Below are 57,026 nucleotides of genomic sequence, written 5' to 3' on the forward strand. Positions count from 1 at the left end.
CCTTACGCCAGACACTCGCCAACCAAGGCTGCTGCTCCCGCGGCAACCCCGCCGGCCGGTAGTAATGCTCAAGCTCCACAAACCCCGCTTCAGTCAGCATTTGCTGCCACACCTGAAGATCGTAATACGCCCCATAACGCGGCCCGTTCCAGCCTTCCTGATTCTCGCCACGAGGATTGGAACTGAACAACACGCCACCCGGTTTCAACGCCCCGCGCAGTTGCTTCAGCACCCGAGGCAACTCCTGACTCGGAATGTGAAACAGCACCGCATTGGCGAATATCCCGTCGAAGCGTTCGGCCGGCAGGTCGAGCTTCAGAAAGTCTTGCTGCCAGACTTCGCAACCACTGTCCTCCCGGGCCATCTGTGCAAGCTTTTCAGAACCATCGAGCCCGATGGCGCTGTGGCCCAGGCGGGTGAAGGTTTTCAGATCACGGCCAGGGCCACAGCCAAAGTCGAGAATGCTGAACGGCGCTTCACCCTGAATATGCCGCAACAGGGCATCGATGTTCTGGCTGACATCGTGATCGCGAGTGCCTTCACGGAAGTCCTCGGCCACCGCGTTGTAATGGCCCAGGGTGGTGGAAGTGATCTGCTCCAGGTCGTCGGGAGTCTGTTTCATGGTTGGCTGCGCAGGTAATTGGGATTAGCCGAATATACGCCATGACGCCGAGGGCTGCTGCGCAGCCATTCGCGAGCAAGCCCGCTCCCACACTGGATCGCGTCGAACACAAATTCCATGTTCACCGAAGATCGAATGTGGGAGCGGGCTTGCTCGCGAAAGCGGTATCACTGGCGACCAATGACTTTAGCCAGACTCAACTCTGTTTCATCCCCAGACATTCAATGGACCGATCAACCATCGCCTTGGCAATCTCCAGCAAATGCCAGACGGAGAACACCAACGCCCGATCGGCGCCCTTGAGTTGATCGCCGCACTGATACGCCGTGACCGAGGCGCAGCGCAGCAGATCAGCCACATAAAGCTGGGCGTCTTCGAAGCTCACGTCTTTGCTGACGTTGTAGAAGCGTAATTCATCGGGCGCCGTCGGCTGCTTGCCGGTGAGGTGGAAATCGATCGCACGGTAAAGCGCGGAACGGTCCTTGAGCAGGTCGTCGGTGAAGGCTTTGTTGGAGGATGTGTCTGGGGGTGGATCTGGAATGGATCTTTCCATGAATGTTGCTCCTATTGCTGCATGGGAGCCGTCACTTTTCGCCTACTAAACGATGGGTGGCGGCTGTACGCAGGTTAGTAGGCCGGTCAATAGGAAAACCGGTGCACCCGAGGGCGCCCCACGCACAGCCACCATATTCAACATCCGGAAAAAGTGCCGGACATGAGTATGAAACGCTATGCGCCTATTGATCCGGGCTACTAAACCCGATCACTGATTTGCAGTGACGAACCGAGACTAGCCACCAGATTCTGTCGGCGCAAGCGAGCGGAATGATCTAGGAAATGTCCTGCAAATGAAAGGGATCGGGCCTGCTGGCACTCTGATTTTTTTGTGCGAAAACTTCCCCTTCAAAGGGTGAATTTGATGCCGCCAAGATCGCAGCCTTCGGCAGCTCCTACAGGTGGCGTGCCCGGCGCGAATTCCGGGTGGACGCCAAACCCTGTAGGAGCTGCCGAAGGCTGCGATCTTTTGATCTTTGCTTAACGCTTGTTCAACCCCCGCGCCAACCGATCCCCACCCAACTGAATCACCGCCACCAACACCACCAGCAACACAATCACCGTCAGCATGATCTGGCTATCGAACCGCTGATACCCATACCGATAAGCGATGTCCCCCAACCCTCCGGCCCCAATCGCCCCGGCCATGGCCGAGGAGTTGATCATGGTCACCAACGTAATGGTGAAACCCCCGACAATCCCCGGCAGCGCCTCGGGCAGCAGCACATGCCAGACGATATGCCAGCGTCGGCAGCCCATCGCTTGCGCCGCTTCAATCAACCCATGATCGACCTCGCGCAAACTGACCTCGGCGATGCGTGCAAAGAACGGCGTGGCCGCAATGGTCAGTGGCACCACGGCTGCCCAAACGCCGTAGGTGGTGCCGACGATCAACCGGGTAAACGGAATCAGCGCCACCATCAGAATCAAAAACGGAATCGAGCGGAACAGGTTCACGAATGCACCCAATGCGCGGTTCAACGCCGGTGCTGCGTAGATCCCGCCCTTGGAACTGGTGACCAGAATCACCGCCAACGGAATGCCCGCCAACAGTGCAATCAACGACGACACACCCACCATCAAAAACGTGTCGATAAAACCCTGAAGCAAGCGATCAAACCACATAACCCAGCACCTCCACCTGTTGTGCCCAGTGGCCGGCGCGCTGACGCAATTCCTCGGCGCTGAGGGACGATCCGGTCACCGCCAGCAGCAATTGCCCGAGCGCATGGCCCTGAATCCGTTCCACGCCCCCTTGCAGCAAGCGCACGCGACCACCGAGGGCGCTGAACAGCGCCGCCAGGTCTGGCTCGTCGCTGGCGCTGCCGGTGAACTGCAAACGCAACACCACAGCGGCATCCGAAGACGGCGGCTGCGCTCGCAAACGGCTTTGCAGTTCTTCCGGCAGAGCGTGTTGCAATGGCGCGAGCAAGGTCTTGCTAACCTCATGTTGCGGGTTGCCAAAGACTTCCCAGACCGGCCCTTGCTCGACGATTTGCCCGTGTTCCAGCACCACGACCCGATCACAGATATCGCGGATCACCGCCATCTCGTGGGTGATCAGCACGATGGTCAGGCCCAGGCGCTGATTGATCTCGCGCAGCAGGCCGAGGATCGATTGCGTGGTCTCCGGATCCAGCGCCGACGTCGCCTCGTCGCACAGCAGAATCTCGGGATCATGGACCAGTGCGCGGGCGATGCCGACGCGCTGTTTCTGCCCGCCGGACAGCTGCGCCGGATAAGACTTGTGCTTGCCTTGCAGGCCGACCAGTTCCAGCAAATCACGGACCTTCTGCTCGCGTTTTTCCTTGGGCACACCAGCAACTTTCAGCGGCAATTCGACGTTCTGCCAAACCGTCTTGGCCGACATCAGATTGAAGTGCTGGAAGATCATGCCGATCCGCCGCCGCAGGGCCACCAGGCGGTCTTCGTCGAACTCGCTGATGTCCACCTGATCGATCAGCACCCGCCCGCTGCTCGGTTGTTCGAGGCGGTTGATGGTGCGGATCAGCGACGACTTGCCGGCGCCGCTGCGACCGATGATGCCGAACACTTCGCCGCGCTGGATCGCCAGGTCGATGCCGTGCAGGGCCGCCACCGGACCTTGCTGACCGTTGTAGGTTTTGCCGAGGCCGATGAAGCGCACATGGGCGCGATTGAGCTCTGGGTGCAGTTCGGTTTGTGTGGCGTTATGTGGCTCCGGAAGTTCCAGTCGCCGTTGGATCGCGGCCGTCATGCTCAGCTTTCCCAGCCGGCTTGATAGAGCTTGCCGTGGGCTTTATCCAGCGCTGCACGCACGGCTGGCGAATGCTGGTAGATGTCGACGAATTTGATCAGCCGCGGGTCGGTTTTGCTTTTCGGCTGGATCACGAACTGGATCACGTATTCCTTGTGATCGAGGCCATCGAATAGCAGGGCGGAGCTGGCATCGAAGGTCTTCGATAGTCGGATGTAGGCCGGGTAGCCCTGGACCAGATCGGCGTCGTCGTAGGCGCGCACCAGTTGCACGGCCTCGACCTGAAGGATTTTGATTTTCTTCGGGTTGGCGATGATGTCCTCTTCGGTGGCCTTGTAGCCGACGCCCGGTTTGAGGGTAATCAACCCGGCCTTGGCCAGCAGTTGCAGGCCGCGACCGCTGTTGATCGGGTCGTTGGCGATGGCCACGCTGGCGCCTTCGGGCAACTCGTCGAAGCTTTTGTATTTCTTCGAATAGAGGCCGACGTTGTTGATGATGCCCGGGGCGAACGGCACCAGGTCAAAACCGGCGGCGGCCTTGGCGTTTTCCAGGAACGGGATGTGCTGGAAGTAGTTCACGTCGATGTCGCCCGAGGCGAGGCTGACGTTGGGGGCGATCCAGTCGCTGAACTCCACCAGTTCGACTTTCAGGCCTTGTTTGTTGGCTTCTTCTACTGCAGCTTCCAGGGGAATGGCGAAGGCGGCGGTGGTGCCGACTTTCAGTGGGGCGTCGGCGGCGAAGGTGACGGAACTGAAGAGGCCGAGGGCCAGGGCCAGTGCTTTGACTGGGTGGGTTAAGAGTTTTTTGGTCATGATGGTTTTCCAGTCAGGGCATTGAATGTGTGGTGTTGGGTCGGGCCTCTTCGCGAGCAAGCCCGCTCCCACAGTGGATTGAGTCGGGCACAAATTTTGTGTTCGCCACAGATCTAATGTGGGAGCGGGCTTGCTCGCGAAGCTTTTAGCGCCGGTAACCGGCGCCTGTGTGTTGCTCAGGCAAATGCGCTTGGCCATGAAACAGCTTTTCCCGCAGGCTGCCGTTGTCGTAAGCGGTCTTGTACGACCCTCGGCGCTGCAACTCCGGAATCACCAGTTCAATGAAGTCCACATAGCTTTCCGGGGTGACAATCCGTGTCAGGTTGAAGCCGTCCAGGCCAGTTTCAGCGATCCACGATTCCAGCTCATCCGCCACCTGCTGCGGCGAACCGACCACGGTGATGTAGCGGCCACCGAGGGCGTGTTGTTCCAGCAATTTGCGGCGGGTCCAATCGTTGTTTTGCAGGTTCTTGGTGGCGGACTGGATGGCGTTGCTCTTCACGTACTGGATAGGTTCGTCGAGTTCGTACTCGGAAAAGTCGATCCCGGTGGACGCCGAAAAATGCGCCACACCGGCCTCGGCACTGGCGTAGCTCAGGTACTCGGCATGCTTGGCCCAGGCCAGTTCTTCTGTCTCACCGACAATCACGTTCAAGCCCATGAACACCTTGATGTCCCAGGGATTGCGCCCGGCCTCGACGGCGCTGGCGCGCACCTTGTCCACCTGAACTTTGGTCGACGGTTTGTTCTGACCGCTGATGAACACGCACTCGGCGTGGCGCCCGGCGAACAACAAACCGCGATCGGAACTGCCGGCCTGGAACAGCACCGGCGTGCGTTGCGGCGATGGTTCGCAGAGGTGATAACCCTCGACCTGATAGAACTCGCCCTTGTGCTCGACCTTGTGCACTTTGTCTGGCTGGGCGTAGATCCGTTGCTCGCGGTCGTTGAGCACCGCGCCGTTTTCCCAGCTGCCTTCCCAGAGTTTGTAGAGCACTTGCAGGTACTCGTCGGCCTGGTCGTAGCGGCGGTCGTGTTCCACCTGTTCGCTCAGGCCCATGGCCTTGGCGGCGCTGTCGAGGTAGCCGGTGACGATGTTCCAGCCGACCCGCCCACGGCTCAAATGATCAAGCGTCGACAGGCGTCGGGCGAACAGATACGGCGGTTCGTAGGTCAGGTTGGCGGTCAGGCCGAAGCCGAGGTTTTTGGTGACGGCGGCCATGGCCGAGACCAGCAGCAGCGGGTCGTTGACCGGCAACTGGATCGACTCTTTGAGTGGCACATCCACCGAGTTTTGATAGACGTCGTACACGCCGACGATGTCGGCGATGAACAAACCGTCGAACAGTCCGCGTTCCAGCAACTGAGCCAGTTCGGTCCAGTACTCGATGGTTTTGTATTGGGTGGAATTGTCCCGTGGATGCGTCCACAGGCCATGGTTGATGTGCCCGATGCAGTTCATGTTGAACGCGTTGAGCAGGATTTTCTTTTTGGCATCAGCCATCAAATGGTCCCTCGCAATGGAGGGTTTTCATCGTTGAGGTAGTAATTGCCGATGGCGTGATATTTCCAGCGCACCGGGTCGTGCAGGGTATGCACCCGGGCATTGCGCCAGTGGCGATCCAGGCCGTGTTCGGCCAGGGTCGCCTGGCTGCCGGCCAGTTCGAACAGTGTGCTGCCGGCGGCGAGGGAGATTTCGGTGCTGATGGCGCGGGCTTCGGCGACGGCAATCGACGCGGCGGCGACGGTCTCGGCATTGGTGTCGGCCTGGGCCTGGTCGAGGAATTCGCCGGAGCGTTCCAGCAGGGCTTCGGTGGCGTGCAGACGAATACTCAAGTGGCCGAAGCTCTTGATGGTCAGCGGGTCTTCAGTGGCTTTTTCATGAGTGGCGTCGATCCACGGCCGGGTCTTGGTGCGCACAAAATGCAGTGCATCTTCATACGCTGCGCGGGCGATGCCAGTGTCGATGGCGGCATGGAGAATCTGCGCCAACGGGCCGACGGTGGTCGGGCGTTCGAAAGCGCTTTGAAACGGGATCACGTCCTCGGCGGCGACGTAGACGTGCTCGAACACCACTGAGCCGCTGCCGGTGGTGCGCTGGCCGAAGCCACTCCAGTCGTCGATCACCGTCAGGCCTTTGCTATTGCGCGGGACGAAGGCCAGTTGCTGCACGCCGTTTTCATCCACCACTGACGTGGGGATGCGCTGGGCGTAAATCGCGCCGGTGGCGTAGAACTTGCGGCCGTTGATGCGGTAGCCGTTGCCATCGCGAGTCAGGCTGGTGACGCGATCATGGGCGGTTTTGGTGCCCAGTTCCGCGAGTGCATTGCCGAAGCGCTGGCCGGCCAACACTTCGGCGTACAGGCGTTTTTTCTGCTCATCGGTGCCGTTCACGCGCAGCACTTCAAGGGCATAGAAATGGTTCTGCGGGATTTGTCCGAGGGAGCCGTCGGCCTGGGCGATCAACGCGATGACCTTGGCCAGGGTGACGTTGGAAACCCCAGCGCCGCCGTATTCTTTTGGCACGCTGATGCCCCAAAGACCCGAACGGGAAAATACTTCCAGTTCCGGGTACGGCAAACGACGCTCGCGGTCGCGCAGGGCGCTGTCGCGTTTGAAATCGTCGGCCAGGTCACTGGCGACGATCAGGGCTTGTTCATCGCTGGTGATGACCGCGACGTGGTGAGAATGAGTCATGTGTTTCTCCAGGGATCTGGTCAAAAAGGTTCTGGTGGTCAGATCCAGGAATGCCGCGCAGGCAAGGTTCCATTGAGGTGGTAAGCGCCAACCGCGTGATACTTCCAGCGCACCGGGTCGTGCAGCGTGTGCACTCGGGCATTGCGCCAGTGGCGGTCGAGGTTGAATTCGGCGAGGGTGGCGCGGCTGCCGGCCAGTTCGAAGAGCTTTTCGCTGGCCAGCAGCGAGATCTCGGTGGTCAGCACTTTGGCTTCAGCCACGGCAATCGAGGCGCGCGCAGCGGACTCGGCGGTGAGCGGCGCGGCGTTGACCTGATCGAGTATTTGCCCGGCCTTGCGCAACAACGCTTCGGCGGCGTGCAGTTCGATTTTGAGCTTGCCGATGTCGGCGATCACATAGAGGTCGTCGCTGGCCCGGTCGACCTTGGCGTCGATCCAGGGGCGTGCGCGTTTTTGCACGAATTCGATGGCGTCATCGATGGCGCCCCGGGCAATGCCGGCGTCGATGGCTGCTTGAATCAACTGCGACACGGCGCCTTGAGTATTCGGGCTGTCGTTGATCTTCCAGTTATCCACCACCAGCTCGGCGTCGACCCGCACGTTGTTGAGCAAAATGGTGCCGCTGGCAGTGGTGCGCTGGCCGAAACCCGACCAGTCATCAACGATGCGCAGGCCTGGGGTGCCGCGACGTACGAAGGCCAGCACTTGCTTGCCGTCGTCGTTCAGCGCCTTGACGGCCACCCAGTGGGCGAACAACGCGCCGGTGGAATAGAACTTCTGCCCGTTGATGACGAAGCCATCGCCATCGGCGGTGATCCGAGCCTTGAGCTCCAGGGTATTTTTGGTCCCGCGCTCCGGTCCCGCGTTACCGATCCGCCAGCCTTCGAGCACACTTTTGAACAGCTGTTTTTTCTGTGATTCGGTGGCACTGCCGAGTATCAGGTTGAGAATCCCTAACTGGTTCTGCGGGATCTGCCCCAACGCCGGATCGGCCGCGGAAATGATCGCGAACACCGAGGCCAGGGTGACGAATGAAACCTGCGGGCCGCCGTATTCTCGCGGGATGGAAATACTGCCCAGACCGCTGCGGGTGAACTGTTCGATTTCCGACCACGGCAACTTGCGTTGCTGGTCACGTTTGGCTGCTTGCAAGCGGGCGACTTGCGCCAGCTCGTGGGCCGCCTTGATGGCTTGTGCGTCGTTGCGCAAGACCTGCGCGGGCAACAACAATGGGGCGATGTCCAGATCACTCTGGACGATTGCGTCTGCCAAACTGGACATCAGTGCCGCTCCTTGGCTGCACGCAATGCCCTGGCGATTTGCACTGGGGTGATTGTGTTCCGGACCATACCTACCTCACATCTCATGAAAGCGCCGCATGGGTGCGGCGAACGAAAAACACGAATGTCCGGTGGTCCGGTGTATATACCCTAAACGTGTATAAATAATTAATGAACTAACTTTTAGGAATATGTATAGAAGGTCATCGTCCTTAAAACCGCCAAGATCGCAGCCTTCGGCAGCTCCTACAGGGTGTACGCCAATCCATGTAGGAGCTGCCGAAGGCTGCGATCTTTAGATGTTGCACAGGGGACTCACCGCTTTTGAGGCTCCGCGGCCATGAGCGCTTCTTTCGGCGGCACTTTCAGGTAGGGATTGGCACAGCCGATCTTCAGTGTGCGTGCCGGTGCCCACCGCGAGTTGTTACCCACGCGGTCGAGGATGCAGTAGGTCACTTCCAGTCGAAGGTCTTCGCCGGCTTCGACAATGATCGCCGGGGGTACCCACACCTGAATCGGCTGACCCACATCGCAAGCCTTGAGCTTGGGCAGGTCCATGCGCACGTCGCCCCAGCGCAGGGTGATCTCGTCCTCGGCGGCCATGTTCAGGTACGGTTCGATGGTTAACGGGACACCGCGTTTGACCTGGTTCGGATTGACCCCCTGACGGCGAATGGTCTCGGGGATAAACACCGGCGCCAGGCTCTGGTTTTCCTCATCGCAAAGGGGCGAGGGCAGGCCGCCCGGGCAATCGAGTTTGATCTGGAAGCGCGCCGCCGGTGATACCGCTGGCCCTTGCCCCACCTGCATGACCTTGTAATGGACGCGGGCAGAACCATTGGCTATGAAGCTTTCCGGCACCCGCAGACTCACGGCTGTGCTGCCATGATCGGCACTCAAGACACAGGAGGCCACGTAGCAGTTGTCCCAAAACAGCTCGATCAGATCGCCTTCATCCATGCCGGGGTAGGGTGGCACGTCGATCATAAGGTGCGCGGCCGAGGTGATGTTGATACCGGCCTTGTGGCTTTGCGCCAGGGTCGGGGCTGCAAGTTCAGGTTTGTTGGAAGTGCTGGTCATGGGTTTCTCTCCTTGAGGCTTTGCCGCGAAGTCCATTTCTGAAAGATCGAAAGGCGTGAATTACCAAGCAACAAAACGATTCGCTATTGGCGCGATTAAATAATAATGAGTGTGATGGCTGTTGCCTGTTGGGAACTAGATAAGAGTGCGCTTGAATAGGTGTCAATAGCGTGGGTTGGTTAAAGGTTAGTTCTTGCGTGATTCAGAAAGCTCCTACGCAGTATGGTTAATAAACCGCATCACTCTGTCGAATAAAGTGTGGTATTTGGTGGGTTTTAGGCCTCTGAGGCAGCAACCCTCTGAGCGTGGGTAGCAGGGTATTTTATAAATTTCAGGCGATATGAATCTGTTGCAGGACATATATATGTACCGCATGGGATGCCGGGAAGTTATTTAGGGTGGGGGCGAATTGTGTGAGTCGTTGGAGGATGCTATTGGCTTTTATAAAGCGGAGTTAATGTCACTTCCATCCATGGAAGTTGACAATTTTTGAGTGGGGCAGCACTAAGCGTTATTAAGAAACTTGCTGAGAAACTGCTTCGTCCGTTCCTCTTTCGGGTTCGCAAACAGTGCCTTGGCTTCGCCTTGTTCGACGATTACACCCTTGTCGAAAAACACTACACGGTTGGCCACGTCCCGGGCAAAGCCCATTTCGTGGGTAACGATCACCATGGTGCGTTTCTCCTCGGCCAGGCCGCGGATGGTCGCCAACACTTCACCCACCAGTTCCGGGTCCAGCGCCGAGGTCGGTTCATCGAACAGGATCACTTCCGGTTCCATCGCCAGCGCCCGGGCAATCGCCACACGCTGTTGCTGACCGCCGGAGAGGCGTCGCGGGTAAGCGTCTTCCTTGCCCGCCAGGCCGACCTTGGCCAACAGCTTTTTACCCAGGGCAACGGCTTCGGCGCGCGGGATTTTTTTCACCACCAACGGGCCTTCGATCACGTTTTCCAGGGCCGTGCGATGGGGGAACAGGTTGAAGTTCTGGAACACAAAGCCCACGTGCTGGCGCAAGCGCCGTACCAGGCTCTGCTGCTGGTTCAGGGGGCGGCTGCCATCGATCTCGATGTCGCCGACCTTGATCCGGCCGCTGCTGGGCTCCTCGAGAAAATTCAGGCAACGCAGGAAGGTCGTCTTGCCCGAGCCGCTGGGGCCGATGATCGCCACCACCTCGCCTTCCTTCACCTGCAGATCGATGCCGTTGAGCACCACCTGACCCTTGAACTGCTTTGTCAGTTTTTCCACGACAATCATTGGGTCAGGACTCCTGGTCGTGCCGATTGACCCGCGCTTCCAACTGGTTCTGCAGGTGCGACAGTACAGTCGCCAGAACCCAGTAGATCAGCGCAGCGGCAAGATACATGGTGAAAATTTCGAAGGTGCGAGCGGTAATCAGCTGTGCCTGACGGAACAGCTCCGGCACCTGAATGGTAGCTGCCAGCGCCGTGTCCTTGACCAGCGAGATAAAGCTGTTGCCCAAAGGTGGCAAGGCCGTGCGCGCCGCTTGCGGCAGAATGGCCCGGCGCAGGGTTTGCGCGCGGGTCATGCCGATACTGGCGGCGGCTTCCCACTGGCCGCGCTCGATGGAGCTGATGGCTGCACGCAGGATTTCGCAGGCGTAGGCAGCCATGTTCAGCGAGAAGCCGATCAGGGCAGCCGGCAGCGGATCAAGTTCGATGCCCAATTGCGGCAAGCCGTAATAGATCACGAACAGTTGCACCAGCAACGGTGTGCCGCGAAAGAACGACACGTAGATGCGGGCGATCCAGCTCACCAGTTTGAAGCGCGACAGCCGCATCAACGCCAGGCCGAAGCCCATCAGCAGGCCGAAGAACATTCCGCCCAGGCTCAGGATGACCGTGTAGTACGCGCCCTTGAGCAGAAAGGGCGCGGAGTCCAGCGCAAGTTGGAAAGCTTCTCCCATTATTGAGTGACGTCAGCGCTGAAGTATTTTTCCGACAGCTTTTTCAGCGTACCGTCGGCACGCAGCTTGTCGATGGCTTTGTTCACCGCGGCCAGCAGCTCAGGCTCGCCTTTGCGCAGGGCAATACCGGCTTCCTGGCGGGAGAACGCTTCGCCGGCGGCGGCAGTGTCCTTGGCCTTCCTGGCATACTCCAGCGCGGCCAGGCGGTCGATCAGAATGGCGTCGATGCGGCCGACGCGCAGATCCTGGAACTTGCTCGGATCATCTTCGTAGGTGCGGACGTCAGCCTTAGGCACATTCTCTTTCACCCACTGCTCGTAGTTGGTGCCCAGGCCTACGCCGACTTTTTTGCCGGCCAGATCGGCGGCGGTCTTGATGGTGTCTTTGTTTTTGGTCAGGGTCAGCGCCTGAATCCCGGAAACGGTGTAAGGCGTGGAGAAGTCGTACTTCTTCTTGCGCTCTTCGGTGATGGTCACCTGGTTGATCACCGCGTCCAGACGCTTGGATTCCAGGGCGGCGAGGATGCCTTCCCATTTGGTCGGCTGCAGTTTGACCTTCACGCCCAGCTCTTTGGCCAAGGCTTCGGAGAACTCGACTTCGAAGCCGCTCAGTTTGCCGGCCTCGTCGACGAAGCTGAACGGTGGATAAGTGCCTTCCAGACCGACGTTGATCACGCCTGCGTCCTTGATTTTTTGCAGTTGCTCACCGGCCACTGCCTGCCCGAGCAGGCCGGCGCTCAGCGCCAGGCCCAGCGAACCCACCAGCAGATTTCGACGTAATGCGGAAAAATTCATGACAAGCCCCTGTGTTTTCTTATGGAAGACGCTTAAGGAAAGTTGGCAAATTCGGGATTTGAACGACTGCGATATCCTGCCCTAAAGCAGCTTATGCGTCTTGCTGCAAATTCGCCTGCGGCGTGACTATATGATGTTGCCTTTAGATAGGAAAATACTAAATATTAAATTTGTTATTCTTTTTGGAGATATAAGATATCTTCGAAAAGATCGCAGCCTGCGGCAGCTCCTACATGGATCATGCACGCCGCAAATTCCGGGTTAACCCCTATCCATGTAGGAGCTGCCGAAGGCTGCGATCTTTTGATCTTCGATCCTTACAAAAAACTTGTATAGGCGAACAACGCCGGCGCCCCGCCGGTGTGCAGGAAGATGATCGGGCCGTCATTGAAGCGCTGGCGCCCAATGCCGTCGAGCAATCCGGCCATGGCCTTGCCGGTGTACACCGGATCCAGCAACAACCCTTCCTGACTCGCCAGCAGCTTCAGCGCCGACAGTGTCCCGGCATTCGGCTCGCCATAACGCGGGCCGAAATATTCGTCCCACAAATCGATTTTGAAATTCGCCGGCAGGCCCACACCCAGCAACTCGGCCGTGCGCTCGGCGAGGCCTTGGACTTTCGGTCGTTGATCTTCATCGCTACGGGAAACGGTCACGCCGATCACTGGCAAATCCGGCAGTGCTTCGCTCAAGGCCAGCGCCAGGCCGCTGTGGGTGCCGGCACTGCCGGACGCCAGCACCACCGCGGCGAATTGCAGCCCGGTGTCCTTGATCTGTTCGGCCAGCTCCAGGCCGGCACGGACATAACCCAAAGCGCCCAATGCATTCGAGCCACCAATCGGCACCAGATACGGCTTCTTGCCGTTACTGCGCAGACGCGCGGCCAGCGCTTCCAATTGCTCGTCGGCGTTGTCGAGGTTTTCCACCAGCTCGACCTTGGCATCGAACAGGTCCAGCAACAGCCGATTGCCGTTGCCGATATAGTTGCTGTCGTCAGTGCCCAGCGGATTTTCCAGCAGGGCCACGCAGCCCAGGCCAAGCTTGGCCGCAATGGCAGCGGTCTGGCGCACGTGGTTGGACTGGATCGCGCCTGCAGTGATCAACGTATCAGCGCCTTGGGCCAGGGCATCGGCGGCCAGGTATTCGAGTTTGCGCAGCTTGTTGCCGCCCAGTGCCAATGGCGTCAGGTCATCGCGTTTGACGTACACATCGCGGCCTAGCCAGGTCGACAGGCGTTCGAGTTTTTCCAGGGGGGTAGGATGACCGAGCAGGTCGAGGCGGTTAAAGCGGGCAAGCTGTTGTTTGATCATGGGTCCGTACTGGCGGAGGAAGATGTCAGGACTATAGGCACGGGTATTTAGTCGGGCAACTGCCAATCGCTTATAGCCAAAAGTGTTGATCTCAGCACTATTGGTTCTTAATTCGGCTGCAAGCCGTTGCCGTAAAGTAATCGCGGTTAACGCGGCCAGACAGTCCGGCCGCCCGTGAGGAGTTTTTACCGTGAGCGAGCGTTCCAGCCATTGGCAATTGCAGACCATCGTCAGCCAACTGCGTACGGCGCGCGAGCAGTGGCGCGCACAAAACGGCCGTGCCAGCGGCGAGCAGGGCGGTCGCGAGTTGCCGTCCCGAGCGGCCATGGCGGATATTCTCGAAGCCTTGTGCGGTGCGCTGTTCCCGATGCGTCTGGGCCCGGTGGATTTGCGCGAGGAGAGTGAAGACTTCTACGTCGGCCACACACTCGACGTGGCGCTGAACGCGTTGCTGGCTCAGGCGCGGCTCGAACTGCGTTACGCCGCGCGCCACAGTGCCCAGGCCGACACTGAAGTCGAGGCCAAAACCATCCAGATCATTCAGGATTTCGCACTGGCTTTGCCGGGGCTGCGCAGTCTGCTGGACACCGACGTACTGGCGGCCTATCACGGCGACCCGGCGGCTCGCAGTGTCGATGAAGTGTTGCTCTGCTATCCGGGAATTCTGGCGGTGATTCACCATCGTCTGGCCCATCATTTGTATCGCGCCGGCTTGCCGCTGCTGGCGCGGATCAGCGCGGAAATCGCCCACTCGGCCACCGGCATCGACATCCATCCGGGGGCGCAGATCGGTCGCAGTTTCTTTATCGATCACGGGACGGGTGTGGTGATCGGCGAGACCGCGATCATTGGCGAGCGCGTGCGGATTTACCAGGCGGTGACCCTGGGCGCCAAGCGCTTCCCGGCGGACGAAGACGGCCAGTTGCAGAAGGGGCATCCGCGGCATCCGATCGTCGAGGACGATGTGGTGATCTATGCCGGGGCGACGATTCTGGGGCGGATCACTATCGGCAAAGGCTCGACCATTGGCGGCAATGTCTGGCTGACCCGCAGTGTGCCGGCGGGGTGCAACCTCAGCCAGGCGAATTTGCAGCATGATGATGGGACGCAGAAGTAAGCCTGTGAAAATGTTCGCTGTCTGATCGGCCGCCTTCGCGAGCAAGCCCGCTCCCACATTAGATCGTGTACCTGTCCCGCGCCTCGGCCTAATGTGGGAGCGGGCTTGCTCGCGAATGGTTTCAAGCCGAACCAGGATAATGGCATTTAGCTAATTTCCCGCTGAACGAATCCCCCCAAACCCGCGTCATACCCATCCTTGAGCTAGCGTACGAAAAGTACCGCCGAGCCCTGCGATTAGTCCTTAGCCCCCTATCCATGTTTAACTTGAACGCTCATTCAAGTTAAACCGCCGGTTTGCTGCCCGCTCACAACAGGAGGCTTGCCTTTGCCGAGTCCGTTATTGATTGCCCTGTTTCACCCCCTTGAGGTGCACCTTTCATGAGTGCACCGTCCACCCCCGCAAGCGGCCAGGTCCGCATGAATCCGCCGGTTTTTTATTTCGCGGCGACCTTCATTCTGTTGTTCGCCGTTGTGGTCATGGCGATACCCGAACAGGCCGGTGCCTGGCTTCTGGAAGCGCAAAACTGGGCGGCCAACACGGTCGGCTGGTACTACATGCTCGCGATGACGCTGTATCTGGTCTTCGTGGTGGTCACCGCCTTGTCTGGCTACGGCAAGATCAAGCTCGGTGCCGACCACGACGAGCCCGAATTCAGCTACCTGTCCTGGGCCGGCATGCTGTTCGCCGCCGGGATCAGCATCACGCTGTTTTTCTTTTGCGTGTCCGAACCGCTGACGCACCTGGCACAACCGCCGCAAGGTGAAGCCGGCACGGCGGACGCGGCGCGTCAGGCAATGCAGATTCTGTTTCTGCACTGGGGCCTGCACGGTTGGGGCGTGTTCGCTTTCGTCGGCATGGCGCTGGCCTATTTCGCCTATCGACATAACCTGCCGCTGGCCCTGCGTTCGGCGCTGTACCCGCTGATCGGCAAGCGCATCAACGGCCCGATCGGCTACGCGGTGGATGGCTTCGGCATCATCGCCACGGTATTCGGCCTCGGCGCGGATATGGGCTTTGGTGTTTTGCACCTCAACTCAGGGCTCGACTACCTGTTCGGCATCGCCCACACCCAGTGGATTCAAGTCGGCCTGATCACGCTGATGATGGGTGCGGCGATCATCGTCGCGGTGTCCGGCGTCGATAAAGGCGTGCGGGTGATGTCCGACATCAACATGCTGCTGGCCTGTGCGCTGCTGCTGTTTGTGTTGTTCGCCGGCCCCACCCAGCATTTGCTCAACACGCTGATCCAGAACCTCGGCGATTATCTCGGCGCCTTGCCGATGAAGAGTTTCGACCTCTACGCCTACGACAAACCCAGTGACTGGCTGGGTGGCTGGACGGTGTTCTACTGGGCCTGGTGGATTGCATGGTCGCCGTTCGTGGGCCTGTTTATCGCACGGATTTCCCGTGGCCGGACCATCCGTGAATTCGTTTTCGGCGTGCTATTGATTCCGCTCGGTTTCACCCTGGCGTGGATGTCGATCTTCGGCAACAGCGCCATCGACCAGGTCCTCAACCACGGCATGAGCGCGCTCGGTATGTCGGCCATCGACAACCCGTCGATGACCCTGTACCTGCTGCTGGAAACCTACCCGTGGAGCAAAACCGTGATTGCGGTCACGGTGTTCATCAGCTTCGTGTTCTTCGTGACCTCCGCCGACTCCGGCACGGTGGTGTTGTCGACGTTGTCCGCCAAGGGTGGTAACCCGGATGAAGACGGGCCGAAATGGCTGCGAGTGTTCTGGGGCGCGATGACGGCGTTGGTGACCAGCGCGCTGTTGTTCTCCGGCAGCATCGATGCACTGAAGTCAGCGGTGGTGCTGACCTCGTTGCCGTTCTCGTTGATTTTGCTGCTGATGATGTGGGGGCTGCACAAGGCGTTTTATCTGGAGTCGCAGAAGCAGATCGCACAACTGCATTCCCTCGCGCCGGTGTCCGGCTCGCGGCGCGGTGGTTGGCGTCAGCGCTTGAGTCAGGCGGTGCATTTCCCGTCGCGCGATGAGGTCTATCGCTTCCTCGATACGACGGTGCGCCCGGCGATTGAAGAAGTGACTTCCGTGTTTGTCGAGAAGGGTTTGCACGTGGTCACTCAGCCTGATCCGGCCAATGACAACGTCAGCCTTGAAATCGGTCATGGCGAACTGCATCCGTTCATCTATCAGGTGCAGATGCGCGGTTACTTCACGCCGTCGTTCGCCCGTGGCGGCATGGGTTCCAAGCAACTCAACAACCGTCGTTACCACCGGGCCGAAGTGCATTTGCGCGAGGGCAGTCAGGATTACGATCTGGTGGGCTACACCAAGGAGCAGGTCATCAACGACATCCTCGACCAGTACGAGCGGCACATGCAGTTCCTGCACCTGGTGCGTTGATTGAGAAGGGTGGCGCTGACGTCTTGTCAGGCGTCAGTGCTCATCGTCATGAACAACACCAGCGCCGCCACCGGTACGCCGAATACCGCGCTACCCACCACCAGTTCCGTGCTCAACGGCTGGCCGGCGTTGACCATGCCGACCGCGCCGTTGATCAAGGTCAACGCCAGCCACAGCACGACAAAGCTGTAGGCCAGGGTCTGACGGGAGAAACCGATTTTCTCGCCGATGAACAGCATCAGCGCCAGCAGGACCAGGCCGAAGGTGATGATGATTGCTGTGTGCATACTGAGTTTCTCCCTTCAGATGTACTGCCCTTGAGGCCGCCTTCGCGGGCAAGCCCGCTCCCACAGTGGTCGCGGGTGTTCACAGGCGTTGTGTTCACTGCCGATCCTGTGGGAGCGGGCTTGCCCGCGAAGGCGGCCTTGCTGATTCACCCCAATACATCGAGCATAGTTAAACCAACCCACCATTCACCCGCAAAATCTGCCCATTGACCCAAGCCGAATCCGGCCCCACCAGAAACGACACAACGCGAGCAATATCCTCCGGCTGACCCAAACGCTCCAGTGGAGGCATCTTGGCGAAAGTCTGGATTTGCTCTTCGCTCTTGCCGTGCAAAAACAGGTCGGTAGCCACCGGGCCAGGCGCCACGGCATTGACGGTGATGTTGCGCCCGCGCATTTCCTTGGCGAACACCTGGGTCAGGGATTCCACAGCCGCTTTGCTGGCGATGTACACCGCGTAGCCCGGCAAGTTAAGGCCAACGGTGCTGCTGGAGAAGTTGATGATCCGGCCACCGCTGTTCAGACGCGTCGCCGCTTCACGCAGTGTGTTGAAGGTGCCGCGAGCGTGGATGTTGAAGTTCTGGTCGAACAGTTCATCGCTGTGTTGCGCCAGTGGCAGAACCTTGAGGATGCCGGCGTTGTTGACCAGCACGTCGACCTTGCCCAGTTGGGTTTCGGTTTCGTCGAACAGTCGACGTACATCATCGGCGTTGGCCACATCAGCCTTGATCGCTATGGCCTGATGCCCGGCCTGACGCAACTCCACAACCATTTTCGAGGCTTCAGTGGCGCTGCTGGCGTAGTTGATGGCGACGGCGAAACCTTCATTGGCCAGTTGCCTGGCGATCACAGCGCCGATGCCGCGGGAGGCGCCGGTCACGATGGCAACTTTCGAAGTTTGAGCAGTCATGGCGTTGATTCCTTGGAGTGGTTTTGAAGTGGAGCCAGACTCACATGTTTACTCAGGCCAATAAATGCATGAGAGTTGTCTTGACTGTTCAATAATCACCAACAATCGAGTACCAGGAGTGACCCGTGGATCAAGTCAAAGCGATGAAGGTGTTCGTGCGGATCTACGAGCGCAGCAGCTTCACCCTGGCGGCCGATGACCTGAATCTGCCGCGGGCGACGCTGACCCACACGCTGAATCAGTTCGAAGCCTGGCTCGGCACCCGTTTATTGGAGCGCAGCACTCGCAAGGTGCGTCCGACCCTGGATGGCGAGGCGTATTACCTGCGTTGCGTGCAGTTGCTGGCGGAACTGGAAGAGGCCGAACTGGCATTTCGCAGCGTAGCGCCGAAAGGGCGGTTGCGAGTGGATCTGCACGGTACCTTGGCCAAGCACTTCGTGATCCCGGCGTTGCCGCAATTCATGGCGCGCTACCCGGATATCGAACTGTCCATCAGCGAAGCCGACCGCTTCGTCGACCTGATCGCCGAAGGCGTTGATTGCGTGTTGCGCGCCGGCACCTTGGGCGACTCGGCACTGATCGGTAAACGTGTCGCCAACTTGCGGCAGATTACCTGCGCCAGCCCCGCCTACCTGCGCAAATATGGCGAACCGAAAAACCTCGAGGACCTGAAAAAACACCGCGCGGTGAACTACGTTTCGCGCACCACCGCCAAGTTGTTTCCGTTTGAATTCATGGTGGATGGCGAGCTGCAAGAAGTGACCATCGATGGCGCATTGTCGGTGTTCGGTGCGGAGATTTATGCCGCCTCGGCGATTGCAGGCCTGGGGTTGATTCAGTGCCCGCACTACCGAATGGAAACGCTGATTTCCCAAGGGCTGGTGCGGGAAATCCTCACCGACACACCACCGCCGCCGATGCCGGTTTCGGTGCTGTATCCCCATAACAAACACATGTCGCCACGGGTTCGGGTGTTTGTGGATTGGTTGGGGGAAGTGTTTGCGGGCGCCCGGTAACCGATGGTCTGCGGGTAATCCGGCCTGCTTGTGTTCGGCTAATATTTATCAGAGTGTGTATGGTGTGTATTGCGGGTGTGATCATCGCGTAATGTGCTCAGCAGATGCTGCCCACAAGGACGAAGGTGATGCGAAGTCGGGAAATGATCAGGATGATCGAGGAGGATGGTTGGTATCTGGTGGCCGTGAAAGGTAGCCATCATCAGTACAAGCATTCGTGCAAGTCAGGCAGGGTGACGATAAAACACCCTGATTCGGATCTTCCAAAAGGAACGATCAACAGCATATTGAAACAGGCGGGTCTGAAATGAGGCCCGACATCGGAAACGAGAGCCTCGAAGGGGCCACATCACAGGAAGGACTCATCGAAATGAAATTCCCGGTCGTTCTGCACAAGGATGCCGACTCAGAATACGGAGTGATTATCCCGGACGTGCCGGGGTGCTTCTCTGCGGGCGCTACTGTGGCACAGGCATTTGAAAACGTGAAAGAAGCGTTGGCTTTGCACTACGAAGGTCTGGTCGCCGATGGTGATCCACTTCCGCAGGTGCGTGAGATTGATGCTCATCTGGATAACCCTGATTACGCTGGCGGCGTGTGGGGGGTGGTCGAATTCGATATCACGCCTTATTTCGGCAAGTCGGTGCGCTTCAATGCCACGCTTCCTGAGCAGTTGCTTGAGCGTATCGACCAGACGGTCAGACGAGATCAGCGATACAGCTCAAGATCTGGTTTTTTGGCGGCTGCCGCGTTGCGTGAGTTGTCGGCGTAAACGTTGGGAGTGGATATCGGCGCTATGCGGTGGGTCAGATTTAATAATCTATGAAACGTTTCAGCATTTTCTCGAGTCCGAGGTTTATCGGCGTTTGTCCAAGCGTATGCTGGGCAACTTGCAAAGCAGTCGATACCCCATTCAAGACAGACAAGAGAGGATTCGATGACCTACACCGCTGCCGAAAATCGCTACGACTCCATCCCTTACCGCCGCGTGGGTCGCAGCGGGTTGGTGCTGCCGGCACTGTCCCTGGGCTTGTGGCACAACTTCGGCGACAGCACGCCGATCGACACCCAGCGTTCGTTGCTGCGCACGGCATTCGATCTGGGCATCAACCATTTCGACCTGGCCAACAACTACGGCCCGCCGTACGGCAGCGCCGAGATCAACTTCGGTCGTTTGCTGCGTGAAGACTTCAAGCAGTACCGCGACGAGTTGATCATTTCCAGCAAGGCCGGTTGGGATATGTGGGCCGGCCCTTACGGTCAGGGCGGCGGTTCACGCAAGTACGTGCTGGCCAGCCTCGACCAGAGCCTACAACGCCTGGGCCTCGATTACGTAGACATCTTCTATTCCCACCGCTTTGACCCGGACACGCCGCTTGAAGAAACCGCCAGCGCACTGGCCACTGCCGTGCAGCAGGGCAAGGCGCTGTACATCGGTATCTCGTCGTATTCCGGGGTGAAAACCCGTGAAATCGCCGGGTTGCTGAAGGAGTGGAAAGTACCGTTGCTGATCCATCAACCGGCCTACAACCTGCTCAACCGCTGGGTGGAAAAGGACCTGCTGGACACCACCGATGAACTCGGCACCGGCGTGATCGCCTTCACGCCGTTGGCTCAGGGGCTGTTGACCGACAAGTACCTAAATGGTGTGCCAGCGGATGCACGGGTCAATCGTCCGGGCGGTGGTTCGCTGCAGGCGGCTCACCTGTCCGAAGCCAACATCGCCCATGTGCGGGCGCTCAATGAAATCGCCAAACGCCGTGGTCAGAGCCTGGCGCAGTTGGCGCTGGCCTGGACCCTGCGCGATCCACGGGTGACCTCGGCGCTGATCGGCGCGAGCCGGCCGGAGCAGATTATCGAGAATGTCGGGGCGTTGAAGAATCTGAATTTTAGCGTGGAAGAACTGGCGGAGATTGATCGGTTTGCCCAGGAGGGTGGGGTCAATCTTTGGGAGAAGCCTTCGACGGCGGAATAAGTGTTCGGCGCCGGGTCTTCTGGCGCCTGTCACATAGCTTTCGCGAGCAAGCCCGCTCCCACATTAGACCGAGTCCTTAGATAAGAATGCGATCACCTGTGGGAGCGGGCTTGCTCGCGAAGAGGCCCTCATAGCCACTGAAGAAGCTGGGTGCTCACCGAAAGAAAGGCACATCCCCCAACACCGTCGCCCGCTGCATCACCCGCCGTGCCGGGCGGTAATCATCCACCGCGTGATGTTGGGTCACACGATTGTCCCAGAACGCGATGTCGTCTTTCTGCCAGCGCCAGCGGATGGTGAATTCCGGTCGTGTGGTGTGGGCGAACAAGAATTTCAGAATCACCTCGCTTTCCGTTTCCGACAGCTCATTGATCTTCGACGTGAACCCTTCATTGACGAATAGCGACCGGCGCCCGCTCACCGGGTGCGTGCGAATCACCGGGTGCGATAGCGGCGGGTTCTTGCGTCGGGCTTCTTCCCACTGGGCCAACGCGTCCGGTGTATTGCCATAGCGCTCCAGGGGGAACGAACGGGTGAAATCGTGAGTTGCGGTCAGCCCTTCCAGCAGGGTTTTCATCGGTGCGGACAGTGCTTCATACGCCGCAATACCACTGGCCCACAGCGTGTCGCCGCCAAATTCGGGCAGCAGTTTGGCGCTGAGCACTGCACCCATGGCCGGGGTCGGCAGGAAGGTCACGTCGGTGTGCCAGATCGCGTTGTCCCGCACGTCGGTGACGGCGGTGTCGAGGATCAGCACTTCTGGCTGCTCAGGCACGTTCGGGTAGATCGGATGAATGTGCAGGTCGCCAAAATAGGCGGCGAACCGCGCTTGCTGCTGCGGCTCGATCGGCTGGTCGCGGAAGAACAGCACTTGATGCTTGAGCAGCGCCTGCTCGATGGCATCGCGTTGCTCAACGTTCAGCGGCTGGCTGATATCGATACCGCTGATTTGCGCGCCGAGGGCGGAGCTGAGGGGGACGATTGTCAGGTTACTCATGGTGGTTCTCTTCGAATTCTGTATCGAGCTTTTGTGGGAGCGAGCCTGTGGCGAGGGGACCTTGCCCCGGGCTCAACCCTGTGGGTACCACACCAACCGCTCCGCCGCCGGGTTGCGCTCTTCAACCTGAAACCCCAGCGCCAGGTAATGCTGGCGCGCATGGGGATTGTTGGCCCAGACCACCGTCGCCACCGGGCAGCGGATTTGTTGCGCGGCTTTCTGTACGCCTTGCAGCACCGTCCGACCGTAACCCTGGCCTCGGGCCTGTGGAATGAAGGCCAGGTACAGCACGCGAATTTCATTGGGGCCAAAGTCGGTGGTCAACGCACCGATGGCCGTGTCGAGTTTCTCTATCACATAATGCATGGCGTTGGGGAAGTTCTCCCCCAGCCCTTGTTCCTGCACTTTGAATTGCTGGGCAACCACCTGCTCAACCACCTCCTGCTCACCGTCGATCCATTGCAGATCCGGCCGCGCCGCTTGGTAAAGGCTGTGCAGAAAAGGTCCATCGCTGGTCCGCGAAGGCCTGACCACCAGGCCGTCCGCTGCCACTGAGTTGCTGTTCGCCATCGCTGTCCTCCCTTAGAAACCGCTTTCCCTGACCCCCAAGGCCGCCATTCGTCGCCAGGCAACGCCCAGCAACGACTCGCCGCTGCCCTGCAACACCACAATGCCGCGCAACGGCTGCACCGGTGTCGGCGTATTTTCGAGGATGCTCAACCGCGCGCCGTACTGCGCCTGTACCGGCTCGGCGCGCTGATGCTGGTCACGGCGCACGGCAATCGGCCCATGGTGATCGGAGGTCAACGCTTCCTGATCGACATAAGCCGCGCCGTTGGTATCGATTTCGCTCAATTGCACGGCGATTGCCGGGTGCATCGGGTCATCGGCGATGAACCGTCCGCTGGCCCCCGGGGCGACACGCCAGAGTTCGGCTTCGGCCAGATAACCGCGCAACCGCGCGCCGTCTTCGACCACCCGCGCCAAGGGATCTTTGGTCGAAAGCCAGCGGCCGACCGTTAACTGCGGCAGCAGATCGCGCACCTTGCCTGTATGGGGGGCGCGCAATAACAGACGCTCGCGCTGGGCGGCCAGGCCCCGATATTCGGCCACGGCTTCGGCCAGGCGCTGTTCGACGATACCGGCATCGGCCGCAGTTTCGCTACGGCCGGCCTGACGACGCATCTGTAATTGCTGAATCTGGATTTCGCGACGGACGATGGCCTGGCGTGAATCCAGATCCGGGGATTCCAGTTCGATCAGCACCTCACCTTGAGCGACGATCTGGCCGTCGTGCACATTCACCGTTTTGACCCGCGCCGCCACCGGCGCGTGCAGGGCGCTGGCGCGTCCGGCCTCAAGCATCGTCGGCAACTCCACCGCGCTGCGCCATGGCAACGCCAGCAGCAACAACAGCCCAAGCAACGCCAGACCGCTGAGCAGTACCCGAGGCGCATGTGCCTGTTCACGACGGCTCCACCATTGCCGCCATTCGCTCAGGATCGGCAGGAAGATGAACCACACCAGTTCCACCAGCATCAGGAAGATCCCTAACACTTTGAAGAACAGGTGATAGACCGCCAGCGCAATCCCGAAAAACAGCACCGCGCGCCACAGCCACGCGCCATACCCCCAGATCAATAAACGCCGCTGCATTTTCGGCGACCAAGGCTCCGGTGCCGGGGCTGCGTAGCCGAACAAAAACTCGCGCAGCCGCCAGCGGCACAAGGCAAAGGCCCGCCCTTGAAGGTTGTCCACTTCCCAGAAATCACTGAGCAAGAAGTAGCCATCGAAACGCATGAACGGGTTGAGGTTGATCACCAGTGTGGTGATCCAGGTCGCACTGGCGAGCATGAACGCCGCAGTACGCCCAGGGCCGTCAGGCAGCAGTGACCAAGCGAGCAGCGCGATACACGCCAACACCAGTTCCGCCAGCACTCCGCCGGCACCGATCAGCAACCGCGCACGTCGATCATTAACCCGCCAGGCGTCGCTGACATCCGTGTAAAACATCGGCAGCAGCACCATGAACGCCACGCCCATGCTTTGCACCCGACAACCGGCGCGCTTGGCCATGAAGGCGTGGCCGAACTCGTGGCACAGCTTGGCGAAAAACAGCGCCACAGCGAACGCCAGCGCACCGCCGAGGCTGAACAGGTGCGGAAAGGTCGCGATAAACCGCTGCCAGTCCCGTGACACCAGAAACACCCCGAGCCCTAGCGTCGCGGGCAATCCGTAGCGCAATGCACGCGGGCCGAAACGCTCCAGCCACGGCCAGGCGCGATTGAGAAAGGTGTCCGGGCGCCACAGCGGAATCCGGAAAAACAGGTATTGATGCAGCAGGATTTGCCACAGGCTCTGGCGCTGGGCCGCGGCCTTCAGGCTATAACTGGCGCGCTGCGACGGGTCGAGGGCGCTGATCAGATCGTGGCCGCGCAAAAACTCCAGCAATTGCTCAAGCGCCGCGCCATCCAGCGGTAGCCCCGGCTCGCGATTGGCGGCACGCAGCACTTGCTCGGGATCGCCCAACGACCAATGGCGCAGCAAGCGCATCGCCGCCGCACCGAGTTTGAAATAGCGCCCGCGCACCGGGTCGGCCAGGGTCCAGCGCGGCGACCCGTCGAGGGCCGGGGCCGCCGCCGACAATTGCAGGTCTGCCCGCAGGCTCGGCAGGCTCATCTACAGGCCCACGCTCTGGCGCAACCCGGCCAGCGGTCGGCGCAACAGGTACAACGCCAGCGGCGCACGGTCGCCGAAGACTTTCGCGGTGCCACGCAGGCCGATGCGCGGTGGCGCGGCGTCGAACGTCGCATCCAGTCGATAAGCCAGTTGCCCGCCAGCCGTGGGCTGCGCCTCGTAGGCCGAACGTTCGAGTTTGGCCAAGTGCCGCTGCAGCGGATCGCTGTCGAGAAACAGTGCGACCTGCGCGCCCGGTTCCAGGGCAATCGCATCACCCACGGCCAATTCGATGCGCAATTCGGCCTGGTTCGGGTCGGCAATTTCCATTAACCGTTCACCGGTTTGCACCGGTTTGCCGGTCCAGCGCTCGGCGTCGGCGAACACCGCGATACCGTCCCGCTCGGCGCGTACCTCGCTGCGTTTGAGCAGCTCCCGGGCGTAATCCCGTTCAGCGCGCTTCTGTTCCACTCGCGCCGCCAGCAGATCGATTTTCGAACTGGATTCGGCATCGGCGAAGGAACGTTGGGAATTGGCCTTGAGTTCCGCTTCGGCAACGCCCAGGGCGCGCTCGGCCACATCGGCCTGAGCCTTGAGCGTGGTGCTTTCGAAGCGCAGCAGCAGGTCGCCGGTTTTCACCGCCTGATTGGGTTTGACCAGAAACTCGGCGATCACCCCGTCCAGCGGCGCGGCGACCACCCGACCGCCCAACGGGACGACTTCGGCGGGGGCCAGCACCGATTGGCGCACCGGGATCAGCAACCCGAGCAACAACACGGCAACCAGCGCCACCTGACGCTTGCGCGTCCAGCGCAATCGCCATGGTTTGCGCGGTTGCTGCGCGAGCCAGGCATGGCTGTAGGTGTCGCCCAGTTGCGACAGCAGCACTTGTTCGGAAGGGTTCCACGGCACATCCCGCGCCAGCCACAGACCGCCGAACACCTCGCCCTGATGATCGATCAGCGGCAGCCAAAACACCTGAGCGGCTGACAGACTTTGCCAGTCGGCCAGAATCGATTCGCTAAGGAGATCAGGCGCAATCACCCGCGCCTGTTTCAGCACCTCAAGCTTGAACAGCTGCGCGACCGCTTGCTCGACAAACGCCACGAACGGCGCATTCGGTTCCACGGCACTGACACCGGTAACCGCCTGCACCTTGCCGGCGATCAACAGCGCGGCATGGCGGAAACCGAACAGCGCCTGACCGTCATTGACCAGGCTGTAAGCCAGTTGCGAAGGCGTGCGCGCGGCGCGGGTCTGGCGTTCGAGGTCGAGAAACCTGGCGAACACCTGCTCGGCGCCGCCGGTCACCGGGGCGTTCATTTGAGCTCCGCGAAATGCGCCGTTCCGCTCATGCCGGCCAACAGACCGTTGGCGTTGGGCAGCGCCGCCACCAGCAGCAAAGTCTGGCTGCCTTCGTCGATCCGCGCACCGAGGCGTTTGACCGTGGCATCCAGCGGCTGACCGGTTTCATCGGGGACAAAACTGAAGGTCTGGCCGGGCTTGAGCTTGCCCATCCAGCGCGACGGCACCAACAGGTGAATTTCCAGGGTGCGGTTATCGACCACGTCCAGCAACGGCGTGCCGGCGGCAACGCTTTCGTAGCGCTTGACCTTGCGCTCGACGACCTGGCCATCAAACGGCGCAACCACGCTGCAGCGTTTGACCTGAACCTGATAGACCTGCGACTGCGCCTGAATCTCGCTAACCTTGGCCTCGGCCCGCGCCACTTCAAAGCGCCCGACTGAATTCAACGCCGCCAGTTGTTTGTTGTGCGCCAGTTCTTCACCAGCACCACGGCTGGCGGCCTGAGCCGCATTGAGCTGAGCCTGATAAGCCGAACAGTCAAACCGCGCCAGGGTGTCGCCTTTTTTGAACGACTCGCCCTCACTGAACGGCAACTCGACAATCCGCCCCGACAACTCGCTGGCCAACACCGCCTGATCCCGGGCTCGCAGCACACCACGGGCTTCACTGCTGGCCGACGCATTCCCGCCAACCGCGCTGTTTTCCAGCAGCGGATCGTCTGGCGCAGGCGTTTGCGCCTGTACTACGCACGTTACAAAGGTTAATCCCGCAACCCAAACACGAAAACGCCGCATAACCGTAACTCCCTGACGGATGAGCGGAGTCTAAGACAGCGGGAGTGAGCGTCAAGCGGATGGCCATCATTGGTTGAAAGAGCGTGCTCGCTGTTCAGTATTAATTGCCTTACAAATCATCCAGAAGGTTCCTACACCATAGCCGGACAGCCACAGATTGCAGACGTAGACCTGACACCTTAATCTCGCCGAACTAAACCTTGTACGCAGCGATTAAATTCGCTGGCAGTCAGGGTGAAGAAACCGGCTCCGGCCCAATGCCTGTCAGTTAAGCGCAATCCATGTGGGAGCGGGCTTGCTCGCGAAGACGGCGGCACAGTCAACATTGATGTCGCCTGATACGCCGCTTTCGCGAGCAAGCCCGCTCCCACAGGTTCCGCGCCTTAACTGACTGGCATTGGGCTCCGGCCGGTTTTTTCGTTTTTCTGCGCGCAGATCAGCGCTGCGCCGTCTCCGCCAGCGGATACACCGACTCCCATCCCCCACCCAACGCCTTATACAAACCAACCATCGCCAACGACACCCCGGTCGAGCTCTCGACCCACTGTTGCTGGGTCGCCAGCAATTCGCCTTGCACGGTGAGGACGTTGACGAAATCCACCACCCCTTCGACGTATTGCTGTTGCGCGGTGCGCAGGGCGATCTGGTTTTGGCGCACGGCTTCGGCGAGGCTGTCGCGGCGCAGTTGGCTGGCGTTGTAGGCGGTGAGCTGATCGTCGATTTCATGCCAGGCCCGCAGCACGGTTTGCTGATAGGCCAGCGCCGCTTCCTGTTGTTGAGCTTCGCGCAGGTGCAACATCCCGCGCAGGCGACCGCCGTCGAACAGCGGCAGGCTGAACTGCGGGCCGATGCCGAACGAACGCGAGCCCCAAGAGCCGAAATCGCTTAGTTGCAGGGCCTGCGAACCGATGTTGCCCGACAAGGTGATTCGCGGATAAAAGTCGCCCTTGGCCACGCCGATGCTGGCGGTCGCGGCATGCAGACGGGCTTCTGCCTGCCGAATGTCCGGGCGGCGCTCGGCCAATTGCGACGGCAAGCCGATGGCGACCTGACGCGGGGTTTGCGGCACGGGAGCGTCTGTGGATAACTCGGCGGACAACGCTTGCGGCGGTTCGCCCATCAACAGGCTCAGGGCGTTGATCAGTTGCGACTGACGCTGCTCCAGCGCCGGCAAACGTGATTCGATGGCCGCGACTTGCGCAGCGGCTTCGGCGACGTCCAGATCCGTCGCCACGCCGTCGGCCAGGCGCAGTTGCGAGAGTTTCAAACTGTGCCGGGCGACGTCGAGGTTTTGCTCGGTGACGGCCCGCGTGCTTTGCACACCGCGCAGTTGAATGTAGTCCTGAGCGGTTTCGGCAAGCACGGACAGCAGCACGCCGCGACGATCGTTTTCCGCCACTTCCAGCGTGGCATCGGCGGCTTCGGTTTCACGGCGCACACGGCCCCAGAAATCCAGTTCCCAGGAGGCGGAAAAGCCGGCGTCCCACAGGTTGAACGCCGAGTCGCCGTTGTTGCCCGACGGATCGTTCAGGCCTTCACCGCTGTTGCGTTTGCGCCCGTAGCTGCCGGTGGCGGCGGTATTGGGATAGCGGTCGGCGGTGATCACCTGACGCGCGGCTCGGCTTTGCTGCAAGCGGCTGCTGGCGAGTTTCAGGTCGAGGTTGTCGGTCAGGGCGCGTTGGGTCAGGGCCGAGAGTTTCGGGTCGTGGAATACTTCCCACCAGCGTTCGTCCATTTCGCTGGGAATGATCTGACTGGCGGCGGCTTTGGCTGGTTTGGACCATTCGGCCACTTGTTGCGGCTGAGGTTTTTGGAAGTCCGGGCCGACGGTGCACGCCGAAAGGCTCATGACCAGCAAGGCATAAAGGGGGATGTGAGGCCACTGGCCTCTTCGCGAGCAAGCCCGCTCCCACACTGGATCTCTTTTTATGCATGAAGCTTGGGCACCCAGCAGATCAAATGTGGGAGCGGGCTTGCTCGCGAAGACGTCAGCCCTATCAACAAAAATCTTCATCGTTGCGCGACCTCATGCTCGCCGGTACTGGCAGTATCAATCCTCGCCTCCACCGACATCCCCACCCGCAACCGCTCGGCCAATGGCTGGCCCGGATCGAGGAGGATTTTCACCGCAATCCGTTGCACAACCTTGGTGAAGTTGCCGGTGGCGTTGTCCGGTTTGACCGAGGCAAAAGTCACGCCGGTGGCCGGTGCGATGCTCTCCACGCGGCCGCGCAGGGCTTCGCCGCCGAGGCTGTCGACATGCACTTGCACGCTCTGCCCGGGCTGTACGTCAGTCAGTTGGGTTTCTTGAAAATTGGCGACCACATAAGCCCGCTCCAACGGCACCACGGCCAGAATCTTGCTGCCCGGTGTGACATAGGCACCGACCCGCACCGCGCGTTCGCCGACCATGCCGTCCTGAGGCGCAACGATGCGCGTATAGGACAGCTCATAACTGGCCATTTCCAGCGCCGCTTGCGCTCGCTTCAGCCCACCTTCGGCCGCATCACGCTGGGCGGTCAGGATCTCCACTTGCTTGCGTTCCGCCGCCAGCACCGCTGTGGCATTGGCCAAGCGAGCGGATGCCTGATCGATGCGTGTGCGTGCTTGCTGAGCATTTTGCACCGTGCCGGCGCCGACCCCGGCGAGATGGTTGTAGCGGTTCAGTTCATGCTCGGCGAAGGCCATTTCAGCCTTCGCCGAAACCACCGTGGCCTGGGCCTGAGCGATCACCGATGTCTGGCGCTCCAGGGTGGCCCGAGCGTTCTGCAACTGCGCCCTGGCCACCAGGGTTTCAGCGTCCGCGGCTTCAGCGGCAGCGCGTAGATCGCGGTCGTCGATCAACGCCAGTAGCTGTCCGGCCTTGACCAGCTGGTTGTCTTCCACCAGCACGTCCTTGATAAACCCCGCCACGCGAGGCGCCACCCGGGTGTAGTCCGCCGAGACGAAAGCATCGTTGGTGCTCTGCTGTGTACGCTTGCCGAACAAGCCCGGCGCCAGCAGGTAAATCAACACGCCGAGCGCCATCGCTGCGGCAATGCCGACAGCGACTTTTTGCTTTGATTGAGTCGTCATAAAAACCTTCTGTTTCAGTGAAGCATTCAAGTCGGCGCGCGCGGTGGATAGATCCGCGTCGGCAGCCAGAAAATCAGCAGGATCAGCGCCACGGCGACGCCGGCCATGCATAGATAAAGATCGGAGGAGGTCAGCACTAGGGCCTGTTGATGCAGTCGGTGAGCCAGGCTTGCGTTGTCGCTTTGGATCAGGGGCGAGTTACCAAGGTTGTCCACCAGCATGGTCGAGTGGAAATGCAGCCTTGCAGTGGTCAGCGCCTCGATCACCCCGGTGGCGATTACCGCCGCCAGGCCTTTCACGGTATTGAACCAGGCCGAGGCGTACGGCCCTTCCATCGGAGTGATGCTGCCGGTGGAAAGCATCAACAGCGGCAGCACGGCCATGGGCTGCCCAAAAATCTGCAGCCATTGCAGGACATAGAAATCGTCGCGAATCCATGCCGACGTCAGCTGCGAACCACCGAGGCAAGACAGCGTCAGCATGCTCAGGCCGATCCCCAGCACCCAGCGGCAATCGACCCAGCGCAGGTTGCACAGCGCCGCCACCAACGGCAGCGCGATCAACTGAGGCAGCGCCGCCAGCAGCATGATCGGCGCGGTCTGCACCGGCCGATAACCCTGGACCTGAGCCAGATAACTGGAGGGAATGATGACCACCGCGAGCAACACCACAAGCACGCCGGCCAGCGTCAACAGCGCGAACGACAGGTTGCGGATACCCAACATCTGTAACTTGAAGAATGGAATCGGTTGCGACCACTCATTGATCAGAAACAACACCAGCAACAGCAACCCGCCGCCGAGCAGTCCACAGATCAGGCTCGACTCGAACCAGTCCAGCCGATTGCCTTGCAGAATGCCGATCACCAGCATGCAGATCGCCGGGAACCCCAGCAGCAAGCCACGCCAGTTGAATGACTTGAAGCGCTCCAGCCGCAGCGGATCCTGGGGCAAACCGTAGGCCACCGCCGCCATGGCAATCAGGCACGGCACGACGATTTGCCAGAAGGTCCATTGCCAGCCGACGTACTCGGTCCACAACCCGGCCAGCGGTGTACCGAGACCGGGGCCGAAGGTTGCCGTCAGGGCATAACCGGCCAGGCCATAGAGTTTCACGTTGGCCGGCAGGAACCGCAGGGCAACGGTCATCAGCATCGGCGGCAACGCGCCGCCTGCCAGGCCTTGCAAGGTGCGCATGACCAGCAGGCTTTCGTAATTCGGAGCGAACGGGCACAACACACCCAGCAGGGTGAATGCACTGATCGCGTACAGCGTGAAGCGGCGCAACGAAAACGTCACCGAACACCAAGGGGCAAACGCCATGGCAGCCACCGAGGTCGCGGTGTAACTGGCGACCAGCCAGGTGCCTTCGTCGTAACCGATGGACAACGCGCCGCGGATATCGGCCAGCGCGACTTTGGTCACCATCTCGTTCAGGCCCGACACCAGCACCGCCAGTAACACGCCCACCAGGCCGATGATGATTCGCGGGCCGAAGACCGGTGGCGCGACGGCGGCCGTTGGTTTGGCCGCAGCGATAGGCGCCGTGACCGTGAGGGAAGTCATGTACTGCAAGCTCCGGAAGGGGAATACCGAAGCATTTTAGGGAGAGGGAACGCTGACGAAAATTGACTTATTGGCAGCTTATAAGTGCGTTTCATGCAGCAATCAAATCGGATGGCTGGCCAATTTTTGAAACGACACAGATCCCCTGTGGGAGCGGGCTTGCTCGCGAAGGCGGTGTGTCATTCAGCATTGATATTGACTGACATACCGCTTTCGCGAGCAAGCCCGCTCCCACAAGGGGTTGCGTCAACTCAGCTTGGTTGTGCCGCCAACCACGTCTCGTCACAACAGGTCTTGAGGGTTTCACGCATCCAGCGATGGGCCGGGTCCTTGTCGAAACGCGGATGCCAGGCCTGGGTCAGCATGAGGGTTGGCAATGGAATCGGCAGGGTGAACGAGCGCAGTTTCAAGCCCAGGCGTCGCACGCTCAGCAGCGCCTCCTTGGGCACCGGCAGAATCAGATCGGAATCCGGCAAGGCGAACATCGCCGCATGGAAACTCGGTGCAATCACCGCCACCCGCCGCTCCAGGCCCAAGGCGTTGAGCGCTGTGTCGATCGGCCCGCGGGCGATCCCGCGACGGGACATGCTGATATGGGAAAATCCGGCGTAACGTTCGGCGGTGATTTCTTCGTCGAACAACGGGTGATCTTCACGCACCAGCCCGACAAAGTGCGTGGAAAACAGGTTCTGAACCTTCACTTCCGGCATCAGCGGACGATTGTTGCTGACGCTTAAATCGATGCGCCCTTCGCGTAACGCTTCGTCGTCGCCATCGCCCTCAGGAACGAAGCGCAATTCGCAATGCGGGGCCTGGCGTTCCATCGTGTCAAATAGCTTGCCGCCGTAAACGCCAACAAAGAAATCATTGGCGCGAATGCTGAACCGCCGGCGCAAACTGCCCAGATCCACCTCATCGGCGGAGCGGAACAGCAAAGCGGCCTGCTCCACCAGGTCCCGCACCTGCTCGCGCAACTCCAGTGCCTTGGGCGTCGGCACCAAGCCTCGACCGGCGCGCACCAGAATCGGATCGCCAATGGCCTCGCGAATCCGCGTCAGCGTCCGGCTCATCGCCGCCGGGCTGAGGTTCATCCGCCGTGCAGCGCCTACCACACTGCCTTCATCGAGCAAGGCGTCGAGGGCGACCAACAGGTTCATGTCCGGGAGTTGCATGCTGAGCACTCGTGTCTGATCTGGATTGATTCAGACGCAATGCTAGCAAACATCTGCCTGACGAATGTATTGGCAGGTCTGTGGGAGCGAGCCTGCTCGCGATGGCGTCAGCTCAGACGCCGCGTTAAGCCGACTTGGCCAAAATCAACCCAGTCTCACTCGCCGCTTCCAAGCGAATCGCCACAAACTTCGATGTCGGCGTATGGCTGCCATCCCCAGTGCTTTCCAGCGGCACCAGCGGATTCACTTCCGGATAGTAAGCGGCCGCTTGCCCGGCAGGAATATCAAACGCCAGCAACGTGAAACCCTTCACCCGACGCTCACGGCCATCATCCCAAATCGAAACAATGTCAGCCTTCTGCCCGGGTTTGAACCCGAGGCGAATGATGTCGGCTTCATTGACGAACAGCACATCGCGCTGACCTTTCACCCCGCGATAACGGTCATCAAGACCATAAATCGTGGTGTTGTACTGATCGTGGGAGCGCATCGACTGCATGATCAGGTCCGGCAGCACGCCGGTGGCGCGGGTGCGCTCATGCACTAGATGTTTGGGCAGCCTGTTCGCACGGAAGTTGGCCCGACTCGATGGGGTATTCCAGCGACGTGCACTGGCGCTGTTACCCAGGTAGAAACCACCCGGGTTCTGGATTTTCTCGTTGAAGTCCCGGAAGCCCGGGATGGTGTCGGCGATCAGGTCGCGGATGCGGCTGTAATCGGCCACCAGCCAGTTCCAGTCCACCGGTTTGCTGCCCAGGGTTGCGGCGGCGATCCCGGCGATGATTGCAGGCTCCGAGCGCATCTGGTTCGACAGTGGCTGAAGCTGACCGTTGGAGGCGTGGACCATGCTGAAAGAGTCTTCCACGGTCACCGCTTGGGCGCCTTCGGCCTGGATATCGATGTCGGTACGACCCAGGCACGGCAGGATCAGCGCGTCTTTACCGTGGGCCAAATGGCTACGGTTGAGCTTGGTGCTGATCTGCACGGTCAGGTCGCAGTTGGCCAGAGCCTGGAAGGTACGCGCGCTGTCCGGGGTGGCTTGGGCGAAATTGCCGCCCAGGCCGATGAAGACTTTCGAGCGGCCGTCGGCCATGGCGTGAATCGCCTCGACCACGTTGTGGCCGTTTTCACGGGGAACCTTGAACTGGAAGCGCCGCTCCAGAGCGTCGAGGAACGCCACCGGCGGACGTTCGTTGATGCCCATTGTCCGGTCGCCCTGCACATTACTGTGGCCGCGCACCGGGCACAGGCCGGCACCCGGCCGGCCGATGTTGCCGCGCAACAGCATCAGGTTGGCGATTTCCTGGATGGTCGCCACCGAATGACGATGCTGAGTGATGCCCATCGCCCAGCACATGATCACGTTCTTGCCCTTGGCGTACATGCGCGCCGCTTGCTCGATTTCCACCAGGCTCAGGCCGGACTGTTCCACGATCTGCTCCCACGGGGTGTCGTCGACGATGCCGAGGTATTCCAGAACGTTGACGCTGTGTTCATTGAGGAAGTCGTGGTCGAACACCGCAGGCTCACCAGCCTTCTGCGCATCGCGCTCCCATTGCAGCAGGAACTTGGCCATGCCGCGCATGATCGCCATGTCGCCGCCCAGTGCCGGGCGGAAGTACGCGGTGTTGGTCGGCTTGTCGCCGTTGGTGAGCATTTCCAGTGGGTGCTGTGGATGCTGAAAACGTTCCAGACCACGTTCTTTCAGCGGGTTGATGCACACCACCTGAGCACCGCGTTTCACCGCTTCGCGCAGGGGTTCGAGCATCCGCGGGTGGTTGGTGCCGGGGTTCTGGCCCCAGACGAAAATCGCATCGGCGTGTTCGAAATCATCGAAGGTCACGGTGCCTTTGCCGACGCCAACGCTCTGCGCCAACGCAACACCACTGGCTTCGTGACACATGTTTGAGCAGTCGGGGAAATTGTTGGTGCCATAGGCGCGCACGAACAATTGATAGAGGAACGCCGCTTCGTTGCTGGCGCGGCCCGAGGTATAGAACTCGGCCTGATTCGGGTTCGACAAACCGCGCAGATGTTTGGCGATCAGAGTGAAGGCGTCATCCCAGCTGATGGGTTGGTAGCGATCGGTTTCGGCGTTGTAGCTCATCGGCTCGGTCAGGCGGCCCTGATATTCAAGCCAGTAGTCGCTCTGTTCCAGCAGCGAGGTGACGCTATGTTTGGCAAAGAATGCAGCGTCGACACGGCGTTTGGTCGCTTCCCAGTTCACCGCTTTAGCGCCGTTCTCGCAGAACATCACCATGCCCTTTTCCGGAGAATCGCCCCAGGCGCAACCGGGGCAGTCGAAGCCGCCGTTCTGGTTGGTCTTGAGCATTATGCGCAGGTTTTTCAGCGCGTTATCGCTGGTCAACCAGGCTTGGGCGACGCTGATCAGCGCGCCCCAGCCACCGGCTGGGCCTTTGTAGGGCTTGTAGCGAGGGACAGGTTTCTGGTCGGCTTGACGATGTTGACTCACGCTTGATTCTCCGTCGCGGGGCTGTAGACCCGCGGCGCACTTTTCTGCGGCAGGTGGATGAGGTTGAGGTTGTGTCGACGGGCCCATTGCACGGCAAGGCCCGTGGGCGACGATAAACTGACCAGGGTCTGAATGCCGGCGCGTAAAACTTTCTGGATCAATTCAAGGCTGCAACGGCTGGTGACAATCGCCAGGCCGCCAGTGATCGGGATCTTCTGGCGGATCAACCCACCGATCAGCTTGTCGAGGGCGTTGTGTCGACCGATGTCTTCACGGCCCAGCAATAATTCGCCGTTGCTGTTCATGAACACCGCCGCATGTACCGCGCCGCAATGTTGGCCCAGCGGCTGGAATTCGCCGATGCGCTGGCGCAGGCCGTCCAGCCATTCGGTCGGGGGCAGTGGGGCGCCGGGCAAGACTTTGAGGTCGGGCAGCGCTTGCTCAACCGCTTCCACGCCACAGAGTCCACAACCGCTGGTGCCGGCCAGTTGCCGACGCTGCTGCTTGAGGTTCCAGAAGGCGCGATTGGCGATGGTCACTTGCGCGTATTGCGCCGAACCCGAGCCGCTGAGTTGCAAGTCGTAGATATCGCAAGCGTCTTCGATGATGCCGCTGCCGAGGCTGAAGCCGACGATGAAGTCTTCAAGATCCGTTGGCGTCACCAACATGACTGCCTGGCTGATGCCGTTATAGGCAATCGCCAACGCGACTTCCTCGGCCAGCGCGGTGCTGGCCGATTCGGTGTATTCAAGGTTGCAGTAACTGTACGTCTGGCTTGCGGCGGTCGCGGGCGTTTCAACGGCAGGCGCCGCGCGGTCAGGGCGCTTGGCGTTCATGGGCTCACCAACGGTTGGTCAGCTTTAAGCCTAGGCGCGTCAACGTGTCGCGTCTAATTGCTATTACTGATCTGCCGATAGATGACGTCGATCAAGAGTCGGCCATTGATTGTTGATAGATCGCGAAACAGGCTTCTGCAAGCGCCGAACGCGGAGCGCTACGACGCATGATCAGCCCCAGCCGGGCGAGGGTCTGGGCACTTTCTATGGGTTGCAGGCGTAAGTGATCGGTGAGGTTTTCTAGACCGCCAGCCAGCGGCATCACGGCGCAGCACAGGCCCCCGTGTACCGCTTGTAACAATTGGTGGACCGCATCGGTTTGCAGCAACAGTTGGGGGGCCAAGCCACGGCTGTGGAAGTTATGGTCGATGGACTGGCGAAAATGCATGCCGCTGGTGAGCATGCCCAACGGCAGTTCAATCAACGATTTCCAACTTAAGGGCGCGTCGCCGAAACTGAAGAAACGCTGATCGTAGAGCAAGCCCATGTGGGTTTCGCTGAAAGCCAGTGAATCGAAACGCTCACCGTCCAGACGCTCCAGGTACGACACGCCGAGGTCGAGACGGTTGTTCGCCAGCTGCTCGAGGATCTGCTCGGAACTCAGGGCCGAGAGTTCGAAGCGCAGGTTCGGGTGCTCGGCGTGCAGGCGCTGCATCAGCGGTACCGGGTCGAAACTCGACAGCGGCACCACGCCCAGACGCAACGTACCCACGAGGTTGCCGCGACAGGCTGCCGCTTCGGCCTGCAAACCGTCGTAGGCCGCCAGCACCGTACGCGCCCACGCCAGCACGCGCTCGCCCGGCGCGGTGAAACCTTCGAAGCGCTGGCCGCGGTTGACCAGCGGCAGTTCGAGTTCTTCTTCGAGGCTGCGCAGGCGCATGGACAGGGTCGGTTGGGTGATGTGGCAGCGCGCGGCGGCCTGGCCAAAGTGCCGGGTTTCGTCGAGGGCGATGAGGAATTTGAGCTGCTTGATGTCCATCTTCGCTCCAGGGCGCGGGCAAGGTTTGCGATTCTACCGCCTGCGCGGGGTTGGGTCATTGGTCGGCTGGGAACCGGGCTGTGCAAGGCTGGTCTAGTCTTTGGCGTCTGGAACCTAAACCCCAAGGAGAGCGCACCATGAGTATTTTTAGCTTTGTGAAAGAAGCAGGCGAAAAACTTATTGATCTGCTGACGCCTGGCAATGCGAATGCCAGCGAGCAGTTGAAGGAACACATCCGCAAGGTCGGCCTGGGTAATCCGAATGTTCAGGCGACAATCGAGGGCGACAAAGTCATCGTCACCGGTGAAGTGGGGAGCCAGGAAGAGAAGGAAAAGATTCTGTTGGCCGTGGGTAATATTGCCGGTGTCGGCAGTGTTGATGACCAGATCACGGTGACCGGGCCGGTGGCGAAGGCCGCTCGCTTCGTTACAGTGAAAAAGGGCGACACCCTCAGTGCGATTTCCAAGGCCGAATACGGCGACGCGAACAAGTACAACAAAATCTTCGAGGCCAACAAACCTATGCTTTCGCACCCGGACAAGATCTATCCGGGGCAGGTGTTGCGGATTCCTGAGTAAGGTTCAAGACCGTGTGATGGCTTTCGCGGGCAAGCCTCGCTCCCACAGGTTTTGTGTCGTTCGCGTAGAGTGCACACGACACAAAACCTGTGGGAGCGTGGCTTGCCCGCGATGCAGGCGACTCGGTCTAAAGTCCTGCGATGAGCTCCCGATAATCCCCCACCGCCGCAAACTCGGCCGTGTCCTTGGGCCCTTTGCGGCTGTCCGGCTCGCTCACGGCCAGCAGATGCGCCACGCCAAAATTGCGCGCACTGCGCAGAATCGGCAACGTATCGTCGATAAACAGACTGCGCGCCGGGTCGAAGCCGATGTCGGCTTGCAAGGCATCCCAGAACTGTGGGTTTTCCTTGGGGAAACCGTAATCATGAGAGCTGATCAAGCGCTCGAAATACGGCGCCAGTTCAATTCGTTCCAGCTTCAATGACAGCGAGTCGCGGTGGGCGTTGGTGATCAGTACCACGCGTTTGCCGGACCGTTTGATCGCCGCCAGAAAAGTGTCCGCATCCGGACGCAGGGCGATCAAGTGCGCGGTTTCGAGTTTCAGTTCGCGCACCGACAGCTTCAGCTCGGCGCTCCAGAAATCCAGGCAGTACCACTGCAACTGGCCGGCATTGCGTTCGAACAGCGGCTGTAATTCCAGCTCCGCCATGGCCCGGCTCACCCCGTGCAGCTCGGCATAACGCTGGGGCAGGTGCTCCATCCAGAAATGGTTGTCGTAGTGCAGGTCCAGCAGCGTGCCGTCCATATCCAGCAAAACGGTATCGATGTCATGCCAGGGCAGCAGGGACATAAAACTTCTCCAGCGGTAAAAAAGATATCCGGGATAAATAATCAGGATAGGCCGGGTATAGTAACCCGCTTACGCCAAGGAGCCTCTCATGCGCCAGAAACCCACCGTACTCGCTCGCGAGATCGTCGCCACCAGCCGTTTGTTCTGCGTCGAAGAGCTGAAGTTGCGCTTTTCCAATGGCGTGGAGCGTACTTACGAGCGTCTGGTCAGCAAAGGCACCGGCCATGGCGCTGTGATGATTGTGGCGATGCTCGACGCGGAGCACGCGGTGTTGGTGGAGGAATACTGCGGCGGCACCGATGCATACGAACTGTCCCTGCCCAAAGGGTTGATCGAGCCGGGCGAAGACGTGTTGGCGGCGGCCGAGCGCGAACTCATGGAAGAGGCCGGGTATGGCGCGCGACAGCTTGAGCATTTGACCGAGCTGTCATTGTCACCGGGCTACATGAGCCAGAGGATCCAGGTGGTGCTGGCCACTGAGCTGTACGAAGAGCGCCTGGAGGGTGACGAGCCCGAGCCGATGGGGGTGGAAAAGATCAACCTGCGTGAATTGTCGTCTTTGGCGCAGAATCCACGATTCACCGAGGGCCGTGCCTTGGCGGCGCTGTATCTGGCCCGTGACCTACTGACTCAACGAGGGGTGTTTTTACCGTGAGCTTGAATTTTCCCCATCCGTTGATGGCGCCAGTCGTTGAACTGGCTTTGAAGGCTGGCGAGGCGATCCTGCCGTTCTGGCGCGTCAACGTTGCTGTCACTGCAAAGTCCGATGATTCCCCGGTTACAGCCGCCGACATGGCCGCTCATCACGTGATACTGGCCGGACTGACAGCGCTGGATCCGAGCATTCCGGTGCTGTCCGAAGAAGACGCCAATATCCCCCAGAGCGTGCGCGCCGGGTGGCAGCGCTGGTGGCTGGTCGATCCGTTGGACGGGACCAAGGAGTTTATTTCCGGCAGCGAAGAGTTCACCGTCAACATTGCGCTGATCGAGCAGGGGCGGGTGGTGTTTGGTGTGGTGTCGATGCCGACCAACGGGCGCTTTTATGTCGGCGGTTCAGGGTTGGGTGCCTGGCGTGGTGATAAAGGTGGCGAGCCATTGCCGATTCAGGTTCGCGAGGTTCCGGCTGCGGGTGAGCTTTTCACGGTGGTCGCCAGTCGTCGGCATTCGAGCCCTGAGCAGGAACGGTTACTCGCGGGGTTAAGCGATAGCCTGGGTGAGTTGCAACTGGCGAACATCGGCAGCTCGCTGAAATTTTGCCTGCTGGCGGAAGGGGCGGCGGATTGTTATCCGCGGTTGGCGCCGACTTCGCAGTGGGACACGGCGGCTGCGCAAGGCGTGCTGGAAGGTGCGGGCGGTGAGGTGCTGGATTTGAGCGGTGAGCCGTTCTGTTATCCGGCGCGGGAGTCGTTGCTGAATGAGTTTTTCCTGGCGCTGCCGGCTAAAGCGGCTTGGCGGGAGAAATTGTTGGCTTTGGCTCGGGGTTGAAGATCAAAAGATCAAAAGATCGCAGCCTCGTTTCACTCGACAGCTCCTACACAGCTCCTACACAGCTCCTACACAGCTCCTACAGGGGACGCGTTTCTCTGTAGGAGCTGTCGAGTGAAACGAGGCTGCGATCTTTTGCTTTACCGGTGAAGGACATACTGCCCGGTAAACCGCACCGCATCCTCTTCACTCCCGGTATTCACGATCCGTGAATGCAGCGTCAACCGCGCCCGACCGTACCGCTGATACATCGCCAGAAACTTCTTCCAGACTGCCGCACTCGGTGCCTGGCAAATCGCCGTTGCGTCCATGGTGACCGGCAGCGGGTAGCTGATCTGCCCTTCCTGAATCACGATGTGCCCGTCTTCGATGATGCCTTCTTCACGCAAACGCAAATGCAGCCAGCCCCAGCCGGCCAGCACTGCGCCGCAATACAGGCTGCCACCGAACATGGTGCTCTTGTGATTGACGTTGGCCGCAAGCGGCAAGTGCAGGCGCAGTTGTTGATCGTGCCAGTCGAGCACTTTGAGGCCCATGTCCCGCGTGAGGGGGATGTCAGAATGGAGGATCGATTCCAGGTGACGACTGTCGCGGTTCATTCACGGGCCTTTTGTTTGAAGGGGATGATTTTACGGTAGCTCAATCAAGGTCGTCGGTGGGGCTGCTGGCGCCGCTGTCGCCGAAGTTCAGACCATGCTTGCGCAGTTTGTCGTGCAAGGTTTTGCGCGGAATCCCGAGCGCTTCGGCAAGGCTGCGCACGGAGCTGTGCGAGCGCGCCAGTTCGGCGGCAATCAAGCTCTTCTCGAAGTTCTCCACTTGCTCGCTCAGGCCGCCGCTGACCACTTCAATCGTGCTGCCGACGCCGCCATCTGGCGCACTGTTGTCCAGCGCCAGTTCCAGACCCAGGGCAAAGCGTTCGGCGGCGTTCTGCAGTTCACGTACATTGCCTGGCCAGGTGTGGCGCAATAGCAGCGCCCGGTGTCCCGGTTGCAATTCGTGGGGTGGCAAACCGTGGCGGGCGCTGGCTTCATCGGCGAAATGCTGGAACAGCATCAGCGCATCTTCGCCTCGCTCACGCAGCGGCGGAATGCGCAGCGGTGCGACGTTCAAGCGGTAATACAAGTCGGCACGGAAACGGCCCTGATCAGCGGATTGACGCAGGTCCTCCTTGGTTGCGGCAATGATGCGGATGTCCAGCGGGATCAGCTGGTTGCCGCCCAAGCGCTCGACGACCCGCTCTTGCAGCAAGCGCAGCAATTTCACCTGCACGTCCAGGCTCATGCTTTCGATTTCATCGAGGAACAACGTGCCGCCATTGGCAAATTCGAACTTGCCGATGCGACGCTTCTGCGCGCCGGTGAAGGCTCCTGGCTCGTGGCCAAACAGCTCGCTTTCCACCACCGACTCGGCCAGGGCCCCGGCGTTGATCGCCACGAACGGGCCGTTACGCCGACTCGACAAGTCGTGCAGCGCGCGGGCCACCACTTCCTTGCCCGCACCGGTTTCGCCGAGGATCAGCACGTCGGCCTTGGTCGCCGCCAATGCACCGATCTGCTCGCGCAGGCGCAGCATCGGTGCCGATTGCCCAACCAGTCGAGCGCTCAGTTCGTTGCGATCGCTAAGGGCCAGGCGCAGGCTGCGGTTGTCCAGCACCAGCCGGCGCAGGTCCAGGGCACGACGCACGCTGTCGAGAAGGGCGTCGCTGGCGAAAGGTTTTTCCAGAAAGTCATAGGCCCCGGCGCGCATGGCTTGTACCGCCAGCGGAACATCGCCGTGGCCGGTGATCAGCAGCACGGGTAGCTCCGGGTCCTGGGCGTGGAGTTCGGTCAGCAGTTCGAGGCCGTCCATGCCTGGCATGCGGATGTCACTGACCACCACGCCCGGCCAGTCACGCTCCAGTTGCCCGGCCAGGCCTTTGGCTTCAGCCAGCGGCAGGATTTTCAGGCCGGCCAGGTCCAGGGTCTGGCTCAGGGCCTGGCGCAGGTGGGGATCGTCGTCGATCAACACGACCTGGATGCGGTTGTCGATGGTCATGCACTTCGGTCCTCGGACGGTTGCAGGCTCACGCCCGGTGCGCCTGCGCGCAATTTCAGGGTAATCAGGGCGCCACCTTCCTTGTGGTTGGAGAACGACAATTCACCACCGAAGGCGCGCATCAGGGTGTCGCAAATCGCCAGCCCCAAGCCAAGCCCCTGAGTGCGGGTCTTGGTGGTGTAGAAGGGCTCGCCGGCACGACCCAGCGCTTCCAGGCAGAACCCGGGGCCGTTGTCGCGAATGTACAGATTGACGCCGTCGGCGGTGGACTCGGCACTCAACCAGAGTTTACGCGGCGGGCCTTTTTCCGTCAGGGCGTCGAGGGCATTGGCCAGCAAGTTGCCGAGTACCTGACGCAGGCGCGTTTCCCCGGCCTCGACCCATAAGGTGGCAGCCGGCAGATCACGGATCAGCTCGACTTCCATGCTGCGCCGACGCTTGGCCAATAATGCCAGCGCGTCGTCTAGTGCCGGTTGCAGGGCCACGCTTTCCGGGGCGTGGCGATCACGCCGGGCGAAGGCGCGCAGGTGAGCGATGATCGAGGCCATGCGCCCGGTCAATTCGCTGATCAGCTTGAGGTTGCCGCGAGCATCCTCGGTGCGCTGATGATCGAGCAGCACTTCGGCGTTTTCCGCGTAGCTGCGAATTGCCGCCAGCGGTTGGTTGAGCTCATGGCTGATGCTCGCCGACATCGTCCCCAGCGCCGAGAGCTTGCCGGCCTGCACCAGGTCATCCTGAGCGCGCACCAATTCCTGCTGAGCGTGTTCGCGCTCCAGCACTTCCTGCTTGAGTCGACGGTTGAGGCCTTCGAGGTCGCTGGTCCGTTCGGCGACCCGGCCTTCCAGTTCGTGGCGGGCCTTGCCTTCGAAGGCGATCCGCTCCAGGTAATGGCGTCGGCGCTGCATCATCAAGCCCAGCAGCAGCATCAATACCAGCAGCGTTGCGCCGCCAATGGCCACGACGGTGCGTACCGGACGATCGATCAGGGTGCGCGGCGCAAGGATACTGACGCTCCAACCGGTTTCTTCGATCTGCCGGGTTTGAGTCAGCCAGGCGTTGGCGTCGAGATTCAACGGCTTGGGATCGCGGGTCGGGTAGGGTTGAATCGCGGTGATGGCCTCGCGCTCTGCCTCGCTCAATGGGCGTGTCGAGCGGAAACGCCACTCGGGCCGCGAGGTGAGGATGACCACGCCATTGTGGTCGGTGACCAACAGTTGTTCCGGGGTTTTACCCCAGAGGCTTTCGGTGTGGTCGAGGTCGACCTTGACCACCAGCACGCCGATGATTTTTTCGCGATCGCGTATCGCCGCCGCGAAGAAGTAACCGCGCTTGGCCGAGGTGGTGCCCAGGCCGAAGAAGCGCCCCAGACGCCCGGCCATGGCTTCGCTGAAATAAGGACGGAAAGCGAAATTGCGGCCAACGAAGCTGTCGTGTTTGTCCCAATTGGAGGCCGCCAGCGTCTTGCCGGTGGTGTCCATCAGGTACATGACTTCGGCGCCGGTCTGGGCACTGATGTTTTTCAGCAGGCGATTGGCATTGCCCTGAATCACGCCCTCGTCGGGTGCAGCCAATGTCGCACGCAGAGCAGGCAGCTCGCCGAGAATCTGCGGCAACACTTCATACCGATGCAGAGTGCCCAGCAGGTTGGCGACGTAAAGGTCGAGGGTCTGACGGTTCTGTCCGGCCAGTTCGCTGCGGTAGTAACGCTCGGCCAAATGCTCCAGAGGCCAAAGCAAGGGCGCTAGGCACAACGCGAGTAGCGCCAGGCTGCGCCAGCGGGGTCTGCGGGGGAGAGTTGGAGTCATGAGCATCAAGCGTCTATGGGTATAGACGCATTATGCCTAGGCTTGCGGGCGCAGTCTGCGCACCTGGGATCAAGTGCGCGCTGGCGGTGAAAATTCACACAGGAATTCAGGAAAAGACTTCAGCGTCCTTGAGGAGCGCGGCGGACTGATCCTTGGCTGATAGTTTCGGTGCTTCGTCCAGCTGCCAGTCGATGCCCAGGTCCGGATCGTCCCAGCGAATGCTGCGCTCGGCCGACGGGGTGTAGTAGTCGGTGGTCTTGTAGAGGAACTCGGCGAAATCGCTCAGTACCACGAAACCATGGGCAAAACCTTCCGGTACCCAGAGTTGGCGATGGTTGTCGGCGGACAGGCGTACCGCCACCCATTTGCCGAAATGCGGCGAGCTGCGGCGAATATCCACCGCCACGTCCAACACCTCACCGGCGGTGACGCGAACTAGTTTGCCCTGGGTGTTTTCCAGCTGGTAATGCAGGCCGCGCAGTACGCCTTTTTGCGAGCGGGAATGGTTGTCCTGAACGAATTGGGTGTCCAGGCCAGTTGCCTCTTCGAAAGCCTTGGCGTTGAAGCTCTCATAGAAGAAACCGCGCTCGTCACCAAATACCTTGGGTTCGATGATCAGAACACCGGGCAGGTCGGTGGTGACTACATTCATGGTGTTTCTCCGGCAATAGGCGTGATGGTCGATATTCTTACGCAAAGTGGCGGCGGGTGCGAGTGGGGCGGTGGTTCAGGGGATAAAATTCGTGAAGTCGCTGTATTTCCATCAGTAAAAAAACTGGTGATCTCTCACCTGTTAATCGACCTCACCGAAATACCACTGCTCGGCCTCATAGGGTTGTCCGTCGCAATCTTCAGCGGTAAAGCGCAAACCTCTTTCTTTCATCCCGTCCGGAAGAACGAGACCCCATTCCGTTGCGAGGCTTTTGTCCGCTGGGCAGTATTCACTATCGATTAGCGGGATGTGACTTCGGTGGTAGTCCAGATTGGTGTAAATGCAGATTTCGCTGGTGAACATGTCTGGCAGGCAGATAACCGTGATTACTCGACAGTCGATGGCATTTTTCGGTCTGGCCTGGCGTATGTGATGCGCTGCATTGATCATTTGTTGAGCGCATTCTTTGCGTATGGCAGTGGTCGCTTGTTTACCCTCTACCAGTGTCGTGATAACCGGAATTTTCCAGTTGCAGTATTTCTGTTCGAGCGTCAGATCGTCCGGAAAATAGCCCTCGAAGCGAGAGGCCCAGGCTGCGAGGCCTTTCAATCGACGTGGGATGTTTCGGATTTTTTTGTTTGAGAGTGCAAGGCGGCGCATCGTCATGGTGGCGACTTTATCCTGGGCGGTTGAAGAATCCTTTGTGGCTATAGGTTGGAATCAGGAACAGTGAAAGGCAATCCGAGATTGCTGTAGGAAAGTTCATCTGGGTGATCGCTGACCGGAAACTATCCCCAATGCCGACTCTCTGGCCGGTATAAGGGGGTTGCGCATCGCCCCAAGCAGTGGCGATATAAGCGCCTAATAAAATTTCAGGGGTCGTTGTATGCCGCTCGCCACGTTGATTCACCGCGCCAGTCTGCCCAGCCCGCAGGTGTCTGCGGCGCAAGCGCTTGAGCTGCTGAAAGAGCATTACGGGCTGAGCGGGCGGTTGCAGGCGCTTGGGAGCCAGCAGGATCTCAATTTCCGCGTCGACAGCGAGCAGGGGCGTTTTGTCCTGAAAATCTGCCGTGGTGATTACTCGGCGCTAGAGCTGCAAGCTCAACACGCAGCGCTCAAGCATCTGGCTGAACATTCCGGCGTGCCGGTGCCGGGAGTGATTGCTGCCAAAAATGGCGCAGACTTGCTCTCACTTGAGGTTGGGGGCCAAGCAGTGCATGTGCGTCTGCTTGATTACATCGACGGCCAGTCCCTGACGCACCTCAATCATCTAAGCCATTCAGTGGTCGCCGGTTTCGGTCGGCTCTGCGGCGAAATGGACCTGGCGCTGGCCGGTTTCAATCACCCAGGCCTTGAGCGCACCCTGCAATGGGACGCTCGCCACGCCAACGCGTTAATCGCTCATTTGCTGCCGGTGATCCAGGATGACCTGCAGCGAAAGCTGATCGCCGAAGCCGCTGAACAGGCCGAGCGCCATTTGCAGCCCTTGGTGGACAAGCTGCCGGTGCAGGCGATTCACATGGACATCACCGACGACAACGTAGTCTGGCAGCGAGATTCGCAGCGCCAATGGCAGTTGCAGGGCGTCATCGATTTCGGCGATCTGGTCCGTACCTGGCGGATCACCGATCTGTCGGTGACTTGCGCCGCGCTGCTGCACCATGCCGATGGCGATCCGTTCTACATTTTGCCGGCGGTTCGGGCTTATCACGGGGTCAATCCGTTGCAGCATGAAGAGTTGCTGGCACTCTGGCCGCTGATCGTCGCCCGCTCGGCAGTGCTGGTGCTGAGTGGCGAGCAGCAGGTCAGCGTCGATCCGGGCAATGAGTACAGTCGCGACAACCTGACCCATGAGTGGGAAATTTTCCGTGTTGCCACATCGGTGCCGTTGGCGTTGATGGAGGCAGCGATTCTTACCGCCGTCGGTCAAAGCCTGCCGAGCATCGGCAGTGAAGACTTCGCGCCATTGTTGCCGAGTCTGGTGGGGCGTGAGTTTGCGTTGATCGATCTGGGCGTGCTCAGTCCGCATTTCGAGGCGGGTAACTGGGAGCAGCAAGGGATCGATCTGCATCTGCTGACTGAGGCCGCCGCGGCTCATGGTCTGGCGGCCAGTCGATATGGTCAGTATCGTCTGTCCCGCACCCGGCCGGACTGCGCCAGCGAACCGGATACTTTCCCGCTACACGTTGCATTGCGAGTGCCCGATGGCACGGCGGTCGAAGCGCCGTTTGCCGGCGTTATCCATATCGAAGGGGAGAACTTGCTGCAACTGGATGGCCCAGAGCTCAGCGTCCGATTGTGGGGTGTGGCCCCATCGGTACGCAGTAGCGCGGCGCTGGTCAAAGGCCAGGTGCTGGGTTCGGTCAGCGGGCCGTTGATCGTGCAGTTGTGCCGAAGTGCTCAGCTAGATGCGCCGTTGTTTTGCACACCTTCGCGCGCAGCAGCTTGGCAGGCACTGTGTCCGTCACCTGCCGTGTTGTTGGGCCTGGCCTGCGATGCGCAAGAAGAGCTCGACCCGCAGACATTGCTCGCCCGCCGTGACGCGAGTTTCGCTCGTTCCCAGAAGCACTATTACGTCGACCCACCGCGCATCGAGCGCGGCTGGCGCAATCACCTGATCGATATGCAGGGTCGCTCTTACCTCGACATGCTCAACAACGTCGCGGTCCTGGGTCATGGCCATCCGCACATGGCTGCCGTCGCCAGCCGGCAGTGGTCGTTGCTCAACACCAATTCGCGTTTCCACTACGCGGCGATTGCCGAGTTTTCCGAGCGTTTGCTGAAGCTGGCACCGGACAACATGGATCGAGTATTCCTGGTCAACAGCGGCACCGAGGCCAATGATCTGGCGATCCGCCTGGCCTGGGCCTACAGCGGCGGTCGCGACATGCTCAGCGTGCTGGAGGCGTATCACGGTTGGTCAGTCGCGGCGGACGCGGTCTCGACTTCGATTGCCGACAACCCCAAGGCCTTGAGCAGCCGTCCGGACTGGGTGCATCCAGTGACCGCGCCGAACACCTATCGCGGTGAATTTCGTGGTATCGACAGCGCACCGGACTACGTGCGCAGCGTCGAACACAACCTGGCGAAAATCGCCGAACAAAAACGCCAACTGGCCGGTTTCATCTGCGAGCCGGTGTACGGCAATGCCGGCGGTATCTCGTTGCCGCCGGGTTATTTGAAGCAGGTCTATGCGCTGGTCCGCGCTCAGGGCGGGGTATGCATCGCCGACGAAGTGCAGGTCGGTTACGGCCGCATGGGCAAATTCTTCTGGGGCTTCGAAGAGCAGGGCGTAGTGCCGGACATCATCACCATGGCCAAAGGCATGGGTAACGGCCAGCCGTTGGGCGCTGTCATTACCCGACGGGAAATTGCCGAAGCGCTGGAGGCCGAGGGTTACTTCTTCTCGTCAGCCGGTGGCAGCCCGGTCAGTTGCCAAATCGGCATGGCGGTGCTGGATGTGATGGAAGAAGAAAAACTCTGGGAGAACGCGCAGGTTGTGGGCGGGTATTTCAAAGAACGTCTTGAAGCGTTGATTGACCAGCATCCGTTGGTGGGAGCGGTGCATGGTTCCGGTTTTTATCTGGGCGTGGAGTTGATTCGCAATCGAGAAACCCTGGAGCCCGCGACTGAAGAAACCACGGCGTTGTGCGATCGCCTTCGTGAGTTGGGGATCTTCATGCAGCCGACGGGTGATTACCTGAACATTCTCAAGATCAAGCCGCCGATGGTTACGTCGCGTCAGAGCGTGGACTTCTTCGTCGACATGCTGTCCAAAGCCTTGGATGAGGGCCTATAAGCAGCGCCGCTGACCCCCTGTAGGAGCTGCCGAAGGCTGCGATCTTTTGATCTTTAGCGATATCACCAATGCCAAAAATCAAAAGATCGCAGCCTTCGGCAGCTCCTACATTGGAATCGCGAAATACCGATTGTTATCGGCTTTGAGTGAGTTGTTTTCGACAGAAAGAATATTTATCGCTTTAAAAGCCGATTTTTATCGGCTATAAAGTCGCCACTGCCCACGGTGTGGCTGAACCACGCCCGGTGCTGCCTCTTTCTGTCATTGGTCGATGCCACCCTCGACCCTCAGCACTTGCCCAGGAGATGATTCATGAGCCGTATCGTTACCGTCGCCGCTACCCAGATGGCTTGTTCCTGGGATCTTGAAGCCAACATCGAGACCGCTGAAAAGCTGGTCCGTGAGGCCGCGGCGAAAGGCGCGCAAATCATCCTGATCCAGGAGCTGTTCGAGGCGCCGTACTTCTGCCAGAAACCGAACCCTGACTACCTGCAGCTGGCTACGACGGTAGAAGACAACGTCGCCATCAAGCATTTCCAGAAGGTCGCCAAAGAACTTCAGGTTGTTCTGCCAATCAGCTTCTACGAGCTGGCCGGTCGCGCACGTTTCAACAGCATCGCGATCATCGATGCCGACGGCAGCAACCTCGGGATTTATCGTAAAAGCCACATTCCAGACGGCCCTGGCTACCACGAAAAGTACTACTTCAACCCGGGCGATACCGGCTTCAAAGTCTGGAATACCCGTTACGCGAAAATCGGCGTGGGCATCTGCTGGGATCAGTGGTTCCCTGAGTGCGCCCGCAGCATGGCGCTGCAAGGCGCGGAAATCCTGTTCTACCCGACCGCCATCGGCAGCGAGCCACACGACAAGACCATTTCGTCCCGCGATCATTGGCAGCGCGTGCAACAAGGCCATGCCGGCGCCAACCTGATGCCGCTGATTGCCAGCAACCGCATCGGCAACGAAGAGCAGGACGGCTACGACATTACCTTCTACGGCTCGTCGTTCATCGCCAACCAGTTTGGCGAGAAAGTCCAAGAGCTGAATGAAACAGAAGAAGGCATTCTGGTTCACAGTTTCGACCTCGATGAGCTGGAGCACATCCGCAGCGCATGGGGCTCATTCCGTGACCGTCGCCCGAACCTGTACGGCGCGATCAAAACCCTCGACGGTTCCCTGGAGTCCTGAACCATGACCACTTTGAACAGCACCCCTCGCACCGACGGCTTTTACATGCCCGCCGAATGGGCACCACAGACCCAGACCTGGATGGTCTGGCCCGAGCGCCCGGACAACTGGCGCCTGGGCGGCAAACCGGCACAAGCTGCGCATGTGGCGGTGGCCAAGGCCATCGCGCGTTTCGAACCGGTGACCGTGGCGGTTTCCGCCGGCCAGTACGAAAATGCTCGTGCCCGTCTCGACGTGCCGAATATTCGTTTGGTGGAGATGTCCAGCGATGACGCCTGGGTTCGGGATACTGGCCCGACGTTCGTCATCAACAATCGCGGCGAAGTCCGTGGTGTGGATTGGGACTTCAATGCCTGGGGCGGTTTTGACGGTGGTCTGTATTCGCCGTGGAACCGTGACTCGCAGGTGGCGGGCAAGATCCTCGAAATCGAGCGCAGCCCGCGCTATCGCACCGAAGGTTTTGTGCTCGAAGGCGGCTCGATCCATGTCGATGGTGAAGGCACCCTGATCACTACCGAAGAGTGCCTGCTCAACCGCAATCGCAACCCGCACATGGACCGTGCGCAAATCGAAGCGGTGCTCAGCGCCAATCTGGCTGTGGATAAGATCATTTGGCTGCCGGACGGTTTGTTCAACGACGAAACCGACGGCCATGTGGATAACTTCTGCTGCTACGTGCGTCCGGGCGAAGTACTGCTGGCCTGGACCGACGACCCGCAGGACCCGAACTACCCGCGCTGTCAGGCGGCAATGAACGTGCTGCAAAACAGCACCGATGCCAAGGGGCGCCCGTTCACGGTGCACAAAATGCCGATTCCGGGGCCGTTGTACGCGACCGAAGATGAGTGCGCTGGCGTGGACCCGGTAGATGGCACTCAGGAACGCAATCCAACCGTTCGCTTGGCCGGCTCTTATGTGAACTTCCTGATCGTCAATGGCGGCATCATCGCGCCGAGCTTCGACGATCCGTTGGATGGTCCGGCCAAAGAGATTTTGCAGGCTTTGTTCCCGCAGCACGAAGTGGTCATGGTGCCGGGTCGCGAACTGTTACTGGGGGGCGGTAACATCCACTGCCTTACCCAACAACAGCCCGCGCCGCACAAGGAGTGAGTGAGGTTGTAACAGCCTGAGTTGATTGAAGAATCGATTGAGCAACGATTTAGCCTCGTTATTTCACACAAAGCCCGCAGCCCGTCAGGACTGCGGGCTTTTTTGTATCCACTTGTCGACACTTCGAAAACATTGGCACAGCTCTTGTATCTTCGATGGCGCAACATGGGGAGGGAGAGAACTTCGATGTTCTGTCATAAACCTTGGATAAGTTAGCCGCTCACAAACCAGGAGAGAGCGCTGAGATGAACGCCGAAATGAACGTCGTGAGCGAGCGGGCAATGCATCCCCTGGCAGTTAATAGCGAATCGCTCCAAGTCTTGGCGCAATGGTTGAAGTCCAATGGAACGCGTCAGATCAGAGAACCTGATCCGCGCCGGATGATGATCGAGCGCTACCCCGCTGGTTTATTCAGCGAGGCGGAACTGGAAGCACTGTGGGATGTGATGGAAGGATAAGAAGAAAAACAACGGATTGATAAAAGCGCTGCCGGGAAGGCGGCGCTTTTTTATGGGCGAAGGTTTTTATGATCAATGGAGATCAAATGTGGGAGCGGGCTTGCTCGCGAAAGCGGTATGACGGTCAACGAAGATGTTGGACATGATGGCCCCTTCGCGAGCGAGCCCGCTCCCACAGGTGATCGGTATAAACACAATATTTGTGCCCAAACCGGATCAGCAGTGGTTAGAAACTGTAAGTACCGGTCACGACCAGGCTCCGTGGTGCGCCCGGCTGGATCTGCGCCGCGCTGGTGGCTGACGAGTAATACTCGCGATCGGTGATGTTATTCAGCGCCGCCCGCAAATCCCAATCCTTGTGCCGGAACCCGGCCAACGCATCCCAACGGCCATAACCTGGCAACACGGTGGTGTTGAGGTTGTCGGCGTAGCGCTGACCCACCAGGGTCAAACCGGTTTCGGCGTACCAGCCCATTTCCGGTTTCCAGGTCAGGAACAGGCTGCCGTTGTGCTTGGCGACGTTGCTGATGCGTTTGCCTTCGAAGCCGTTGTTGTCCTTCTCGACTTTTGCGTCCTGCACGCCGACACCACCGCGCACGTACCAGTTGCTAGCGATCTTGCCGGTGCCGGTCAGCTCGATCCCGCGGGAGCGTTGCAGGCCGGTGAGCAAGGTCATGGTCGGATTGTTCGGGTCGCTGGTGCGACGGTTGGAGAGTTCCAGCTCGTAGATCGCCAGCGTAGTGCTCAGGCGATCGTCGAGCCAGTCGCTCTTCACGCCGATTTCCTTCTGCTTGGTCAGCTCGGGACTCAGATCGTTGCTGTTGCCGGCCGCGCCTGGCGTGATACCGATCAAGCCGCCACCGACCGGGGAAAAGGTCTTGGTCCAGGAGGCGTAGAAGGAGTGATTCTGCAGCGGCGTCCAGACCACGCCTACGCGCGGGCTGGTGCTGTGGCTGTCGCGATCTTCGGAAATGTCCCGCAGCTTGTTGGTCGATTCGATATCAAAGGTGTCGTAACGCAAACCGGCGAGAAGTTGCCATTGATCGTTCAGGCGCAGTTGATCCTGCACGTACACCGCACGGCTTTCGACTTCAGTGTGGGTGCTGCTCGATACCTGCATCCGCCCGGTATGGCGCAAGTCGCGATTCGGGTTGTACAGATCCAGTGCCGGTACCAGGGAGCTACCGCGCCCGGATGTCGCTGCGTTATACAACGTTGGATCGCGCCGTTGGCTGCCGATCTCGATACCGGTCAGCAAGCGATGCTCCAGGCCGAACGTGTCGAACCCGCCTTCCAGTTCGACGTTGTTATAGACGTTGCGGGTGGTCAGGTCCTGCTGCCAGTGCTGGCGCGTGACCTTGTTGGTCGCCGGGGTGTAGCCGGTCAGGTAGGTGTTGTCGAAATCGCTGTTGAGCTTGAATACACCCAGGGTATGGCGCAGCTGCCAGTTATCGCTGAGTTCATAGCTGAGTTTCGAGCGCAGGGATTGCGACTTGTCGTCGATGAAATCGTGCTCGCTGCCGTAGGTCGTATCCCTTCCTACGTCTGCCGGGCGCCCGTTGACACCGGGGATGCCGCGATCCGGCGTACGGTTGTAGCGGCTGTATTCGTACTGCACCAACCAGTTCAGGTCGGGCGTCAGTTGCCAGCTCATCGACGGCGCGAACAGTTGGCGATTGCCGCTGACGCCATCGCGAAAACTGTTCTGGTCCATGTTGCCCATGTTCAGACGCAGGCTGATGTTCTCGCTTGGATCGGTGCTGAGGTCGGCATACAGGCTGCGCAGATCATCGCTGCCGCCTTGGGCCTCAAGGGTCGAGCGACGACCGAACTCCGGCAGTTTGCTGACCCGGTTGACGATCCCGCCCTGGCTGCCACGGCCATACAAAACAGCGGCTGGGCCTTTGAGGACTTCGATGCGTTCGATGTTGTGCAAGTCGCGCACGTACTGGCTGTCATCACGGATGCCATCGAGGTAGAAGTCGTTGCTGGCGTCGAAACCACGGATGCGCAGGCTGTCGAAGCGGGTGTCGGCACCGCTGCTGACGTTGGGCATGCCGCTCAGTGCCGTGCCCAGATCGTTGGTGCCGTAATCCACGACGTTCGCGGTTTTCACCGAATCGATGGCCTGCGGCACGTAACGCACCGGTGTAGCCGTGCGGGTCGCAGTGCTGGTCTCCTTTACGCGTGGATCGTCAACTTGCGCTTCGGCGTTGATCGAAGTCTCGGGTAAAACAGTCGTGGCGGCACAGGTAAAACCTGCAGACAGGAAAGCAGAGAGCCCAAGGGTGATGGGCGTAAGGCGGGAGGGGGCAGGCATCTGAAGCGCATCCGGGAGGGTAGAGAAATTCGAGGGCGCGAATGGTAATGCTTGCTATTTACTTTCGTTAACTATTCTTGAACGGCTGCCTTGTTTGATTGTTTCAAGTTATGTCGTGATTGGTACAAAGGTGCAACGGGGTCATTCGACCGATTCATGAAACAGACTGAAAGCCATTCCAGCGTTTTTCCGAAACTGTCTGGGGATTAATCTGCCGGCATTGAGTTTTCCTACTATGTTGCCGGAGTCTTCCCATGATCCTTCACTACATTTACGACCCATTGTGCGGTTGGTGCTACGGCGCCAAACCCTTGGTGCAAGCCGCCCAAGCGGTGTTGCCTGTCATCGCCCACGGTGGCGGCATGATGACCGGCGCCAACCGCCAGACCGTCTCGCCACAACTGCGTAACTACGTGATGCCTCACGACCGACGCATCGCCGAGTACACCGACCAGCCGTTTGGAGAGGCGTATTTTGAGGGTTTGTTGCGCGATGAGACGGCAGTGTTCGATTCCGCGCCGCCGATTGCTGCCGTGCTGGCAGCCGAGCAGATCGCTGGCCGCGGGCTAGCATTGCTGGGGCGTTTGCAGACGGCTCATTACGTGGAAGGTCGACGCATCGCTGATAACGCCGTGCTACTGGAACTCGCCACACAGACCGGCCTTGAACCCGAGGCGTTCCAACAGGCATTTAATGAAGCTGACACCGAGCGCCATATCAAGGACAGCCGCGCACTCCTGGCCAAGCTCGGCGGTCAGGGTTTCCCGACCTTTGCGCTGGAGCAGGATGGCCAGTTCACCTTGGTCGACATCGGCCCTTGGCTCGGCAAGCCGCAAGCCTTCGCTCAATGGTTGAGCCAGTCATTGGCGGCAAAAGAGTCTTCATCCGCGTTTCAAGCCTGTGGCCCCGACGGCTGCGCCCATTGAACTCACCTGGAGTCACCATGGATAACCTGAGCCTGATTAAAAGCACCTACGAAGGCGCCAACTCCCAGGAGAATGCGCGCAATACCGCTGCGGCGCTGGCCGATGAAGCTCGCTGGACCGAAGCGGCGGGTTTTCCATACGCCGGCACCTACGTCGGTTTCGATGCCATCGTCGAAAACGTCTTCAAGCGTTTGGCCACTGAATGGGACGATTTTCAGTTCAAGGTCGAGCACTACGTCGCACAGGGCGACAAGGTGTTTGCCTATGGCAATTACAGTGGAGTCTACAAAGCCACCGGCCGCCCGATGAATGCCCGGGTCGCTCACTTGTGGACCCTGGCCGACGGCAAAGTCACGCATTTCGAACAATTCGTCGACAGCCACACCGTGCAATTGGCTATCGCTGACAAGTGATTTCTTAGACGATTTTCGCCTATTCACAGACGATTCCTGAAATTGACACCTTATTAAGGGCGCAGATAGGATGCGCCCCACGCCTGTGGCTAACCGCCATGACTCACAAAACAATAAAAGGCCCGCCGCGAATTTTCGTGGGCGGGCCTTTTTGTTTTTGGGTGAAAAAAGAGCGCGATAGCGCCATTTCAGTGGTTCGACACACAGCGCGTATCAACCCGTAATAAGGAAAATAACATGTTGAACAAGCGAATCAGCCTGATCGCATTGGGGATGTTGAGCGCCACTCAGGCTATGGCTAACGACCAGGCCGAATCCAAGGGTTTTGTTGAAGACAGCAGCCTCAAAGTGCTGCTGCGCAACGCCTATATCAATCGTGACTACAAGGACGGCCGACAGGACAAAGCCGAGTGGGGCCAAGCGGCCATCGGTACTTTCTCGTCCGGCTTCACCCAAGGCACCGTCGGTGCCGGTGTGGATGCCTTCGGTCTGTACGCACTGCGTCTGGACGGCGGCAAAGGCCGCAGCGGCGCCGGTGGTATCGACTTTTTCAAACAGGGCGACAGCGGCAACGCGGCGGACGACCTGTCAAAGGGTGGCGCGGCCGTCAAGTTCCGTCTCTCCAGCACCACGCTGACCTATGGCGACCAGATGCCGGCCCTGCCGGTGCTGAACTACGACAACTCGCGCCTGCTGCCAGAAAGCTACACCGGCACGTTGATCACCTCCAAGGAGATCAAAGGTCTGGAACTGAACGCCGGTCGCTTCACCGCCGAATCGCGCAAAAGTGCTGAAGGCCGTGACAGCGGTGGCTTGAAGTCGATCAACGTGTTGGGCGGTAGTTACCAGTTCACCGAACAGTTCAAGGCTGCGCTGTACGCGTCCGACGTCGAAGATGTATTGAAGAAGCAGTACGTGAACGCCAACTACGTGTTCCCGATCGACAAGGATCAGTCCCTGACCCTGGACTTCAACGGCTACCGCACCAAGCTGGACGATTCCTACGTCCGCGAAAGCGGTGCTACCGGCGACGACAACAAGATCTGGAGCCTGGCAGCGACCTTCGCCACCGGCCCGCACTCGTTCACTCTCGCTCACCAACGCAGCACCGGCGACAGCAACCTGGGCTACGCCTACGGCGGCTACCAGAAGGATCAAGGTCGCGTCGGCGACGGTGGCAACACCATCTATCTGGCGAATTCCTACTGGTCCGACTTCAACGCCGAAGACGAACGCAGCTGGCAGTTGGGCTACGGTCTGGACTTCAGCGCTTTCGGCGTTCCTGGCCTGAGCTACAACTTTGCCTATGTGCGCGGTGACAACATCACCACCTCCACCAGCGAAGGCGGCACCGAGCGCGAGATCTTCAACCAGTTCAAGTACGTCGTGCAAAGTGGCCCGGCCAAAGACCTGAGCGTGAAGGTACGCAGCTCGATCCTGCGCGTGTCGCAGAAATCCAGCGAGTACAACGTCAGCGGCAACGAACTGCGCGTATTCGTGGATTACCCGATCAGCATCTTCTGATGATCGACTGAGTTGTTCAGACTCGATAAAGACCCCGACTGGTTCGGGGTTTTTTTCGCCTCAGGACCGTAAGAAAATACGAAAAATGGCTGTTTTCGATCGCAGAAAGTCGAATTAAAGCAACTTCATACCGCGTTTCAATCAACGCTTGATATGCCTGAAATTCTTTCTCATGGGCCGCAAATCCTGCACCTACTAGATTAAGCCGCTAAATGCAGTGGAGACCTAGTAATGATCGTTTTGAACAGAGAAGTTGGCGAATCGCTACGGCGCGACAAATATGTCAACGTCCAGGGAGCCGACTTCAATCTCTTCGGTCATTTTTCCGACTTCGTCAGATTGACCAAAAGTTGGGAAAGCATGGAGCCGGACAGTTATTACGGCCAGGCCGATGCGGGCATGCGTTTCCGTCGTTACAGCGATTTCGAATACAACCCGGTCACCCGTGACTTGACGCAGCTGGAACACCGCGCCTACGTGCAATCGAAGGCCAACAACAGCTACGTCGGCGGACTGGAGCGGCACTTCCAGGATTTCTCCAACGAAGTCATCAATTCGCCGGTGATGCGCAGCCTCATCGATGCGGATTTCGAGGTGTACAAAAACGTATTGCCGCCAGAGTTGCACGACGAAATCTGGCAATGCCAGATCCATCAGATCCGCATCGAAATCAAGCCAGGCAAGCAACTGGAAATTACCCCTGAAGGTATTCATTGCGACGGTTATCCGTTCAGCGGTGTGCATTTCTGGGGCCGCAACAATGTGGATGGGGCCGAGAGCCGTTTGTATTCGGCCCAAGAGGAACAACTGGCGGCGACGACTTATCTGGAAATCCTCGACACCACCTACTTCCTTGATCGCGACATGCGTCACTACGTGACACCGGCACGCAACACCCACGCTCACGAAATGGCCTATCGGCAGATTCTGGCCATTTCCTTCTCGCGGCCCGGGACCGCTTTCGACATTGTTCGCTGAACAGCTAGACCCCATGTTGCACATCGCTGAGTGCCCTGCACCGGTGATGCTGCAGCGCGCGACGGCCAGGGATGCCCAGCGCCTGGAGTGCTTCTTTCG

Annotated in this window: 52 protein-coding genes (2 of these 52 only partly in view); 18 read left to right on the forward strand and 34 right to left on the reverse strand. The window is 59.8% G+C overall.

Annotated features, from left to right (window positions below; translation table 11 throughout):
• The 13 genes from PMI36_RS24140 to PMI36_RS24080 form a co-directional block, all read right to left on the reverse strand.
• Positions 1-622, reverse strand: the 5' portion of a protein-coding gene (locus PMI36_RS24140; protein ID WP_008068674.1) for a class I SAM-dependent methyltransferase. 5 nt of this gene lie to the left of the window's left edge; only the first 622 of its 627 coding nucleotides appear in the window; it begins with the start codon at positions 620-622; the stop codon falls past the left edge of the window.
• 196 nt (positions 623-818) lie between these two features.
• Positions 819-1,175: a DUF6124 family protein gene (locus PMI36_RS24135; protein ID WP_007903130.1), complete on the reverse strand. Its 357-nt coding sequence runs from the start codon at positions 1,173-1,175 to the stop codon at positions 819-821.
• Between the two features lie 482 nt (positions 1,176-1,657).
• Positions 1,658-2,302 carry a methionine ABC transporter permease gene (locus PMI36_RS24130; RefSeq protein ID WP_008068675.1) on the reverse strand — a complete coding sequence of 215 codons (645 nt, stop codon included), beginning with the start codon at positions 2,300-2,302 and terminating at the stop codon, positions 1,658-1,660.
• Entirely contained in the window at positions 2,292-3,413 is a 1,122-nt protein-coding gene (locus PMI36_RS24125; RefSeq protein ID WP_008068676.1) for a methionine ABC transporter ATP-binding protein, read from the reverse strand. The genes PMI36_RS24130 and PMI36_RS24125 overlap by 11 nt, the downstream gene beginning before the upstream one ends.
• Before the next feature lie 2 nt (positions 3,414-3,415).
• The gene (locus PMI36_RS24120) at positions 3,416-4,225 is read right to left on the reverse strand and encodes a MetQ/NlpA family ABC transporter substrate-binding protein (RefSeq protein WP_008068677.1); all 810 of its coding nucleotides are present in this window, start codon (positions 4,223-4,225) and stop codon (positions 3,416-3,418) included.
• Positions 4,226-4,370: 145 nt separating this feature from the next.
• Entirely contained in the window at positions 4,371-5,729 is a 1,359-nt protein-coding gene (locus PMI36_RS24115) for an LLM class flavin-dependent oxidoreductase (RefSeq protein ID WP_008068679.1), read from the reverse strand.
• Positions 5,729-6,922: an SfnB family sulfur acquisition oxidoreductase gene (locus tag PMI36_RS24110; protein WP_008068681.1), complete on the reverse strand. Its 1,194-nt coding sequence runs from the start codon at positions 6,920-6,922 to the stop codon at positions 5,729-5,731. The genes PMI36_RS24115 and PMI36_RS24110 overlap by 1 nt, the downstream gene beginning before the upstream one ends.
• Positions 6,923-6,960: 38 nt before the next feature.
• Entirely contained in the window at positions 6,961-8,202 is a 1,242-nt protein-coding gene (locus PMI36_RS24105; protein WP_008068686.1) for an SfnB family sulfur acquisition oxidoreductase, read from the reverse strand.
• Between the two features lie 314 nt (positions 8,203-8,516).
• Complete coding sequence (locus tag PMI36_RS24100; RefSeq protein WP_008068687.1) at positions 8,517-9,281, reverse strand: hypothetical protein; 765 nt, start codon at positions 9,279-9,281, stop codon at positions 8,517-8,519.
• Between the two features lie 504 nt (positions 9,282-9,785).
• Positions 9,786-10,535 carry an L-cystine ABC transporter ATP-binding protein TcyN gene (tcyN, locus tag PMI36_RS24095; RefSeq protein ID WP_008068688.1) on the reverse strand — a complete coding sequence of 250 codons (750 nt, stop codon included), beginning with the start codon at positions 10,533-10,535 and terminating at the stop codon, positions 9,786-9,788.
• 4 nt (positions 10,536-10,539) lie between these two features.
• Entirely contained in the window at positions 10,540-11,205 is a 666-nt protein-coding gene (gene tcyL / locus PMI36_RS24090) for a cystine ABC transporter permease (RefSeq protein WP_007903115.1), read from the reverse strand.
• Positions 11,205-11,999, reverse strand: a complete 795-nt coding sequence (gene tcyJ, locus PMI36_RS24085) for a cystine ABC transporter substrate-binding protein (protein ID WP_008005157.1) — start codon at positions 11,997-11,999, stop codon at positions 11,205-11,207. The genes tcyL and tcyJ overlap by 1 nt, the downstream gene beginning before the upstream one ends.
• Before the next feature lie 317 nt (positions 12,000-12,316).
• Positions 12,317-13,309, reverse strand: a complete 993-nt coding sequence (locus PMI36_RS24080) for a D-cysteine desulfhydrase (protein WP_008068689.1) — start codon at positions 13,307-13,309, stop codon at positions 12,317-12,319.
• A 190-nt stretch (positions 13,310-13,499) separates the two neighbouring features.
• Here PMI36_RS24080 and epsC point away from each other — a divergent pair, with 190 nt between their 5' ends.
• Positions 13,500-14,426 (forward strand): serine O-acetyltransferase EpsC, encoded by a 927-nt coding sequence (gene epsC / locus PMI36_RS24075; protein ID WP_008068690.1) that lies wholly within the window; start codon positions 13,500-13,502, stop codon positions 14,424-14,426.
• 419 nt (positions 14,427-14,845) lie between these two features.
• On the forward strand, positions 14,846-16,801 hold the full coding sequence (gene betT, locus PMI36_RS24070) for a choline transporter BetT (RefSeq protein ID WP_162830916.1): 1,956 nt from the start codon (positions 14,846-14,848) through the stop codon (positions 16,799-16,801).
• A 26-nt stretch (positions 16,802-16,827) separates the two neighbouring features.
• Here the strand turns inward: betT and PMI36_RS24065 are convergent, their stop codons facing one another.
• Complete coding sequence (locus PMI36_RS24065) at positions 16,828-17,088, reverse strand: hypothetical protein (protein WP_008068693.1); 261 nt, start codon at positions 17,086-17,088, stop codon at positions 16,828-16,830.
• Between the two features lie 169 nt (positions 17,089-17,257).
• Positions 17,258-17,998 carry an SDR family oxidoreductase gene (locus tag PMI36_RS24060; protein WP_008068695.1) on the reverse strand — a complete coding sequence of 247 codons (741 nt, stop codon included), beginning with the start codon at positions 17,996-17,998 and terminating at the stop codon, positions 17,258-17,260.
• Between the two features lie 125 nt (positions 17,999-18,123).
• Between PMI36_RS24060 and PMI36_RS24055 the strand changes: the two genes are divergently transcribed.
• From PMI36_RS24055 to mgrA, 4 genes are all read left to right on the forward strand, one after another.
• Positions 18,124-19,014: a LysR family transcriptional regulator gene (locus PMI36_RS24055; protein ID WP_008068696.1), complete on the forward strand. Its 891-nt coding sequence runs from the start codon at positions 18,124-18,126 to the stop codon at positions 19,012-19,014.
• Positions 19,015-19,142: 128 nt separating this feature from the next.
• Entirely contained in the window at positions 19,143-19,325 is a 183-nt protein-coding gene (locus PMI36_RS24050; protein ID WP_008005171.1) for a type II toxin-antitoxin system HicA family toxin, read from the forward strand.
• The gene (locus tag PMI36_RS24045) at positions 19,322-19,786 is read left to right on the forward strand and encodes a type II toxin-antitoxin system HicB family antitoxin (RefSeq protein WP_008005174.1); all 465 of its coding nucleotides are present in this window, start codon (positions 19,322-19,324) and stop codon (positions 19,784-19,786) included. Before PMI36_RS24050 ends, PMI36_RS24045 begins: the two co-directional genes overlap by 4 nt.
• Before the next feature lie 165 nt (positions 19,787-19,951).
• The gene (mgrA, locus tag PMI36_RS24040; protein WP_008068697.1) at positions 19,952-20,989 is read left to right on the forward strand and encodes an L-glyceraldehyde 3-phosphate reductase; all 1,038 of its coding nucleotides are present in this window, start codon (positions 19,952-19,954) and stop codon (positions 20,987-20,989) included.
• Between the two features lie 154 nt (positions 20,990-21,143).
• On the opposite strand, the gene tauD is transcribed toward mgrA, so the two are convergent.
• From tauD to PMI36_RS23980, 12 genes are all read right to left on the reverse strand, one after another.
• Positions 21,144-21,986, reverse strand: a complete 843-nt coding sequence (gene tauD, locus PMI36_RS24035) for a taurine dioxygenase (RefSeq protein WP_008068700.1) — start codon at positions 21,984-21,986, stop codon at positions 21,144-21,146.
• Positions 21,987-22,058: 72 nt separating this feature from the next.
• Positions 22,059-22,556: a GNAT family N-acetyltransferase gene (locus PMI36_RS24030; protein ID WP_008068702.1), complete on the reverse strand. Its 498-nt coding sequence runs from the start codon at positions 22,554-22,556 to the stop codon at positions 22,059-22,061.
• A 12-nt stretch (positions 22,557-22,568) separates the two neighbouring features.
• A complete protein-coding gene (locus PMI36_RS24025) occupies positions 22,569-24,665 on the reverse strand; it encodes an HlyD family efflux transporter periplasmic adaptor subunit (protein ID WP_008068704.1) in 2,097 nt (698 codons plus the stop codon).
• The gene (locus tag PMI36_RS24020; RefSeq protein ID WP_008015170.1) at positions 24,666-25,985 is read right to left on the reverse strand and encodes an efflux RND transporter periplasmic adaptor subunit; all 1,320 of its coding nucleotides are present in this window, start codon (positions 25,983-25,985) and stop codon (positions 24,666-24,668) included.
• Positions 25,982-26,764 carry an efflux RND transporter periplasmic adaptor subunit gene (locus PMI36_RS24015; RefSeq protein ID WP_008068706.1) on the reverse strand — a complete coding sequence of 261 codons (783 nt, stop codon included), beginning with the start codon at positions 26,762-26,764 and terminating at the stop codon, positions 25,982-25,984. Before PMI36_RS24015 ends, PMI36_RS24020 begins: the two co-directional genes overlap by 4 nt.
• A gap of 436 nt (positions 26,765-27,200) precedes the next feature.
• Positions 27,201-28,778 (reverse strand): efflux transporter outer membrane subunit, encoded by a 1,578-nt coding sequence (locus PMI36_RS24010; protein WP_008068708.1) that lies wholly within the window; start codon positions 28,776-28,778, stop codon positions 27,201-27,203.
• Positions 28,775-29,839 carry an HlyD family secretion protein gene (locus PMI36_RS24005; protein ID WP_008068709.1) on the reverse strand — a complete coding sequence of 355 codons (1,065 nt, stop codon included), beginning with the start codon at positions 29,837-29,839 and terminating at the stop codon, positions 28,775-28,777. Before PMI36_RS24005 ends, PMI36_RS24010 begins: the two co-directional genes overlap by 4 nt.
• Positions 29,840-29,865: 26 nt before the next feature.
• A complete protein-coding gene (locus PMI36_RS24000; RefSeq protein ID WP_008068710.1) occupies positions 29,866-31,404 on the reverse strand; it encodes an MFS transporter in 1,539 nt (512 codons plus the stop codon).
• 251 nt (positions 31,405-31,655) lie between these two features.
• Positions 31,656-32,576, reverse strand: coding sequence for a LysR family transcriptional regulator (locus tag PMI36_RS23995; RefSeq protein ID WP_007906395.1), 921 nt, complete (start codon positions 32,574-32,576; stop codon positions 31,656-31,658).
• Between the two features lie 124 nt (positions 32,577-32,700).
• Complete coding sequence (locus tag PMI36_RS23990) at positions 32,701-35,049, reverse strand: FdhF/YdeP family oxidoreductase (protein WP_008068711.1); 2,349 nt, start codon at positions 35,047-35,049, stop codon at positions 32,701-32,703.
• Positions 35,046-35,885, reverse strand: a complete 840-nt coding sequence (gene fdhD, locus PMI36_RS23985) for a formate dehydrogenase accessory sulfurtransferase FdhD (RefSeq protein ID WP_008068712.1) — start codon at positions 35,883-35,885, stop codon at positions 35,046-35,048. Before fdhD ends, PMI36_RS23990 begins: the two co-directional genes overlap by 4 nt.
• Positions 35,886-35,976: 91 nt before the next feature.
• Positions 35,977-36,864, reverse strand: a complete 888-nt coding sequence (locus PMI36_RS23980) for a LysR family transcriptional regulator (RefSeq protein ID WP_008068714.1) — start codon at positions 36,862-36,864, stop codon at positions 35,977-35,979.
• Between the two features lie 137 nt (positions 36,865-37,001).
• On the opposite strand from PMI36_RS23980, the gene lysM reads away from it, so the two are divergent.
• A complete protein-coding gene (lysM, locus tag PMI36_RS23975; protein WP_008068715.1) occupies positions 37,002-37,442 on the forward strand; it encodes a peptidoglycan-binding protein LysM in 441 nt (146 codons plus the stop codon).
• A 127-nt stretch (positions 37,443-37,569) separates the two neighbouring features.
• Here lysM and yrfG read toward each other — a convergent pair whose 3' ends face one another.
• Positions 37,570-38,232 (reverse strand): GMP/IMP nucleotidase, encoded by a 663-nt coding sequence (gene yrfG, locus PMI36_RS23970; RefSeq protein WP_008068716.1) that lies wholly within the window; start codon positions 38,230-38,232, stop codon positions 37,570-37,572.
• An 88-nt stretch (positions 38,233-38,320) separates the two neighbouring features.
• Here yrfG and nudE point away from each other — a divergent pair, with 88 nt between their 5' ends.
• Positions 38,321-38,887, forward strand: coding sequence for an ADP compounds hydrolase NudE (gene nudE, locus PMI36_RS23965; protein ID WP_008068717.1), 567 nt, complete (start codon positions 38,321-38,323; stop codon positions 38,885-38,887).
• Positions 38,884-39,717, forward strand: coding sequence for a 3'(2'),5'-bisphosphate nucleotidase CysQ (cysQ, locus tag PMI36_RS23960; protein WP_008068718.1), 834 nt, complete (start codon positions 38,884-38,886; stop codon positions 39,715-39,717). The genes nudE and cysQ overlap by 4 nt, the downstream gene beginning before the upstream one ends.
• Before the next feature lie 140 nt (positions 39,718-39,857).
• Here cysQ and PMI36_RS23955 read toward each other — a convergent pair whose 3' ends face one another.
• The 5 genes from PMI36_RS23955 to PMI36_RS23935 all read right to left on the reverse strand — a co-directional run bounded on the left by PMI36_RS23955 (position 39,858) and on the right by PMI36_RS23935 (position 44,874).
• Entirely contained in the window at positions 39,858-40,316 is a 459-nt protein-coding gene (locus PMI36_RS23955) for a YiiD C-terminal domain-containing protein (RefSeq protein WP_008068720.1), read from the reverse strand.
• Between the two features lie 40 nt (positions 40,317-40,356).
• Positions 40,357-41,751, reverse strand: coding sequence for a sigma-54-dependent transcriptional regulator (locus tag PMI36_RS23950; protein ID WP_008068723.1), 1,395 nt, complete (start codon positions 41,749-41,751; stop codon positions 40,357-40,359).
• Positions 41,748-43,556, reverse strand: a complete 1,809-nt coding sequence (locus PMI36_RS23945) for a sensor histidine kinase (protein WP_008068725.1) — start codon at positions 43,554-43,556, stop codon at positions 41,748-41,750. The genes PMI36_RS23950 and PMI36_RS23945 overlap by 4 nt, the downstream gene beginning before the upstream one ends.
• Before the next feature lie 106 nt (positions 43,557-43,662).
• The gene (rfbC, locus tag PMI36_RS23940) at positions 43,663-44,208 is read right to left on the reverse strand and encodes a dTDP-4-dehydrorhamnose 3,5-epimerase (protein ID WP_008068727.1); all 546 of its coding nucleotides are present in this window, start codon (positions 44,206-44,208) and stop codon (positions 43,663-43,665) included.
• Positions 44,209-44,349: 141 nt separating this feature from the next.
• Positions 44,350-44,874: a DUF3916 domain-containing protein gene (locus tag PMI36_RS23935; RefSeq protein WP_008068728.1), complete on the reverse strand. Its 525-nt coding sequence runs from the start codon at positions 44,872-44,874 to the stop codon at positions 44,350-44,352.
• A 220-nt stretch (positions 44,875-45,094) separates the two neighbouring features.
• On the opposite strand from PMI36_RS23935, the gene PMI36_RS23930 reads away from it, so the two are divergent.
• The 4 genes from PMI36_RS23930 (at position 45,095) to PMI36_RS23915 (ending at position 50,766) form a co-directional block, all read left to right on the forward strand.
• Positions 45,095-48,007: an aminotransferase gene (locus tag PMI36_RS23930; protein ID WP_008068729.1), complete on the forward strand. Its 2,913-nt coding sequence runs from the start codon at positions 45,095-45,097 to the stop codon at positions 48,005-48,007.
• Between the two features lie 312 nt (positions 48,008-48,319).
• Positions 48,320-49,198 carry an N-carbamoylputrescine amidase gene (aguB, locus tag PMI36_RS23925; RefSeq protein ID WP_008068730.1) on the forward strand — a complete coding sequence of 293 codons (879 nt, stop codon included), beginning with the start codon at positions 48,320-48,322 and terminating at the stop codon, positions 49,196-49,198.
• 3 nt (positions 49,199-49,201) lie between these two features.
• Positions 49,202-50,308 carry an agmatine deiminase gene (gene aguA, locus PMI36_RS23920; protein ID WP_008068731.1) on the forward strand — a complete coding sequence of 369 codons (1,107 nt, stop codon included), beginning with the start codon at positions 49,202-49,204 and terminating at the stop codon, positions 50,306-50,308.
• 245 nt (positions 50,309-50,553) lie between these two features.
• On the forward strand, positions 50,554-50,766 hold the full coding sequence (locus PMI36_RS23915; RefSeq protein ID WP_008068732.1) for a hypothetical protein: 213 nt from the start codon (positions 50,554-50,556) through the stop codon (positions 50,764-50,766).
• Between the two features lie 226 nt (positions 50,767-50,992).
• Here the strand turns inward: PMI36_RS23915 and PMI36_RS23910 are convergent, their stop codons facing one another.
• Positions 50,993-53,086 carry a TonB-dependent receptor gene (locus PMI36_RS23910; RefSeq protein WP_008068733.1) on the reverse strand — a complete coding sequence of 698 codons (2,094 nt, stop codon included), beginning with the start codon at positions 53,084-53,086 and terminating at the stop codon, positions 50,993-50,995.
• A gap of 254 nt (positions 53,087-53,340) precedes the next feature.
• Between PMI36_RS23910 and PMI36_RS23905 the strand changes: the two genes are divergently transcribed.
• The 5 genes from PMI36_RS23905 to PMI36_RS23885 all read left to right on the forward strand — a co-directional run.
• Positions 53,341-54,012 (forward strand): DsbA family protein, encoded by a 672-nt coding sequence (locus PMI36_RS23905; protein WP_008068734.1) that lies wholly within the window; start codon positions 53,341-53,343, stop codon positions 54,010-54,012.
• 17 nt (positions 54,013-54,029) lie between these two features.
• Positions 54,030-54,425: a nuclear transport factor 2 family protein gene (locus PMI36_RS23900; RefSeq protein ID WP_008068735.1), complete on the forward strand. Its 396-nt coding sequence runs from the start codon at positions 54,030-54,032 to the stop codon at positions 54,423-54,425.
• Positions 54,426-54,662: 237 nt separating this feature from the next.
• Positions 54,663-55,949 carry an OprD family porin gene (locus PMI36_RS23895; RefSeq protein WP_008068736.1) on the forward strand — a complete coding sequence of 429 codons (1,287 nt, stop codon included), beginning with the start codon at positions 54,663-54,665 and terminating at the stop codon, positions 55,947-55,949.
• A 231-nt stretch (positions 55,950-56,180) separates the two neighbouring features.
• Positions 56,181-56,927, forward strand: a complete 747-nt coding sequence (locus tag PMI36_RS23890) for a 2OG-Fe dioxygenase family protein (protein WP_008005252.1) — start codon at positions 56,181-56,183, stop codon at positions 56,925-56,927.
• A gap of 46 nt (positions 56,928-56,973) precedes the next feature.
• Positions 56,974-57,026: the beginning of a GNAT family N-acetyltransferase gene (locus PMI36_RS23885; protein ID WP_177319480.1), read on the forward strand. The gene runs 361 nt beyond the window's last position; only the first 53 of its 414 coding nucleotides appear in the window; it begins with the start codon at positions 56,974-56,976; the stop codon falls past the right edge of the window.

It is taken from the genome of Pseudomonas sp. GM79 (assembly GCF_000282495.1).
GTDB lineage: Bacteria > Pseudomonadota > Gammaproteobacteria > Pseudomonadales > Pseudomonadaceae > Aquipseudomonas.

Bases quoted from the DNA above. Each gene is read 5' to 3' on its own strand.
- mgrA (WP_008068697.1), top strand. From the start codon at position 19,952: ATGACCTACACCGCTGCCGAAAATCGCTACGACTCCATCCCTTACCGC.
- PMI36_RS24125 (WP_008068676.1), bottom strand. From the start codon at position 3,413: ATGACGGCCGCGATCCAACGGCGACTGGAACTTCCGGAGCCACATAAC.
- PMI36_RS24015 (WP_008068706.1), bottom strand. From the start codon at position 26,764: ATGCGGCGTTTTCGTGTTTGGGTTGCGGGATTAACCTTTGTAACGTGC.
- PMI36_RS24130 (WP_008068675.1), bottom strand. From the start codon at position 2,302: ATGTGGTTTGATCGCTTGCTTCAGGGTTTTATCGACACGTTTTTGATG.
- PMI36_RS24105 (WP_008068686.1), bottom strand. From the start codon at position 8,202: ATGTCCAGTTTGGCAGACGCAATCGTCCAGAGTGATCTGGACATCGCC.
- betT (WP_162830916.1), top strand. From the start codon at position 14,846: ATGAATCCGCCGGTTTTTTATTTCGCGGCGACCTTCATTCTGTTGTTC.
- PMI36_RS23905 (WP_008068734.1), top strand. From the start codon at position 53,341: ATGATCCTTCACTACATTTACGACCCATTGTGCGGTTGGTGCTACGGC.
- PMI36_RS23895 (WP_008068736.1), top strand. From the start codon at position 54,663: ATGTTGAACAAGCGAATCAGCCTGATCGCATTGGGGATGTTGAGCGCC.
- PMI36_RS23930 (WP_008068729.1), top strand. From the start codon at position 45,095: ATGCCGCTCGCCACGTTGATTCACCGCGCCAGTCTGCCCAGCCCGCAG.
- tcyN (WP_008068688.1), bottom strand. From the start codon at position 10,535: ATGATTGTCGTGGAAAAACTGACAAAGCAGTTCAAGGGTCAGGTGGTG.
- PMI36_RS24010 (WP_008068708.1), bottom strand. From the start codon at position 28,778: ATGAAGATTTTTGTTGATAGGGCTGACGTCTTCGCGAGCAAGCCCGCT.
- PMI36_RS24065 (WP_008068693.1), bottom strand. From the start codon at position 17,088: ATGCACACAGCAATCATCATCACCTTCGGCCTGGTCCTGCTGGCGCTG.
- PMI36_RS24030 (WP_008068702.1), bottom strand. From the start codon at position 22,556: ATGGCGAACAGCAACTCAGTGGCAGCGGACGGCCTGGTGGTCAGGCCT.
- tcyJ (WP_008005157.1), bottom strand. From the start codon at position 11,999: ATGAATTTTTCCGCATTACGTCGAAATCTGCTGGTGGGTTCGCTGGGC.
- aguB (WP_008068730.1), top strand. From the start codon at position 48,320: ATGAGCCGTATCGTTACCGTCGCCGCTACCCAGATGGCTTGTTCCTGG.
- tauD (WP_008068700.1), bottom strand. From the start codon at position 21,986: ATGAGTAACCTGACAATCGTCCCCCTCAGCTCCGCCCTCGGCGCGCAA.
- PMI36_RS23995 (WP_007906395.1), bottom strand. From the start codon at position 32,576: ATGCAACTCCCGGACATGAACCTGTTGGTCGCCCTCGACGCCTTGCTC.
- PMI36_RS24000 (WP_008068710.1), bottom strand. From the start codon at position 31,404: ATGACTTCCCTCACGGTCACGGCGCCTATCGCTGCGGCCAAACCAACG.
- PMI36_RS24120 (WP_008068677.1), bottom strand. From the start codon at position 4,225: ATGACCAAAAAACTCTTAACCCACCCAGTCAAAGCACTGGCCCTGGCC.
- PMI36_RS24100 (WP_008068687.1), bottom strand. From the start codon at position 9,281: ATGACCAGCACTTCCAACAAACCTGAACTTGCAGCCCCGACCCTGGCG.
- PMI36_RS24045 (WP_008005174.1), top strand. From the start codon at position 19,322: ATGAGGCCCGACATCGGAAACGAGAGCCTCGAAGGGGCCACATCACAG.
- PMI36_RS23980 (WP_008068714.1), bottom strand. From the start codon at position 36,864: ATGGACATCAAGCAGCTCAAATTCCTCATCGCCCTCGACGAAACCCGG.
- PMI36_RS24020 (WP_008015170.1), bottom strand. From the start codon at position 25,985: ATGAACGCCCCGGTGACCGGCGGCGCCGAGCAGGTGTTCGCCAGGTTT.
- nudE (WP_008068717.1), top strand. From the start codon at position 38,321: ATGCGCCAGAAACCCACCGTACTCGCTCGCGAGATCGTCGCCACCAGC.
- PMI36_RS23890 (WP_008005252.1), top strand. From the start codon at position 56,181: ATGATCGTTTTGAACAGAGAAGTTGGCGAATCGCTACGGCGCGACAAA.
- PMI36_RS24110 (WP_008068681.1), bottom strand. From the start codon at position 6,922: ATGACTCATTCTCACCACGTCGCGGTCATCACCAGCGATGAACAAGCC.
- aguA (WP_008068731.1), top strand. From the start codon at position 49,202: ATGACCACTTTGAACAGCACCCCTCGCACCGACGGCTTTTACATGCCC.
- PMI36_RS23915 (WP_008068732.1), top strand. From the start codon at position 50,554: ATGAACGCCGAAATGAACGTCGTGAGCGAGCGGGCAATGCATCCCCTG.
- PMI36_RS23935 (WP_008068728.1), bottom strand. From the start codon at position 44,874: ATGACGATGCGCCGCCTTGCACTCTCAAACAAAAAAATCCGAAACATC.
- lysM (WP_008068715.1), top strand. From the start codon at position 37,002: ATGAGTATTTTTAGCTTTGTGAAAGAAGCAGGCGAAAAACTTATTGAT.
- PMI36_RS24025 (WP_008068704.1), bottom strand. From the start codon at position 24,665: ATGAGCCTGCCGAGCCTGCGGGCAGACCTGCAATTGTCGGCGGCGGCC.
- PMI36_RS24135 (WP_007903130.1), bottom strand. From the start codon at position 1,175: ATGGAAAGATCCATTCCAGATCCACCCCCAGACACATCCTCCAACAAA.
- tcyL (WP_007903115.1), bottom strand. From the start codon at position 11,205: ATGGGAGAAGCTTTCCAACTTGCGCTGGACTCCGCGCCCTTTCTGCTC.
- rfbC (WP_008068727.1), bottom strand. From the start codon at position 44,208: ATGAATGTAGTCACCACCGACCTGCCCGGTGTTCTGATCATCGAACCC.
- PMI36_RS24050 (WP_008005171.1), top strand. From the start codon at position 19,143: ATGCGAAGTCGGGAAATGATCAGGATGATCGAGGAGGATGGTTGGTAT.
- PMI36_RS23945 (WP_008068725.1), bottom strand. From the start codon at position 43,556: ATGACTCCAACTCTCCCCCGCAGACCCCGCTGGCGCAGCCTGGCGCTA.
- PMI36_RS23955 (WP_008068720.1), bottom strand. From the start codon at position 40,316: ATGAACCGCGACAGTCGTCACCTGGAATCGATCCTCCATTCTGACATC.
- fdhD (WP_008068712.1), bottom strand. From the start codon at position 35,885: ATGAACGCCAAGCGCCCTGACCGCGCGGCGCCTGCCGTTGAAACGCCC.
- PMI36_RS24080 (WP_008068689.1), bottom strand. From the start codon at position 13,309: ATGATCAAACAACAGCTTGCCCGCTTTAACCGCCTCGACCTGCTCGGT.
- PMI36_RS23900 (WP_008068735.1), top strand. From the start codon at position 54,030: ATGGATAACCTGAGCCTGATTAAAAGCACCTACGAAGGCGCCAACTCC.
- yrfG (WP_008068716.1), bottom strand. From the start codon at position 38,232: ATGTCCCTGCTGCCCTGGCATGACATCGATACCGTTTTGCTGGATATG.
- PMI36_RS23950 (WP_008068723.1), bottom strand. From the start codon at position 41,751: ATGACCATCGACAACCGCATCCAGGTCGTGTTGATCGACGACGATCCC.
- PMI36_RS24005 (WP_008068709.1), bottom strand. From the start codon at position 29,839: ATGACGACTCAATCAAAGCAAAAAGTCGCTGTCGGCATTGCCGCAGCG.
- PMI36_RS24060 (WP_008068695.1), bottom strand. From the start codon at position 17,998: ATGACTGCTCAAACTTCGAAAGTTGCCATCGTGACCGGCGCCTCCCGC.
- PMI36_RS23910 (WP_008068733.1), bottom strand. From the start codon at position 53,086: ATGCCTGCCCCCTCCCGCCTTACGCCCATCACCCTTGGGCTCTCTGCT.
- PMI36_RS24115 (WP_008068679.1), bottom strand. From the start codon at position 5,729: ATGGCTGATGCCAAAAAGAAAATCCTGCTCAACGCGTTCAACATGAAC.